The 54641-nt window shown below is 72.8% G+C and carries 57 protein-coding genes (2 of these 57 running past the window's edge); 25 read left to right on the top strand and 32 right to left on the bottom strand.

Going from position 1 to position 54641, the window contains the following annotated elements:
* Positions 1-280 carry the 5' portion of a hypothetical protein gene (locus AB0E14_RS04510; RefSeq protein ID WP_362411812.1) on the bottom strand. Its footprint begins 26 nt before the window's first position, so the window shows 280 of its 306 coding nt (coding positions 1-280); its start codon is at positions 278-280; the stop codon falls past the left edge of the window.
* 101 nt (positions 281-381) lie between these two features.
* Here AB0E14_RS04510 and AB0E14_RS04505 point away from each other — a divergent pair, with 101 nt between their 5' ends.
* A complete protein-coding gene (locus tag AB0E14_RS04505; protein WP_362411809.1) occupies positions 382-933 on the top strand; it encodes a DinB family protein in 552 nt (183 codons plus the stop codon).
* On the opposite strand, the gene AB0E14_RS04500 is transcribed toward AB0E14_RS04505, so the two are convergent.
* The 5 genes from AB0E14_RS04500 to AB0E14_RS04480 form a co-directional block, all read right to left on the bottom strand.
* Positions 908-2215, bottom strand: coding sequence for an MFS transporter (locus AB0E14_RS04500; RefSeq protein ID WP_362411806.1), 1308 nt, complete (start codon positions 2213-2215; stop codon positions 908-910). The genes AB0E14_RS04505 and AB0E14_RS04500 overlap by 26 nt on opposite strands.
* A 156-nt stretch (positions 2216-2371) precedes the next feature.
* Complete coding sequence (locus AB0E14_RS04495) at positions 2372-3262, bottom strand: hypothetical protein (RefSeq protein WP_362411803.1); 891 nt, start codon at positions 3260-3262, stop codon at positions 2372-2374.
* Positions 3259-4476 carry a DUF2306 domain-containing protein gene (locus tag AB0E14_RS04490; protein ID WP_362411800.1) on the bottom strand — a complete coding sequence of 406 codons (1218 nt, stop codon included), beginning with the start codon at positions 4474-4476 and terminating at the stop codon, positions 3259-3261. The genes AB0E14_RS04495 and AB0E14_RS04490 overlap by 4 nt, the downstream gene beginning before the upstream one ends.
* 124 nt (positions 4477-4600) lie before the next feature.
* Positions 4601-5116, bottom strand: a complete 516-nt coding sequence (locus tag AB0E14_RS04485; protein ID WP_362411797.1) for a PadR family transcriptional regulator — start codon at positions 5114-5116, stop codon at positions 4601-4603.
* A 60-nt stretch (positions 5117-5176) separates the two neighbouring features.
* A complete protein-coding gene (locus tag AB0E14_RS04480) occupies positions 5177-6508 on the bottom strand; it encodes an MFS transporter (protein WP_362411793.1) in 1332 nt (443 codons plus the stop codon).
* Between the two features lie 47 nt (positions 6509-6555).
* On the opposite strand from AB0E14_RS04480, the gene AB0E14_RS04475 reads away from it, so the two are divergent.
* On the top strand, positions 6556-7560 hold the full coding sequence (locus AB0E14_RS04475; RefSeq protein WP_362411790.1) for a helix-turn-helix domain-containing protein: 1005 nt from the start codon (positions 6556-6558) through the stop codon (positions 7558-7560).
* Here AB0E14_RS04475 and AB0E14_RS04470 read toward each other — a convergent pair.
* The 5 genes from AB0E14_RS04470 to AB0E14_RS04450 form a co-directional block, all read right to left on the bottom strand.
* Complete coding sequence (locus tag AB0E14_RS04470; RefSeq protein WP_362411786.1) at positions 7478-7666, bottom strand: hypothetical protein; 189 nt, start codon at positions 7664-7666, stop codon at positions 7478-7480. The two genes, AB0E14_RS04475 and AB0E14_RS04470, sit on opposite strands and share 83 nt — an antisense overlap.
* A gap of 26 nt (positions 7667-7692) precedes the next feature.
* Positions 7693-8595 carry a hyaluronoglucosaminidase gene (locus tag AB0E14_RS04465; protein ID WP_362411783.1) on the bottom strand — a complete coding sequence of 301 codons (903 nt, stop codon included), beginning with the start codon at positions 8593-8595 and terminating at the stop codon, positions 7693-7695.
* Positions 8592-9848 (bottom strand): MFS transporter, encoded by a 1257-nt coding sequence (locus tag AB0E14_RS04460; RefSeq protein WP_362411781.1) that lies wholly within the window; start codon positions 9846-9848, stop codon positions 8592-8594. Before AB0E14_RS04460 ends, AB0E14_RS04465 begins: the two co-directional genes overlap by 4 nt.
* 40 nt (positions 9849-9888) lie before the next feature.
* The gene (locus AB0E14_RS04455; RefSeq protein WP_362411778.1) at positions 9889-10944 is read right to left on the bottom strand and encodes a Zn-dependent alcohol dehydrogenase; all 1056 of its coding nucleotides are present in this window, start codon (positions 10942-10944) and stop codon (positions 9889-9891) included.
* 139 nt (positions 10945-11083) lie between these two features.
* Positions 11084-11998 carry an SDR family oxidoreductase gene (locus AB0E14_RS04450; RefSeq protein WP_362411775.1) on the bottom strand — a complete coding sequence of 305 codons (915 nt, stop codon included), beginning with the start codon at positions 11996-11998 and terminating at the stop codon, positions 11084-11086.
* A 102-nt stretch (positions 11999-12100) separates the two neighbouring features.
* On the opposite strand from AB0E14_RS04450, the gene AB0E14_RS04445 reads away from it, so the two are divergent.
* A complete protein-coding gene (locus tag AB0E14_RS04445) occupies positions 12101-13051 on the top strand; it encodes a cyclase family protein (protein ID WP_362411772.1) in 951 nt (316 codons plus the stop codon).
* 190 nt (positions 13052-13241) lie between these two features.
* Here AB0E14_RS04445 and AB0E14_RS04440 read toward each other — a convergent pair whose 3' ends face one another.
* From AB0E14_RS04440 to AB0E14_RS04425, 4 genes are all read right to left on the bottom strand, one after another.
* Positions 13242-13697, bottom strand: a complete 456-nt coding sequence (locus tag AB0E14_RS04440; RefSeq protein WP_362411769.1) for an ATP-binding protein — start codon at positions 13695-13697, stop codon at positions 13242-13244.
* Positions 13698-14110: 413 nt separating this feature from the next.
* The gene (locus AB0E14_RS04435) at positions 14111-14998 is read right to left on the bottom strand and encodes an acyl-CoA dehydrogenase family protein (RefSeq protein ID WP_362411766.1); all 888 of its coding nucleotides are present in this window, start codon (positions 14996-14998) and stop codon (positions 14111-14113) included.
* A gap of 14 nt (positions 14999-15012) precedes the next feature.
* Positions 15013-16146, bottom strand: coding sequence for an acyl-CoA dehydrogenase (locus tag AB0E14_RS04430; RefSeq protein ID WP_362411763.1), 1134 nt, complete (start codon positions 16144-16146; stop codon positions 15013-15015).
* Positions 16146-17336: an amidohydrolase family protein gene (locus AB0E14_RS04425; protein ID WP_362411761.1), complete on the bottom strand. Its 1191-nt coding sequence runs from the start codon at positions 17334-17336 to the stop codon at positions 16146-16148. Before AB0E14_RS04425 ends, AB0E14_RS04430 begins: the two co-directional genes overlap by 1 nt.
* A 172-nt stretch (positions 17337-17508) precedes the next feature.
* On the opposite strand from AB0E14_RS04425, the gene AB0E14_RS04420 reads away from it, so the two are divergent.
* Positions 17509-19038 carry an AMP-binding protein gene (locus AB0E14_RS04420; protein WP_362411758.1) on the top strand — a complete coding sequence of 510 codons (1530 nt, stop codon included), beginning with the start codon at positions 17509-17511 and terminating at the stop codon, positions 19036-19038.
* Here the strand turns inward: AB0E14_RS04420 and AB0E14_RS04415 are convergent.
* Both AB0E14_RS04415 and AB0E14_RS04410 read right to left on the bottom strand, forming a co-directional pair.
* Positions 19020-19532 (bottom strand): EF-hand domain-containing protein, encoded by a 513-nt coding sequence (locus AB0E14_RS04415; RefSeq protein WP_362411755.1) that lies wholly within the window; start codon positions 19530-19532, stop codon positions 19020-19022. The two genes, AB0E14_RS04420 and AB0E14_RS04415, sit on opposite strands and share 19 nt — an antisense overlap.
* A 53-nt stretch (positions 19533-19585) precedes the next feature.
* Complete coding sequence (locus tag AB0E14_RS04410; protein WP_362411752.1) at positions 19586-19960, bottom strand: STAS domain-containing protein; 375 nt, start codon at positions 19958-19960, stop codon at positions 19586-19588.
* Positions 19961-20179: 219 nt separating this feature from the next.
* On the opposite strand from AB0E14_RS04410, the gene AB0E14_RS04405 reads away from it, so the two are divergent.
* On the top strand, positions 20180-20761 hold the full coding sequence (locus AB0E14_RS04405; RefSeq protein ID WP_362411749.1) for a sigma-70 family RNA polymerase sigma factor: 582 nt from the start codon (positions 20180-20182) through the stop codon (positions 20759-20761).
* A complete protein-coding gene (locus AB0E14_RS04400; protein ID WP_362411746.1) occupies positions 20758-22119 on the top strand; it encodes a zf-HC2 domain-containing protein in 1362 nt (453 codons plus the stop codon). Before AB0E14_RS04405 ends, AB0E14_RS04400 begins: the two co-directional genes overlap by 4 nt.
* Before the next feature lie 18 nt (positions 22120-22137).
* Here AB0E14_RS04400 and purU read toward each other — a convergent pair whose 3' ends face one another.
* Positions 22138-22989, bottom strand: coding sequence for a formyltetrahydrofolate deformylase (gene purU, locus AB0E14_RS04395; protein WP_362411743.1), 852 nt, complete (start codon positions 22987-22989; stop codon positions 22138-22140).
* 45 nt (positions 22990-23034) lie between these two features.
* Positions 23035-23481: a hypothetical protein gene (locus AB0E14_RS04390; protein ID WP_362411890.1), complete on the bottom strand. Its 447-nt coding sequence runs from the start codon at positions 23479-23481 to the stop codon at positions 23035-23037.
* Positions 23482-23707: 226 nt separating this feature from the next.
* On the opposite strand from AB0E14_RS04390, the gene AB0E14_RS04385 reads away from it, so the two are divergent.
* On the top strand, positions 23708-25006 hold the full coding sequence (locus AB0E14_RS04385; RefSeq protein WP_362411740.1) for an ABC transporter substrate-binding protein: 1299 nt from the start codon (positions 23708-23710) through the stop codon (positions 25004-25006).
* A 75-nt stretch (positions 25007-25081) separates the two neighbouring features.
* On the opposite strand, the gene AB0E14_RS04380 is transcribed toward AB0E14_RS04385, so the two are convergent.
* Both AB0E14_RS04380 and AB0E14_RS04375 read right to left on the bottom strand, forming a co-directional pair.
* On the bottom strand, positions 25082-26572 hold the full coding sequence (locus tag AB0E14_RS04380; RefSeq protein ID WP_362411737.1) for a hypothetical protein: 1491 nt from the start codon (positions 26570-26572) through the stop codon (positions 25082-25084).
* 165 nt (positions 26573-26737) lie between these two features.
* Entirely contained in the window at positions 26738-27409 is a 672-nt protein-coding gene (locus tag AB0E14_RS04375) for a DUF4097 family beta strand repeat-containing protein (protein WP_362411733.1), read from the bottom strand.
* 240 nt (positions 27410-27649) lie between these two features.
* On the opposite strand from AB0E14_RS04375, the gene AB0E14_RS04370 reads away from it, so the two are divergent.
* A complete protein-coding gene (locus AB0E14_RS04370; protein ID WP_362411730.1) occupies positions 27650-28366 on the top strand; it encodes a helix-turn-helix domain-containing protein in 717 nt (238 codons plus the stop codon).
* Positions 28367-28545: 179 nt separating this feature from the next.
* Here the strand turns inward: AB0E14_RS04370 and AB0E14_RS04365 are convergent, their stop codons facing one another.
* Positions 28546-29931, bottom strand: a complete 1386-nt coding sequence (locus AB0E14_RS04365) for a transcriptional regulator (RefSeq protein ID WP_362411727.1) — start codon at positions 29929-29931, stop codon at positions 28546-28548.
* 301 nt (positions 29932-30232) lie between these two features.
* Between AB0E14_RS04365 and AB0E14_RS04360 the strand changes: the two genes are divergently transcribed.
* The 4 genes from AB0E14_RS04360 to AB0E14_RS04345 all read left to right on the top strand — a co-directional run bounded on the left by AB0E14_RS04360 (position 30233) and on the right by AB0E14_RS04345 (position 34175).
* Positions 30233-30910, top strand: coding sequence for a bifunctional DNA primase/polymerase (locus AB0E14_RS04360; protein ID WP_362411724.1), 678 nt, complete (start codon positions 30233-30235; stop codon positions 30908-30910).
* 86 nt (positions 30911-30996) lie between these two features.
* Positions 30997-31821, top strand: a complete 825-nt coding sequence (locus AB0E14_RS04355; protein WP_362411887.1) for an ABC transporter ATP-binding protein — start codon at positions 30997-30999, stop codon at positions 31819-31821.
* A complete protein-coding gene (locus AB0E14_RS04350; protein ID WP_362411721.1) occupies positions 31818-33431 on the top strand; it encodes a transporter in 1614 nt (537 codons plus the stop codon). The genes AB0E14_RS04355 and AB0E14_RS04350 overlap by 4 nt, the downstream gene beginning before the upstream one ends.
* Positions 33432-33731: 300 nt before the next feature.
* On the top strand, positions 33732-34175 hold the full coding sequence (locus tag AB0E14_RS04345; RefSeq protein WP_362411718.1) for a subtilase-type protease inhibitor: 444 nt from the start codon (positions 33732-33734) through the stop codon (positions 34173-34175).
* A 68-nt stretch (positions 34176-34243) separates the two neighbouring features.
* On the opposite strand, the gene AB0E14_RS04340 is transcribed toward AB0E14_RS04345, so the two are convergent.
* Together AB0E14_RS04340 and AB0E14_RS04335 are read right to left on the bottom strand one after the other, a co-directional pair.
* Positions 34244-35449, bottom strand: coding sequence for a peptidase inhibitor family I36 protein (locus tag AB0E14_RS04340; protein ID WP_362411715.1), 1206 nt, complete (start codon positions 35447-35449; stop codon positions 34244-34246).
* A gap of 75 nt (positions 35450-35524) precedes the next feature.
* On the bottom strand, positions 35525-35935 hold the full coding sequence (locus tag AB0E14_RS04335) for a hypothetical protein (protein ID WP_362411712.1): 411 nt from the start codon (positions 35933-35935) through the stop codon (positions 35525-35527).
* Positions 35936-36017: 82 nt separating this feature from the next.
* On the opposite strand from AB0E14_RS04335, the gene AB0E14_RS04330 reads away from it, so the two are divergent.
* Both AB0E14_RS04330 and AB0E14_RS04325 read left to right on the top strand, forming a co-directional pair.
* Positions 36018-36836, top strand: coding sequence for a helix-turn-helix transcriptional regulator (locus tag AB0E14_RS04330; protein WP_362411709.1), 819 nt, complete (start codon positions 36018-36020; stop codon positions 36834-36836).
* Complete coding sequence (locus AB0E14_RS04325; RefSeq protein WP_362411706.1) at positions 36833-37027, top strand: DUF397 domain-containing protein; 195 nt, start codon at positions 36833-36835, stop codon at positions 37025-37027. Before AB0E14_RS04330 ends, AB0E14_RS04325 begins: the two co-directional genes overlap by 4 nt.
* Before the next feature lie 24 nt (positions 37028-37051).
* Here the strand turns inward: AB0E14_RS04325 and AB0E14_RS04320 are convergent, their stop codons facing one another.
* Positions 37052-37813, bottom strand: coding sequence for a hypothetical protein (locus tag AB0E14_RS04320; RefSeq protein ID WP_362411703.1), 762 nt, complete (start codon positions 37811-37813; stop codon positions 37052-37054).
* A 91-nt stretch (positions 37814-37904) separates the two neighbouring features.
* Between AB0E14_RS04320 and AB0E14_RS04315 the strand changes: the two genes are divergently transcribed.
* Positions 37905-38792 (top strand): PhzF family phenazine biosynthesis isomerase, encoded by an 888-nt coding sequence (locus AB0E14_RS04315; RefSeq protein ID WP_362411700.1) that lies wholly within the window; start codon positions 37905-37907, stop codon positions 38790-38792.
* Between the two features lie 118 nt (positions 38793-38910).
* Here the strand turns inward: AB0E14_RS04315 and AB0E14_RS04310 are convergent, their stop codons facing one another.
* Together AB0E14_RS04310 and AB0E14_RS04305 are read right to left on the bottom strand one after the other, a co-directional pair.
* A complete protein-coding gene (locus AB0E14_RS04310) occupies positions 38911-39708 on the bottom strand; it encodes a hypothetical protein (RefSeq protein WP_362411697.1) in 798 nt (265 codons plus the stop codon).
* Positions 39709-39842: 134 nt separating this feature from the next.
* Positions 39843-41066, bottom strand: a complete 1224-nt coding sequence (locus AB0E14_RS04305; RefSeq protein WP_362411694.1) for a hypothetical protein — start codon at positions 41064-41066, stop codon at positions 39843-39845.
* Between the two features lie 87 nt (positions 41067-41153).
* On the opposite strand from AB0E14_RS04305, the gene AB0E14_RS04300 reads away from it, so the two are divergent.
* From AB0E14_RS04300 to AB0E14_RS04285, 4 genes are all read left to right on the top strand, one after another.
* Positions 41154-42038: an arginase family protein gene (locus AB0E14_RS04300; protein ID WP_362411691.1), complete on the top strand. Its 885-nt coding sequence runs from the start codon at positions 41154-41156 to the stop codon at positions 42036-42038.
* 107 nt (positions 42039-42145) lie between these two features.
* Positions 42146-42868 (top strand): VanZ family protein, encoded by a 723-nt coding sequence (locus AB0E14_RS04295; RefSeq protein WP_362411688.1) that lies wholly within the window; start codon positions 42146-42148, stop codon positions 42866-42868.
* Positions 42869-42968: 100 nt separating this feature from the next.
* The gene (locus AB0E14_RS04290) at positions 42969-43745 is read left to right on the top strand and encodes a response regulator transcription factor (protein ID WP_362411685.1); all 777 of its coding nucleotides are present in this window, start codon (positions 42969-42971) and stop codon (positions 43743-43745) included.
* Complete coding sequence (locus AB0E14_RS04285) at positions 43738-44874, top strand: HAMP domain-containing sensor histidine kinase (RefSeq protein ID WP_362411682.1); 1137 nt, start codon at positions 43738-43740, stop codon at positions 44872-44874. Before AB0E14_RS04290 ends, AB0E14_RS04285 begins: the two co-directional genes overlap by 8 nt.
* A 53-nt stretch (positions 44875-44927) precedes the next feature.
* Here AB0E14_RS04285 and AB0E14_RS04280 read toward each other — a convergent pair whose 3' ends face one another.
* Entirely contained in the window at positions 44928-45104 is a 177-nt protein-coding gene (locus AB0E14_RS04280) for a hypothetical protein (RefSeq protein WP_362411679.1), read from the bottom strand.
* 423 nt (positions 45105-45527) lie between these two features.
* Between AB0E14_RS04280 and AB0E14_RS04275 the strand changes: the two genes are divergently transcribed.
* The gene (locus AB0E14_RS04275; RefSeq protein WP_362411676.1) at positions 45528-46766 is read left to right on the top strand and encodes a serine hydrolase domain-containing protein; all 1239 of its coding nucleotides are present in this window, start codon (positions 45528-45530) and stop codon (positions 46764-46766) included.
* Between the two features lie 41 nt (positions 46767-46807).
* Here the strand turns inward: AB0E14_RS04275 and AB0E14_RS04270 are convergent, their stop codons facing one another.
* Together AB0E14_RS04270 and AB0E14_RS04265 are read right to left on the bottom strand one after the other, a co-directional pair.
* A complete protein-coding gene (locus tag AB0E14_RS04270) occupies positions 46808-47668 on the bottom strand; it encodes an alpha/beta hydrolase (protein WP_362411673.1) in 861 nt (286 codons plus the stop codon).
* Between the two features lie 471 nt (positions 47669-48139).
* Complete coding sequence (locus AB0E14_RS04265; RefSeq protein WP_362411670.1) at positions 48140-48832, bottom strand: metal-dependent transcriptional regulator; 693 nt, start codon at positions 48830-48832, stop codon at positions 48140-48142.
* A 160-nt stretch (positions 48833-48992) separates the two neighbouring features.
* Between AB0E14_RS04265 and AB0E14_RS04260 the strand changes: the two genes are divergently transcribed.
* The gene (locus AB0E14_RS04260; RefSeq protein WP_362411667.1) at positions 48993-49760 is read left to right on the top strand and encodes an SIS domain-containing protein; all 768 of its coding nucleotides are present in this window, start codon (positions 48993-48995) and stop codon (positions 49758-49760) included.
* Positions 49761-49805: 45 nt separating this feature from the next.
* Here AB0E14_RS04260 and AB0E14_RS04255 read toward each other — a convergent pair whose 3' ends face one another.
* Positions 49806-50972 (bottom strand): ATP-binding protein, encoded by a 1167-nt coding sequence (locus tag AB0E14_RS04255; protein ID WP_362411884.1) that lies wholly within the window; start codon positions 50970-50972, stop codon positions 49806-49808.
* Positions 50973-51004: 32 nt separating this feature from the next.
* Entirely contained in the window at positions 51005-51664 is a 660-nt protein-coding gene (locus AB0E14_RS04250; protein ID WP_362411664.1) for a response regulator transcription factor, read from the bottom strand.
* A gap of 89 nt (positions 51665-51753) precedes the next feature.
* Between AB0E14_RS04250 and AB0E14_RS04245 the strand changes: the two genes are divergently transcribed.
* The 4 genes from AB0E14_RS04245 to AB0E14_RS04230 all read left to right on the top strand — a co-directional run.
* Entirely contained in the window at positions 51754-52311 is a 558-nt protein-coding gene (locus AB0E14_RS04245) for a hypothetical protein (RefSeq protein WP_362411661.1), read from the top strand.
* Positions 52308-53369 carry a peptidoglycan-binding protein gene (locus AB0E14_RS04240; protein ID WP_362411658.1) on the top strand — a complete coding sequence of 354 codons (1062 nt, stop codon included), beginning with the start codon at positions 52308-52310 and terminating at the stop codon, positions 53367-53369. Before AB0E14_RS04245 ends, AB0E14_RS04240 begins: the two co-directional genes overlap by 4 nt.
* A gap of 14 nt (positions 53370-53383) precedes the next feature.
* Positions 53384-54178, top strand: coding sequence for an ABC transporter ATP-binding protein (locus AB0E14_RS04235; RefSeq protein ID WP_362411881.1), 795 nt, complete (start codon positions 53384-53386; stop codon positions 54176-54178).
* A gap of 221 nt (positions 54179-54399) precedes the next feature.
* A protein-coding gene (locus AB0E14_RS04230; RefSeq protein ID WP_362411878.1) for an ABC transporter permease crosses the window boundary here: on the top strand, positions 54400-54641 show its beginning. It continues 943 nt past the right edge of the window; 242 of the gene's 1185 nt are visible here — the first part of the coding sequence; its start codon is at positions 54400-54402; the stop codon falls past the right edge of the window.

Here is a 54641-nt window from a genome sequence, read left to right as displayed (position 1 = left end):
GGCGGGCACGGACCAGCAGGACGCCCTTCACCACGTAACCGGCGGCGATGAACGCGGCGCCGACGAGGGTGAGCCAGAACCAGTGGTCCGCCACCAGCAGGCTCAGCATCACACCGGCGAAGAGCACCAGGCCGCCGACGGTGTCCAGCAGATCGAGCCGCGCCCCGGTGCGCGCCGTGGGGTCGGCTCGGCGCAGCCGGCGGACGACGGTGACGACGGAGAGGCCCTGCAGAACGGCCAGGCCGAGGGCGGCCCATACAGCCCAGTCGGGTATGTCCATGGCGCGCACTGTAGCCCGGCCCGGAGCCCGGTCCGGGCATCGGGAGGGTGAACTCCTGGGCACCGCACGGTGATCGGGCGCCTTGGCTAGAGTCGGCGCCCATGACCGACCTCGCGATCGAACCCTGGCCCGAACCCCCGCTCGCCGGAAGCGAGGCCGCCGCCGTCGTCGGCGCGCTCGAACGGCAGCGGGCGACGCTGGCCTGGAAGTGCTCCGGCCTGGACGCGGACGGGCTGCGGGCCACGCTCGGCGCGTCCACCGTCACGCTCGGCGGGCTGCTCAAGCACCTGGCCCACGTCGAGGACAGCCACTTCGCCCGGCTCTGGCTCGGCACCCCCGTCCGCGCGCCCTGGGACTCCGTCGACTGGGAGGCCACCCCGGACTGGGACTACCGTTCCGCCGCCGAGGACACCCCCGAGGAACTGCACGCCCTCTGGCGGGAGTCGGTCGCCCGCTCCCGCGCCGTCGTCGACGAGGCGCTCCGCGCGGGCGGCCTCGACCAGCTCGGCGCCTTCACCACCAGGAGCGGCGAGCGCCCCAACCTCCGCCGCATCCTCCTCGACCTGGTCGAGGAGTACGCCCGCCACGCCGGGCACGCCGACCTGATCCGCGAGTCGGTCGACGGGCTCACGGGCGAGGACCCGCAGGGGTAGGACGGCGCCGGATGACGAGGGCCATCAGGGCCGCCGCCGCGCACAGGGCGCCGGAGGCGTACCAGACGACGTCGTAGGAGCCGAAGACGTCGCGGGCGACGCCGCCGGCGAAGGCGATGGCCGCGGCGCCGACCTGGTGGGAGGCGAGGACCCAGCCGAAGACGATGGCGCTGTCCTCGCCGTAGTGCTCGCGGCACAGGGCGATCGTCGGCGGGACGGTGGCCACCCAGTCGAGGCCGTAGAAGACGATGAAGAAGAGCATCGGCGGGTGGACCGTGGGCGCGAGCAGCATCGGCAGGAACAGGAGGGACACGCCTCTCAGCGCGTAGTACACCGCCAGCAGGCGGCGCGCCTCGAAGCGGTCCGTGAACCAGCCGGAGGCGATCGTGCCGACGACGTCGAAGACCCCGATCACGGCGAGCAGCCCGGCCGCCGCGGTGATCGGCATGCCGTGGTCGTGCGCGGCCGGTACGAAGTGGGTCTTCACCAGGCCGTTCGTCGAGGCGCCGCAGATCGCGAAGGTGCCCGCCAGGAGCCAGAAGGGGCCGGTCCTGGCCGCCTTGAGGAGCACGGTCACGGCCCGCCGCGCCGCGCCCGTGACCGGGGCGGGCTTGGGGACGTACTCCCCGCCGTAGGGCGCGAGGCCCACGTCGGCCGGGTGGTCCCGAAGGAGCAGCCAGACGAAGGGGACGACCGCGAGCGCGGCGAGCGCGACGGTCACGGCCGCCGGACGCCAGCCCTCGTTCTCGACCAGCCAGGACAGCAGGGGCAGGAAGACCAGCTGGCCCGAAGCCCCGGCCGCGGTGAGGATGCCGGTCACCAGGCCGCGGCGGGCCACGAACCACCGGTTCGTCACCGTCGCCGCGAACGCCAGCGCCATGGAGCCGCTGCCGAGGCCGACGAGGACGCCCCAGTACAGGACGAGTTGCCAGGGCTCCGTCATCCACACCGTCAGGACCGAGCCGAGCGCGATCACGCTCAGCGCGACCGCGACGACCTTGCGGATGCCGAAGCGGTCCATCAGCGCGGCGGCGAACGGCGCCGTCAGACCGTAGAGCGCGAGGTTCACCGACACCGCGAAGCCGATCGTGCCGCGCGACCAGTCGAACTCGGCGTGCAGCGGCTCGATGAGCAGCCCCGGCAGCGAGGCGAAGGCCGCCGCACCGATGATCGTCACGAAGGTGACGACCGCGACGAACCACGCGCGGTGGATCCGGGGCGTACGGGCGGGGGTGGGGCTCGGCGCGGCGGCCGCGCCGGTGGTGTCGGTTGTCTGGGTCACGTCACACAGCTTCGTGACCCGGCCCCCTCCCCACCATTGGCCCGAATGACAGCTTTCGCAAGGATCGGGACAAGCGCCGGGGCAGGGATCGGGACAAGCGCCGGGGCAAGGATTGGGACAAGTACCCGGACAAGGATCGGGGCAGAGGTCGGGACATCAGCCCTCCCGCGCGCTCCCCGCCGCACGCACCGCCCGCGCCCACAGCCACCTGCCCGTCACACCCGTCACCAGCAGTCCCAGCAGCAGTGCCGCCAGGGAGAGCCCCGGGCCCGACGCCCATCGCACGTCCGGCGCGTGGACGGCCAGGACCGCGCCCGCCGCGAGCGCCACGGAAGGGACGGCGAGCAGGGCCGGGCGGAGGCGGGCCAGGTCGTCCTCGGCCAGCGCGCCGAGTACGCCGACGCCGAGCGCGAGCGCCCACACCCCGAGGCCCTGGGCGTCGGCGCGGTTGACCTGCCACGGCACGAACCCGGACCAGAAACCGGGGACCGCCAGCAGGCCCGCCCCGATGCCCGCCCACCCCGAACCGAGCACCGCGAGCGCCGGCTTCGACCAGCCGGGGAGCGCGGCGAGGCGCTCAGGAGCCACCCGCTCCGGGGGCCTGACCGACGGACGCCGGTACTGGAGCACGAGACAGAGCACCGCCGCCGCGGCGAGCGCCCCCAGCGTCACGACCCAGCCCAGGCTGAAGAGGACGAGGAACAGCGAGCCGCCCCGCGCCACCCAGAGCGCGTCGCCGTTGACCAGGCTCACCGCGAACAGGCCGACGAGCACGATCACCAGGGGCCAGACGAGGGTGCGCGCCTCCTCCCAGACGCGCGCCCTGCCGACGGTGAACAGCGCGGGCGCCACGCCCGCCATCGCCGCCCCGACGAGCCCGGGGCTGACCGCCTCCGGAGACGTCCAGGCGCCCGCCGCGTACCCGGCCGCGCTCGCCACCGCGAGCAGCGCGCCGACGGTGAGACTGACGACGGCCGTGACCTGCGCCAACAGCACCACCCCCGAGGAGAGTTCACGCCCCGGGACCGCTCCCACCCCGCCGCTCACGCCCGCGCCGCCTCCGCCCCCGACTCCGACTCCGCACCCGCACCCGCACCCGCACCCGTTTCGGCATCGGCATCGGCCTTCGCCCGCATCCGCTCCCCCCGCGCAAGCACCTCGCGGCCGTGCATCACCCGCAGGCTCACCACCGCGGTCGCCGCGTACGCCATGACCCCGCAGCCGATGGCCGCGCCCGCGACGAGGGATGTCCACGGGTCGAGGCGGACGAGCCGTTCCAGGGCGAGCGCCGCGCCCGCGGAGAACACCGGGGCCAGGCAGAGCGCGGCGAGGTGCAGCCGCCACTCCTCCCGCGCCCACCCGTCTCCCCGCCGCCCCGCGCGCACGTGGGCGACGGCCATGACCGCGTAGGTCGCCGCGTACGGGACCAGGTACCCGAGGAGCAGTCGCGGCCCCTCCGCGCCCGGGCCGTCCAGGAGGGCCACGGCGAGCCAGGCCATCCCGGCCGCGCCTGCCACGTGCGCGGCGACGAGGACGGGCGTCGGGCACCAGGTGCCCGAGACGCCGGGGACCTGGGTCCGCCGGTCGAGGCCGCGCGAGGCGAGCAGCGCGCCGAAGACGACCACGGAACCGAGGTGCATGACGGCGATCCGGTTGATCTCGGCCATGGAGAGCCCGGGGAACAGCCAGGGCAGGCCGCCCCATTCGAGCCGCAGCAGCGGCGCGGTCATCAGGTAGCCGTAGCAGAGCAGCATCCACCGCTGGTGCAGGTCGGGGAAGCGGCCGAGAGCGGCGAGGACGCCGAGGGTCACGCTGCCCACGGTGCCGACGAGGATCGTGGCGAGGACGACCCAGAACGCGGCGCCGCTGAAGGCGTCCTCGGGCGCCGTACGGGCCAGATAGAGCGCGGCGCCCGCCATCGAGGCGTACACGGTGAGCGCGAACACGGTCCCGGCGACCTGGTGCAGCCGGCGCCTGCGGCGGACCGCCGAGAGGTACTGGAGCGGGCCGAGCAGCATGAGCAGCCCGCCCAGGACCGAGTGGACGATCAGCGGGAGCAGGCTGCGGCCGTACGGTCCGATCCGGTCCCGTACGACCTCGGCGACGTACTCGGGCGACACCATCCGGCCCATGATCCACTCGCCGAAGGCGGGCGCCCCTGGCGAGGCGTACGGCCACAACTGGGTCATGGCGACGGGTGCGTACGCCACGCAGCTCACGGTCACCGCGACGGCGGCCACCCTCCCCCACCGGACATCCATCAGCCGCTCCTCACACCTCGGCCGATAGTCCTTTCTGGACTATCGAGGGGCTAGGGAGGAAGGTAGGGGTCGGTGTTACCGGCGGTCAACGGGTCTGCGCGAAGGCGCCGTGTCCGCCCGGAGGTCAGGGCTCGCGCTGTTCGACCCACTGCCAGAAGTCGACCATCATCCGCTCGTACCGGATGCCGAACTCCAGCGCCTCACGCTGCCCCCGGGTCAGCAGTTCCCCCACGCTCCCCGCGAGCGCCTCGTACTCGTCGAGCGTCCGCCGGTGCTCCTCGACCTGGACCGGGGCGTGCACGCGCGGGCTGGCCCCGAACCAGAGCTTGAGGATGCCCCGTTCACGCGCCTCGACCGGCACGAAGGCGGGGTCGTCGAGCCAGCCGGACAGGGCCTCGGCGCCCGCCTCGGTGAGCCGCATCAGCCGCCGGTTCCGCCCGCCGGGCTGGCGGACCTCGGACAGCAGCCCGGCCTCCACGAGGCGGTCGCACTGGGCGTAGACCTGCGCGTGCGGCATCGACCAGAAGGGCGCCACCGTGCGCGCCGCCTCCACCTTCACGTCGTACGGGCTGGCCTCGCCGAGCTTGTCGACGATGCCGAGCACGAGGTACGAGGGCGTGGTCAACCGGACTTCAGACATGTCCGGACCGTACCGGCTGCCGGCCGCCCTCCCCCTACGCTCGCCCACTGCCCCCGCCGCCTACGCCCGGGGCAGCGTCCTGATCGGCCGGACGACGAGCAGCGCCACGACCACCAGGACCGCGATCACGGCCCCCGCAAGCAGGACCTCCTCCGTGCCGACCGCCTCGGCGACCGGGCCCGCGAGCGCACGGCCCGCCGCCATCATCAGCAGCGAGCCCGCCACCTCGTAGGCGTGCATCCGGTTCAGCGCGTCCTGCGGCACGTGCGTCTGGACCGAGGTCGACCACATCACCAGCCAGAACGCGAAGGCCGCGCCGCCCAGGAACTGCCCGAGGGCCAGCACGGCGACGGGCGCGCCGAAGCCGAGCAGGGCGAGGTTGACCGGCAGGCCGAGCAGGGCGACCGCGCCCGCCGCGAGCGGGCGGCGGGGCCGCAGCCGCAGGGCGAGCAGCCCGCCGGCCGCGTTGCCCGCGCCCGCGACGGCCATCAACCAGCCGTAGGTGGCCGAGCCGTGGTCGCCGGTGACCAGGGTCGCGGTCAGCGGCACCATGGGCCCGGCGACCGTGAGGCCGTACACCGTCCAGATCACGATCACGCCCCACAGCCAGCGGCGCGCGGTGAACTCCCGCCAGCCGACGGCCATCTCCGCGCGCAGCGAGCCGCGCCGGACCGCGTCGGCGGGCAGGGCGGGGAGCCGCATCAGGGTGAGGCAGACCGCGCTGACGGCGAAGGTCGCGCCGTTGAGGCCGAAGGCGGCGCCCGCGCCGCCGGTGACCGCGACGAGGACGCCCGCGACGGCCGGACCGGCCATCGTCATCAGCGACTCGACGACGCGCAGCACGGCGTTGGCGCGCTGCACGTCCGGGGCGATGCGCGGGATCGTGGAGGCGACCCCGGGCTGGAAGAGCGCGGCGCCGATGCCGCTGAGGGCGCTGAGCGCGTACACCGCCCACAGGGGCGGGCTGCCGAGGGCGAAGGCGACGGCGAGGACGGCCGCGCCGGGCAGCCGCATGAGATCGGCGAGGACCATCATCCGGCGCGCGGTGAACCGGTCCGCGAGGACCCCACCGACGATGACGAACAGCGCGAAGGGCCCGATCCAGGCGCCGAGCGCGTAGCCGACGGAGGAGCCCGGGTACCCGGCGCCGAGCAGTCCGGCGGCGAGGGCGACGGGCACCATGCCCTCGCCGAAGACGGCGGCGGCCCGGGCCACGAAGAAGAGGCGGAAGTCGCGGTTCCAGAGCGCGGGGGCCCCGGACGGAAAGGCGCCCGGTACAGCGCCCGGTACGGCGCCCGGAAGGGTTCCGGGAATCGGGTCCCGGCCCGCAGACTTGTAGGACCGGTAGGAGTCGGAGGAAGGGTCGAGGCTGTCCGTCGGCTTGTCCGTCACGGCTCCGACTTCTAGCAGAAGTGGTCTACACCACCAAGGGATTTTTTGTGCCGCACCGTATCGCCGTCCTGGCCCTGCCCGGCCTCCTCCCCTTCGAGCTGGGCATTCCCCACCGGATCTTCGGCCGCGCCAAGGACGCCGACGGGCGGCCGCTGTACGAGATCGTCACCTGCGCCCCGGTCGCCGGCCCGGTCCCGACGGACGCGGACTTCGCGATCCAGGTGGAACACGGCCCGGAGGCGCTCGCCACGGCCGACACGGTCGTCGTGCCCGCCTCCTACGAACTGGGCCCGGTGTACGACGAGGGCCGGCTGACCGACGAGCTGGCGGCCGCGCTCGCCCGCATCCGGCCCGGGACCCGGCTCGTCTCCATCTGCACGGGCGGCTACGTGCTCGCCGCCGCCGGGTACCTCGACGGGCGGCCCGCCACCACCCACTGGGCCTCGGCCGCCCACTTCCAGCGGCTCTTCCCGAAGGTGCGGGTCGACGCGGACGTCCTCTTCGTCGACGACGGGGACGTGCTGACCTCGGCCGGCGTCGCGGCCGGGATCGACCTGTGCCTGCACATCGTGCGCCGGGACCACGGAAGCGCCGTCGCCAACGAGGTGGCCCGCAGGACCGTCGTCCCCCCGCACCGGGACGGCGGGCAGGCCCAGTACATCGAGCGCCCGCTCCCCGAGGCCGGCGCGTCGACGACGACCTCGGCGCGGGCCTGGGCCCTCGCGCATCTGCACGAGCCGATCCAGCTGCGGGACCTGGCGGTGCGGGAGTCGATGAGCGTACGGACGTTCACGCGCCGCTTCCGCGAGGAGGTCGGCATCAGCCCCGGCCAGTGGCTGACCCAGCAGCGGGTCGAGCGGGCCCGCCACCTCCTGGAGTCCACGGACCTGCCGGTCGACCAGGTCGCCAGGGACGCCGGCTTCGGCACGCCCCAGTCGCTGCGCTCCCACCTCCAGACGGCGATCGGCGTCACGCCGACGACGTACCGCCGGACGTTCCGGACGATCCGGCCGGGTGCGGCGGCTGATCGGAGCGGGCGAGCCGCTCTCTGAGCGCCGCGTTCTCGGCCTCCAGGAGTCCGATGCGCTTGCGGGCGAAGTACAGCTCCATCACGGCGTCCTGGAACTCGGCGACGAGCTGTTCGGGGGTCAGTTCCATGTCTTCCTCGGGTCAGGGCTCGGTGCTCAGGCCGGGGCGATGACGGTCTCGGTGCCGGAGGGGCCGCGCCACTTCAGTGCCCCGTTCTGCGCGAAGAGGACACCGCCGTTGGTCGGGTCGGAGGTCGGGGCCGTGGTGGCGTTGCGGATACCGATCACGCCGTCGCCGCCGCCGTACGACTCGGCGCCCGTCACCCCGAACATCGCGTTGTGGGCCGCCAGCGCACCGCTGTTGAGCACCCGCAGCTTCGCCACGCCCGCCCGGTCGCGGAACTCCGCGAGGCGGCTCGTGGAGTCCGCATTGGCCTGCATCAGCAGACCGATCGCCGAGTCCCGCTGGGCGATCTCCACACGACCGCGCGGAGTGGCGCCGATCGCGACGCCGATGCCCACCGCTCCCGAACCCTTCACCACGAAGTCGTCCACGCCGTTGTTCCGCAGCGTGACGAGGTTGCCCTTCGTGGGCCCGGTGGTGTGCGTGACGAGGATGCCCTGGGCGGCGGTGCCGCCCGGCGTGCCGGTGACGCCCTCCGTCTCCAGGTAGACGGAGACCGCCGCGGCTCCCCCGTCCGAGGCGTCCTGGTAGCCCCGGTGCAGGATTTTGAGCGTGCCCCTGGCCTTCTCCGTGCCGGACAGGTACATCGCCGAGTCCTCGGGGTTGTCCGAGACGACGTTCAGCGCCACGCCGTTGCCCGCCACACCGTCCTGGTGGACGGTCATCGCGTGCAGCTTCCACGTCTCCGCCGTGGAGACCGTCCGGAACGAGGACGTCGTACCGCCGTCGGTCCGGAAGTTCCGGGCGGCCACCTCGCCCGGGTAGGTCACGTCCCCCTCGGCCGCCTCCGCCTCGGAGGCGGTCGCGGTTCCGGCCGCCACCGTCACGGCCCCCGCCGTGAACGCCCCCAGGAACAGCCTGCGCGTACTGGTCACTTCGACTCCTCGTCCCGCCCCTTCACGACGGAACGGCACGCTACGCGCTCGCTGTCCTCGGCCACCAGTGCGGGACGGGCGTCCGCGCGGCCGCGCCGCCACTCGCCCGCCACGCCGATCGCGGTCAGGAGCAGCGTCAGGGCGACGCCCCAGAGGATCGCCGTGGACGGCGCCACGACCTTCAACAGGCCGCCGGCCAGGGTGCCGCTCGCGGCGTAACCGGCGCCGACGGCCGCGTACATCACGGAGTAACCGGCGGCCAGGGCGTGCGGCGGCAGGATCTGGCGGAGGGCCAGGTTGCGGGTGAGCATCGCCGGGGCCTGGAGCAGTCCGGCGAGGACGAGAGCGGTGGCGATGGCGCCCGTCCAGGGCAGGACGGCGACCAGCGCGACGCCCGCGGAGACGCCCAGGATGAGAAGCGCGCTCTGCACAGGCAGCGGACCGGGCCAGCCGCCGCGGAGCCCGTACACGAACGCGCCGACCGCCGAGCCGATCGAGAACCCGGCGAGCAGGGGTCCGGCCCAGCCGATCCCGATCGCCCGCTGTTCCAGGAGGGCCGGGAGGATCAGCTCGGCGAGGGCGAGCAGGGTCAGGCTCGCCGCGCCCGTGACGTAGACGGGCCAGGCCCGGACGAGGACGCGGCGCATCGGCTCGCCGCCTGAGCCCTTCGCCTCGACCCGCCAGCCCCCGGGCAGCGCCCACAGACCGGCGACGGAGGCCGCCATCAACCCGCCCTGGAGCAGCAGGGGTACGCCGGGGCCGACGCCGAGGGCGAGGCCGGTCGCGAGGGCGGGGGCGGCGGCCCAGATGCCGAAGGTGAGGACGGACTCCATGGAGAGGGCCTGGGTGACGGCCTTCTCCGGGACCATGCCGGTCAGCAGCGCGCGCAGCCCGCCGGGCGCCGCGGCCGGGCCCGCGCCCGCGAGGAAGGCGAGGGCACCGAGGGCGACCGGGTGGGCCGTCCCGGCGAGCCCGAGTCCGAGGCCGGTGAAGGCGACCGCGCCGACCGCGAGCCCGACGGCCAGGTGCGGCCTGGCCCGTTCGGCGTCGAGGCGGATGCCGAGGACGGGGGCGGCGACGATCTCGCCGAGCACGTACGCGGCGGCCAGGACGGCTCCCAGGGTGTAGCCGCCGGGCCGCTCGCGGACCAGGAACACGAGCGCGAGCGGCGCCATGGCGACCGGCAGCCTGGCGCCGACGGCGACGGCCGACCAGGCGAGGACGGGGCGGGTGACGAGGTCGCGGTAGGCCATGAACTCGACCGTAGTCGCGGCCTCGCGGCCACGCCTCCCTTTAGAAGGTCAGCACCCCGCGGGCGACCTTGCCCTGTTCGGCGTCCTCCGTCGCCCGGGCGAACTCCTCCACGGGGTAGGTGGCGGTGACGAGTTCGTCGAGCAGGAGGCGGCCCTCGCGGTAGAGCTCGGCGTAGAGCGCGATGTCCTTCTGCGGGCGGGAGGACCCGTAGCGGCAGCCCAGGATGGACTTGTCGAGGAACATCGCGGCGGGCGGGAAGCTCGCCTCCGCGGTGGGCGCGGTCATGCCGAGGAGGATCGCCTGGCCGTGCCGGTCGAGGAGGTCGATCGCCTGCCGGACGAGGCCCACGTGGCCCACGCACTCGAAGACGTGGTCGGCGCCGGTGGGGAGGATGTCGCGGACGGACTCGGCCGAGTTCAGGAAGTGCGTGGCGCCGAAGCGGCGGGCGGTCTCCTCCTTGGCCGGGTTGGTGTCGACGGCCACGATCGTGAGCGCGCCGGCGATCCGTGCGCCCTGGAGGACGTTGAGCCCGATGCCGCCGGTGCCGATGACGACGACGCTCTCGCCCCGGTCGACCTTGGCGCGGTTGAGGACGGCGCCGACGCCGGTGAGGACCCCGCAGCCCATGAGCGCGGCGGAGGTGAGCGGGATGTCGGAGGGGATCCTCACGGCCTGGACGGCCTTGACGACGGTCCGTTCCGCGAAGGAGGAGTTGGAGGCGAACTGGTAGAGCGGCGCGCCGGAACCGCTCCGGGAGAACGGCTGCTTGGGCATCCCGATGGCCTTGCGGCACATGGTGGGCCGGCCGCGGTCGCAGTCGGGGCAGGCGCCGCAGTTGGCGAGCGTGGAGAGCGCGACATGGTCGCCGGGGCCGACGTGGGTGACGCCGGGGCCGACGGCCTCGACGACCCCGGCGCCCTCGTGGCCGAGGACGACGGGGGCGGGGAAGGGGATCGTGCCGTCGATGACGGCGAGATCGCTGTGGCAGAGCCCGGCGGCGGCGACGCGCACGAGCACCTCACCGGGGCCGGGGTCGCGGACCTCCAGGTCGTGCACGACCTGGACCTGCTTGCCGTCGTAGACGACACCTCTCATGTGCGTGCTCCTTCTGTCTGTCGCGCGAGTCGTGGGGCGGAACTCGTCGTGCGCGGGTCAGCCGTCGAGCCCGGAAGCCACCCGTCGAGGCCCGGAGATCAGCCGTCGAGCCCGGAAGCCACCCGTCGGGGCCCGGAGGTCAGCCGTTGGGCCTTGCGCCCTCCGCCGCCGCCTTCGCCATCTCCTCCAGACGGGCCAGCATCGGCATCGGGTCGGTGCCGACCGTCCCGGGCAGGAAGTCCGCGATGCGTTCGGGGGTCCAGGCGCCGGACTCCGCGTAGCCCGCGCGCAGTTCCCTCGGTTGGGCCCAGACCGCGATCTTGGGGCCCGCGATCGTGTAGACCTGGCCGGTGATCCGCTCCTCGCGCGCCCGGTCCGAGAGCAGGTAGACGACGAGCGCCGCGACGTCCTCCGGTTCGCCGATCTCCTTCAGCTCCATGGGCACGTTCGCCGACATCCGCGTCCGCGCCACCGGCGCCACCGCGTTCGCCGTGACCCCGTACTTGTGCAGGCCCAGCGCGGCCGACCGCACCAGCGAGATGATCCCGCCCTTGGCGGCCGAGTAGTTCGCCTGCGCCACCGACCCCTGGTGGTTGCCGCTCGTGAAGCCGATGAGCGTGCCGCCGCCCTGCTTGCGCATGACCGCGGAGGCCGCCCGGAAGACGGTGAACGTGCCCTTCAGGTGCGTCGCGACGACCGGGTCCCACTCCTCCTCGGACATGTTGAAGAGCATCCGCTCGCGCAGGATGCCGGCCACGCACACGACCCCGTCGATCCGGCCGTACTCCGCGAGGGCGACGTCGACGATCCGCTGCCCGCCCGCCATCGTCGAAATGTCGTCGGCGACCGCGACCGCCGAACCCCCGGCGGCCTCGATCTCCTTCACCACCGCGAGCGCGACCTCCGACGTGGGCGCCCCGCCCTCGATGGAGACCCCGTAGTCGTTGACGACGACCTTCGCGCCCTCCGCCGCGCAGGCGAGCGCGACCGCGCGGCCGATCCCGCGCCCCGCTCCCGTCACCGCCACGACCTTGCCTGCCAAGAAGTTCCCCACGCCCGGCCCCTTCCCGCACTTTCTGACGGTCCGTTAGATTCGTTCGTCAGCTGGATTCTACGACCCGTCAGATACCGGAGAACAAGACCCGCGGAGGCCCCGATGTCAGATCCCGCGCCCCACCCCTCCTCACTCCCGGCCGAATTCCACGACATCGCCAAGCGCGTCAACAACTGGGGCCGCTGGGGCCGGGACGACGAGATCGGGACGCTCAACCTGATCACCGACGAGGTGGTCCGGGACGCCGTGGCGACCGTCCGCTCCGGCCACCGCGTCCCGCTCGCCCTGGACCTGAAGCAGGACGGCGTGCAGACCGGCATGATCCCGGGCCGGGTCAACCCGCTCCACGTCATGGTCCAGATCAACCAGGAGCTCTTCGGTCCCGGCACCGTCGCCACCAGCGACGACGCCGTGACCCTCGGCCTGCAGGCCGGCACGCACTGGGACGCCCTCACCCATGTCTCGCACTCGGGGAGGATCTACAACGGCCGCCCCGCCGACACCATCACGCCGCACGGCCGCTCCGCGTACAGCGGCATCCACACCGCCCGCCACATCGTCAGCCGCGGCGTCCTGCTCGACGTGGCCGCCGCCAAGGGTCTCGACCGGCTGCCGGGCGATCACGCCGTCACCCCCGAAGACCTCGACGAGGCCGCCGCGTTCGGCCGGGTCACGGTCCGGACCGGCGACATCGTGCTCGTACGGACCGGGCAGATCCAGCTGTACCTCGCCGGGGACAAGCACGGTTACGCGTTCCCGTCCCCCGGCCTCTCCGTCCGGACGCCCGAGTGGTTCCACGCCCGTGATGTGGCCGCGGTCGCGAACGACACGCTGACCTTCGAGATCTTCCCGCCGGAGATCGAGAACCTCTGGCTGCCCGTGCACGCCCTCGACCTGGTCGAGATGGGGATGCTCCAGGGGCAGAACTGGAATCTGGAAGCCCTGTCCACAGCCTGTGCACAGCGCGAGCAGTACGCGTTCCTGCTCTCCGCGATGCCCGAGCCCTTCGTGGGCGGTACGGGCACACCGGTCGCACCGGTCGCCGTCCTCTGAGCCGTCCGCCGATCCACCGGCGGCCTACGTACGGGTGGCGGCGCACTCGCGCGCGCCCCGAGCACGGCACGACCCGCCGCCACCCGGACACGACCCGCACTCGTCGAGGGCCGCGGAACCTCCACGCCCGCCCTCGTCGTCCCCTCGCAACGAATCGCTCACCCCAGAGTGAACAAACCGCCACGAACCGTCAACAGTGCACCGAGGCCGCGGGGCCTGACGCCGCAGTCGCGGGCTTCGTCGGCACCCCCCGGTCCACCTCGCACCAGATGGACTTGCCGGCGCCCTCGCGCTGCCAGCCCCACCGGTCGGCCAGGCCGTCCACCAGCTCCAGGCCTCGCCCGTTGGTGTCCTCGCCCTGGGCGTGCCGGGGCTGCGGCGGCCGGTCGCTGGAGTCGGCGACCTCGACCCGCACCGTGCCCGCCTCGGGGCAGCCCGCGCCGAACAGCATCCGCAGCACGGCCGGACAGCCGGTGTGCACCACGGCGTTGGTCACGAGCTCGGAGATGAGCAGCACCAGCGTCTCGGCCAGCGGCTCGTCATCCTCTATGCCCGACCCGACGAGCCTCGAACGCGCCCATCGCCGGGCTCGCCCCACCTCCGCCGGGTCGGGCCCGACCTCCAACTGAACCTGAAGCACCTGCACCGTTCACACCATCCGAACCGGCGGACACATCGCCTCGCGCCTCACAGCCATCGACGCCCTTACGGAACGTGATTCCCTTGTGAGACAGCATGGTTGACGTACAGTCACCGCAACAAGCGCTTCGGGCATATTCCAGCGCGAAGGAGTACGCATGGTCCATACTGTGCGACGCACGTTGCGGGGAGTCGAACAGGAGGACGTCCAGCGCCTCCACGGGGTACGAGCGGCGGGCATCGCCCGATCCGGGGTCACCGCTTCGGCGACACCGGGACGATCCGGGCTCACAACCACTCGCATCCCACGGAGAGTACCGGAGCGGGACCCCGACTCCGGGCCGTGACGGCCCGCCCGAAGGACACAACCCGATATCGACGCTCCGTGAGCGCCCGCGCACCGGGCGCCGCCGCGCGCGCCTACAGCGCGGCCGCCTCCGCCTCCTCCGCCCGCGCCCTGGTCGGGCCGCGCTCGGCCCGCACCCAGGCCCGCTTGAGGTGCAGATGCACGTCGGCCTCCCAGGTGAAGCCCATGCCGCCGTGGACCTGGAGGCAGTCCCGCGCGCACGCCACCGCCGCCTCGTCCGCGAGCAGCTTCGCCCCGGCGATCTCGACGGGATCGCCGGTGACGGCTGCTCCGTAGACGGCCGCCCTGGCCACCTCGGTCCGTACGAGCATCTCCGCGCAGAGGTGCTTCACGGCCTGGAACGCCCCGATGGCCTGCCCGAACTGCTCCCGCTCGCGGGCGTACGCGACGGCCGTCTCGGTGGTCCGCGCGGCGCTGCCGAGCTGTTCGGCGGCGCTGAGGAGGGACGCCGTCGACGCCACGCCCGTGCCGCCGCCCGCACCCCCGCCCGTACCCCTGTCGACCGCCACCCGGTGCAGGGGCGTCAGCGGGTCCACCGACCGCACGGGTACGGCCCCTTCGGCGTCCCCCAGGACCACGTCCGCCGCGTCCAGCCATTCCACGAGGCCGCCGTCGACGGCGGTCACCACGGCCTCGCCCTCGGCGGCGCCCTCGACCGTGCCCGCCGCGAGGTGGGTCGCGATCAGCGGGCCCGGCAGCAGCACCCGCCCCGCCTCCTCGAAGACGAGGACCGCCTCCGGCAGCCCGAGCCCCACACCGCCCGCCGCCTCCGGGAGCCGCAGCGCGAAGAACCCGGCGGCGCCCAGCTCCCGCCACAGCGCCCGGTCGAGCACCCGGGCGTCGACGGCCGCCCGCAGGGCGTCCCGGTCGAAGCGGCCGGCGAGCAGCTCCCGTACGCCCGCCCGCAGCGCCTTCTGGTCGTCCGTCAGCCGGAAGTCCACGAGACCACCACCCCTCATCGCCCCTTCGGCAGGCCGAGTATCCGCTCGGCGACGATGTTCCGCTGGATCTGACTGGTCCCGGCCGCGATCGTGTACGAGAGCGAGGACAGCCGGTCGAGGTTCCACTCCCGCCCGAGGTCGAGCGCGTCCGGGCCGAGGACCTCGGCCGCCGCGTCGTACAGCTCCTGCCGGGCGTGCGAGTACCGCAGTTTGAAGACCGAGCCGCCGATGCCGGGCACCCCGCCCACCGCCTGCGCCTCGCTGACGTTCCACTGGGTCAGCCGCCACAGCGCCCGGAACTCGGCGCTCAGCCGGCCGAGGCGGCGCCGGACGACGGGGTCGTCCCAGGTGCCGTTCTTCCGCGCGGCCGCGGCGAGTTCGGCGAGGACGCGCCGGCAGGCGACGACCTCGCCGACGAAGGCCGTGCCGCGCTCGAAGGACAGGGTCACCATCGTGACGCGCCAGCCGTCGTTCTCCTGCCCGACGCGGTTCGCGACCGGCACCCGGACCTCGTCGAGGAACATCTCCGCGAACTCCGTCGACCCGGCGAGCGTCCGCAGCGGACGGACCGTGATCCCGGGCGCGTCCATGGGCATCGCGAGCCAGGTGATGCCCCGGTGCTTGGGGCCGGAGGAGTCGGTCCTGACGAGCAGCTCGCACCAGTCGGCGACCTCCGCGTGCGAGGTCCAGATCTTCGACCCCGAGACGACGTAGTCGTCCCCGTCGCGTACCGCCCGGGTCCGCAGGCTCGCCAGGTCCGATCCGGCGTCCGGCTCGCTGAAGCCCTGGCACCACACCTCGTCGCCGCGCAGCACCGGCGGCAGCCAGCGCTCCCGCTGCTCGGCCGTGCCCTCGGCGGCGACGGTCGGCCCGGCGTGCAGCAGCCCGACGAAGTTCGCGCCCACGTACGGCGCCCCTGCCCGCTCGGTCTCCTCCAGGAAGATCAGCCGCTGGGTCGGCGGGGCGTCCCAGTGCACGTCCGCGTACCCCGCGTCGTACAGCCGTCGCTGCCAGCCGCAGTCGTACGCCCGGCGGCCCGGCCAGTCCAGCGGGTCGGGCCGGGGCGGCAGCGTCGGCAGGACGGTCCCGAGCCACTCCCGCAGCCGCGCCCGGAACTCCTCCTCGCCCGCGCCGTCGTCGAGGTCCATCAGACGATGCCCAGATCCAGCATGCGGATGGCGTTGCCGCGCATCAGCTTGTAGACCGTCTCGTCGTCGAGGCCCTGGACGTGGTCGAGGGCGACCTCCTTGGTGTGCGGGAAGGTGGAGTCGACGTGCGGGTAGTCGGTCTCGAAGGTGGCGTTGTCGCGGCCGACGACGTCGAGCGAGGCGATGCCGTGCTTGTCGCGGAAGAAGCAGCAGAACATCTGCCGGTAGTAGTACGTGGACGGCGGTTCGGGGATCAGGTCCCGCACCCCGCCCCAGGCCCGGTGCTCCTCCCACACGTCGTCGGCGCGCTCCAGGGCGTACGGGATCCAGCCCATCTGGCCCTCGCTGTAGGCGAGCTTGAGCCGGGGGAACTTCACCAGGACGCCGCTGAACAGGAAGTCCATCATCGAGGCCATCGCGTTGTTGAAGCTGAGCGAGGCCTGGACGGCGGGCGGGGCGTCGGGCGAGGCGGCCGGCATCTGGCTGCTGGAGCCGATGTGCATGTTGACGACCGTGCCGGTCTCCTGGCAGACCGCGAAGAACGGGTCCCAGTAGCCGGAGTGGATGGAGGGGAGGCCGAGGTAGGTCGGGATCTCGGAGAAGGTGACGGCCTTGACGCCCCGGGCCGCGTTCCGCCGGATCTCCGCCACCGCCAGGTCGATGTCCCAGAGCGGGATGATGCAGAGCGGGATGAGCCGGCCGCCGCTGTCGCCGCACCACTCCTCGACCATCCAGTCGTTGTAGGCGCGGACACAGGCGAGGGCGACCTCCTTGTCCTTGGCCTCGGCGAAGGTCTGGCCGCAGAAGCGGGGGAAGGTCGGGAAGCAGAGGCTCGCCTCGACGTGGTTGAGGTCCATGTCCTTGAGCCGCGCCACCGGGTCCCAGCAGCCGCGCCGCATCTCCTCGCGGGTGATGCCCTCCAGGGTCATGTCGTCCCGGTCGAAGCCGACGGCGGCGATGTTGCGCTTGTACGGGAACTTGAGGTCCTCGTAGATCCACCAGTCGGTGGGCGGGCCGTCCGGGTCCATCGTGATCTGGTACTTCCCGCCGACGTAGGCCAGCTCGCCGATCCCGGCGGTCAGCGGCTGGGGTCCCCGGTCGCGGTACTTGGCCGGCAGCCAGGTCTTGAAGAGGTGGGCCGGTTCGATCACGTGGTCGTCGACGCTGATGATCCGTGGAAGTTCCGCCATGAGAGTCTCCCGTCGCCGCTGACACTTATCTGTTTTCTGATGACCCGTCAGATAGCGGTCGGGCTCAGGTTAGCCCCAGCCCCCTGGACCGACAAGCGGCGGACCTCTACGCTCCCCCTCAAATCTGACTGGCCGTCAGCTAGAGCGGGCACCGGACGCGGAGGGGACCGTCATGACCGACACCGCACACACCCTGGGCACCGCCCGCACCCTGTGGGAGCTGGCAGAACGCCGTGCCGCGCTCACCCCCGACCGTCCCGTCCTGCTCCAGGAGGACCGGATCCTCACCTTCGGCGAACTCCGCGACCGCGCCGAGCGGTGCGCCGCCGGCCTGTACGGCATGGGCGTGCGGCCCGGCACCGTCGTGGCCTGGCAGCTGCCGACCCGGATCGAGACCGCGGTGCTCTCCTTCGCGCTCGCCCGCCTCGGCGCCGTGCAGACCCCCGTCATCCCGTTCTACCGGGACCGCGAGGTCGGCTTCGCGCTGCGCGAGTCGAAGGCCGAGTTCTTCGCCGTACCGGGCGTGTGGCGCGGCTTCGACCACACCGAGATGGCCCACCGGCTCGGCGCGCGCGGGGTCTTCGAGGCGTACGGCCCCGAGTCCCTGCCCGACGGCGACCCGGCCGTCCTCCCGCCGCCCCCGTCGAACGGCACGGACGTCCGGTGGATCTACTGGACCTCGGGCACCACCTCGGACCCCAAGGGCGTCCTGCACACCGACCGTTCCCTGATCGCGGGCGGCTCGTGCCTCGCGCACGCCCTGCACCTGACCGAGGACGACATCGGCTCGATGGCCTTCCCGTACGCCCACATCGCCGGGCCCGACTACACGGTGATGCTCCTGCTGTACGGCTTCCCCGCGGTGATGTTCGAGCAGTTCGCGCTGCCCGGCGCGCTCGCCGAGTACCGCAGGCACGGCGTGACCGTGGCCGGCGGATCCACCGCCTTCTACTCGATGTTCCTCGCCGAACAGCGCAAGCTGCCGCCCGGCGAGAAGCTGATACCGAGCCTGCGGCTGCTCGCGGGCGGCGGGGCGCCCAAGCCGCCGGAGATCTACCACGCGGTCGTCCGCGAGATGGGCTGCCAGCTCACCCACGGCTACGGCATGACCGAGGTCCCGATGATCACGATGGGCTCGCCCGACGACACGGTGGAGAACCTGGCGACCACGGAGGGGCGGCCGCCGCGGGGCATGGAGATCCGGATCGCCGACGACGGCTCGGGCAACGGGGAGGTCAGGCTGCGCGGCGAGGCCGTCTGCCAGGGCTATCTGGACCCGGCGCAGACCGCCGCCGCCTTCGACGAGGACGGCTTCCTGATCACCGGCGACGTCGGACACGTCACCGCGAGCGGCCATCTCGTGCTGACCGGGCGGATCAAGGACATCATCATCCGCAAGGGCGAGAACATCTCCGCCAAGGAGATCGAGGACCTCCTCCACGAGCACCCGGGCGTCGGCGACGCGGCCGTGATCGGGCTCCCCGACGCCGAACGCGGGGAGCGGGTCTGCGCGGTGGTCGAGCAGCCGCCGGGCGCGGACCCGCTGACGCTCGCGGCCGTCACGGAGTTCCTGCGCGCGCAGGGCCTCTCCGTCCACAAGCTGCCGGAACAGCTGGAGGTCGTCGAGGCCCTGCCCCGCAACGAGACGCTGCGCAAGGTGCTGAAGTACCGGCTCAGGGAGCGCTACTCCGTCATGAAGTAGTGCGCGAAGGCGTTCACCGCCGCCTGCTCGTCGACCGACCCGGAGGCGCCGACCGGGAGCGTACGGGCGCTGAGCGCGGCCGGGACCGGCGGGATGCCGAGGACGAGCAGCGCCCGTTCCACGTCGGCCGGGGTGGTGGCGATGGCGAGGACGGCGTGCAGGAAGGGCCGGGCGATCTCGGCGAACCGCTCGGGGTGGTCGTGCAGCCGCTTCACCGCGCCGCCGAGGAACTCCGCGCGGCTGACCTTCTGGTCCCCGTCGATGTCGGCGATCCCCGCCATGCCCTGCCAGAACGCCTCGGCGCCGTCGCAGAGCGCCTGGCCCCGGTCGGAGCGGAAGGAGACGTCGAACTCCGTCAGGAGGCGCTTGGCCGCCGTGCTGAAGTCCTCGCGCGAGATCGTCCCGTCGCCGTCCTGGTCGAAGGCGGCGAAGCGGCGGGCGATCCGCTGCTCGAAGAGCTGTCCGGGGTCCTGCTCGGGTTCCATGGGCTGCATTCCTGGGAGGGTACGACGATCCGGGGCGCCGTGCCGAGTGGGTGACCGGCCGGTCAGGCCGAGAGCGGCTGCGTCTCCTCGTCGACGGCCTCCGCCGCGTCCCCGTACACGTCGAAGAGGCGGCGCACCCCGAGGGCGGCGAGGACCCGGTTGACGTGCGACGCGTCCTCCGACCCCCGGGCGGGCAGGACCACGCGGAGGCGGCCCTGGCAGGAACGCATCAGGCGGCGCGCGGCGATCAGCACACCGACCCCGCTGGAGTCGCAGAACAGCACCCCCGAGAGGTCGAGCACGACGTCGTGCCGGCCGCCCGCGACGGCGTCGTGGACCCGTCTCCTGACCAGCGGCGAGGTCAGCAGGTCCAGCTCCCCGCGGATCCGCAGCACGGTCCAGGGACCCAGCTCTTCGACGTCGACATGGAGGTTCACACTGCGCACCCTTCGGGAGGAAGCGGTGATATCAAGCGGAGGAGGTCGTTCCCGTCCTCTGCCGCTGCCCCGGGAACGCGGCCCGAAACCCTCCGGATGACGAACGGCGGTTTCCTTACCATCCGGTAGGGCCCGTGGGGGCGTACTTGTCACAAAGGGGCGTGCACCCATCGACGGCGCATTACTTTGGAGGGTGAACTCGGGTCGGGAGGTCGACGCATGGCGAAGGACACACCACCGCGCTGGGACCGCAGGATGCAGCAGCGGCTGGCGCGCGGTGAGGCCGCCGCGCTCGGCGAGCTCTACGACCGGTTCGCCTCCCTGGTGCACAGCCTCGCCCACCGGGTCCTCGACGACGACAGCGCGGCCGACCAGGTCACCCGCGAGGTCTTCGGCTACATCTGGGAGAACCCCGACGCCTACGACCCCAAGCAGGGCAACATGCGCTCCTGGGTCGCCAAGCTGACCCAGCGCCAGGCCGTGCACCGGCTGCGGCAGACGGAGACGACGGCGTACGCGGAGACCGGCGAGGGCTCGGCGGAGGAGCTGGAGCAGAAGGTGCGCCGGGCCTCGGTCGCGGCCCGCGCCGACTACATCGTGACGTCGATGCCTGCGCCGCTGCGCGCGGCCCTCGAACTGGCCTACTTCCAGCGCCGCGACTACCGCCAGACCGCCGCCGACCTCGGGGTCACGGAGGACGAGGCGCGGCGCAGGCTGCGCCTCGGGCTGCAGCTGCTCTCGACGGCGAACACCCGCCCGCTGGAGGGCTCCTCGCCGCCCGGGTACGGACGCTCGCTGTGAACGGCCCCGACGACACGCCCGACGACGTGGCGCGCGCTCCCCGGATACCGGGACCCCGCGCGGCCGCGGACGACCACGCGGACCTGACCGCCGACCTGACCGCCCACCTGGCGGCGGATCCGGCAGCGGGACCGGCGCCCGAAGGGGTGACCGCAGGGACGGCGGAAACGACCGCCGAAGCAGCCGCCGGACCGAGCGCCGACGCGGCGGAGCCGCCCGAGGAGCCGGTGCTGGCCGTGGCCCCTGCGCCGCCTCCCCCGCCGCCGCACAGTGTCCTGAAATCGCTCCTCGGCGCGTGGGCGCTCTCGGCCTGTTCGCCCGAGGAGACCCAGGCCGTCGAGGACCACCTGACCGAGTGCGCCCCGTGCGCCGACGAGGCACTGCGGCTGCGCGACGCGGTCGCGCTGCTGCACTCCGAGCGGGACCTTGACCTCGACCCGCTGCTGCGCTCCCGGGTCCTGGAGAACTGCCTGGGCCGCCGCCCGGCCCGCATCCCGGTGCCGGCCTGGGCGACGCCGTACGACGCGGAGACCGCCCGGCTCGACGCGCTGCTGCGGGACATCGGCGAGTCCGAGTGGCACGCGCCGGTCCGGCTGAAGTGGTTCGAGGGCGAGCGCCCGGTCACCCGCAAGACGACGGTGGCCGGCGTGATCGGCCATCTCCTGACGGTGGACGGGCTGGTGTCCTCCGCGCTCGGTCTGGACGACCCGCTGGGCCCGAAGGCCACGGCCGTCACGCCCGTGGAGCGCACCGAGGAGTACTGGCGCGGCTCGTTCCACCCGCCGACGCGCGGGGTGCGCGAGCCGTGGCGGGAGCAGAGCCACACCCTGATCCGCACGGTCTCGTTCGCCGGGCGCGGGGTCGCCGACCTGACGGTGACGTACGGGGACTTCGCCCTGCCGATGCGGGACTCGCTCCTGGAGCGGGCCTTCGAGTGCTGGGTGCATGCCGACGACATCGCGAACGCGGTGGCGTATCCGTACGAGCCGCCGAGCGGCGCTCATCTGCACGGCATGATCGACCTGGCGGCCCGGCTGCTTCCGGCGGCCCTCGCCGACCGGCGCCGTGCGGGTCTGGCCTCGCCGCCGCGCGAGCTCGTCGCGGCGGGCGCCCCCGGCCGCTCGCTCCACCTGGAGGTCGAGGGCTCGGGCGGCGGCCACTGGTACATCGCCCTGGACTCCCCCGCGGCCGTCGGCTCCCCGGACCACGCGGTGGCCCAGGTGGCGATGGACGGCGTCGAGTTCTGCCAGCTCGTGGCCGGCCACATCCCGCCCGAGGAGGCGGCGGCCGGTCAGGACGGCGACCGCGAGGCCATCCGCGACGTCCTCTTCGCGGCGGCCTCGCTCAGCAGGCTGTGAGAGGGGCGGGGAGCCCGGTCAGGCGAAGACGACCGTGCGGCGGCCGTTGAGCAGGATGCGGCGCTCGGCGTGCCACTTCACCGCGCGGGCGAGCGCCTGGCACTCCACGTCGCGGCCGACCGCCACCAGCTGGTCGGGCGTGACCTCGTGGCCGACGCGCTCGACCTCCTGCTCGATGATCGGGCCCTCGTCGAGGTCGGCCGTCACGTAGTGGGCCGTCGCGCCGATCAGCTTCACACCGCGCGCGTGCGCCTGGTGGTAGGGCTTGGCGCCCTTGAAGCTCGGCAGGAAGGAGTGGTGGATGTTGATGATCCGGCCCGACAGCTGCTTGCACAGGTCGTCGGAGAGCACCTGCATGTAGCGGGCGAGCACGACCAGCTCGACGTTCTCCTCGCGGACGAGGGCGAGCAGTTCGGCCTCGGCCTCCGGCTTGTTCTCCTTCGTCACCGGAATGTGCCGGAACGGGATGCCGTACGAGCTGACCAGCTCGGAGAAGTCCGTGTGGTTGGAGACGACCGCGACGATCTCGACCGGCAGCGCGCCGATCCGGGAGCGGAACAGCAGGTCGTTCAGGCAGTGGCCGAACTTCGACACCATCAGCACGACGCGCATCCGCTCGTCGGCCCGGTTGATGTGCCAGTCCATCGTGAACGAGTCGCCGACCGCCGCGAAGCTCGCCCGGAGCTTCTCCACGGTCACCGGCTCCTCCGCGGAGAAGTGGACGCGCATGAAGAAGAGGCCGGTGTCCCGGTCCTTGAACTGCTGACTGTCCTCGATGTTGCAGCCCGTGATGAAGAGGTAGCTCGACACGGCGTGCACGATGCCCTGTTTGTCGGGGCAGGAGAGCGTGAGGACGTACTGGTCGGTCATCCCCGTAGCCTTTCACATCCGGCCATCGGGCCGGCCTGCCGTCCGTCAGACGGACCCGGTCATGATCCGCAGCACGTCGAGGGAGCGCGGGGGTGTGTCCGGGTCCTCGCCGTCCGCCGACGCCATCCGTATGTGTGCCTCGCGGGCGGCGCGCACGGCCTCCGGCCACCCGTGGTGCTCCATGTACGCGGAGAACGGCGCGTCGGGCCCGACCTGGTGCATGATCCGCAGCACCCGCAGCACGGCCACGTCCACCAGGGCGGCCTCGCCGGAGTCGCGGAAGATCGTTCCGACGTACTTCTCGGCGGACCAGTTGTCCAGCCACGTGTCCTCGACCAGGCGGTAGACGGCGTCGGTGACGTCGCCGTACCCCTCCTGGCCGGCCAGCCAGGTGGTCTCGTGGAACGCGGGGTCGGAGAGCATGTGCAGCGCCGAGCGCACGTTGCTGCGCCAGCGCCACCACGGCAAGTCGTTGAGCGGCATGCCGCCCATGGTGGAGGAGCGACGGCCGCGACGGGAAGAGTTCACCGAACCCGAGACTGGACTGGACACCGTTCGATCGTACGTTCCCCCTCAAGATCGCCCGACCAGCACCCTTCGCGCGCTCCTCCCGCACCCCTCCCATCAGGCAGGCCACCCCGGTAATTCACCCTCACGTCACCTCGCGTTGAACCGTGCACACTTCTGCGTTACCCGTGAGGCGGAATTGTGCGTGCTCATGACCGGTAGGCGACTGACCTCACTTCTCGCGTACGTCACGGCGACAGCGGCGGGTGCGTCGTTGCTCACCGGCTGTGGCGTGATCCCTGGGACCTCGGGGGGGTCCAGGGAACCCGTCACCGTCATGACCTGGGCACCCGACGGGACCCGCGCCACCAACCAGCCCGGCATGCCCGCCATGGCCCAGGCGTTCGCCCGCTGGGTCAACGCCTCCGGCGGGATCGACGGCCACGAGCTCAGGATCCTCACCTGCAACGAGCAGAACACCTCCGCCGGTGCGGCCGCCTGCGCCCGCCGGGCCGTCAGCGAGAAGGTCGTCGCCGTCGTCGGCTCCTACAGCCAGAACGGCCGGGCCTTCATGGCGCCCCTGGAGGCAGCCGAGATCCCGTACATCGGCGGGTACGGCGTCTCCGAGGACGAGTTCACCAGCCCGCTCTCCTACCCCGTGAACGGCGGCCTCGCCTCGCTCATGGCCGGTCACGGCATGCAGCTCGCCGAGTCCTGCCGCAAGGTCTCCCTGGTCCGGCCCGACACCCTCGCCGGCGACAAGCTGCCCGACCTGCTCAACTCCGGACTGCGCAAGAGCAGCCACGACGGTGCCACCGACATCCCGGCCGTCGAGGACGCCGCCGAGTACACCGCCCAGGCCAAGCGGGCCCGCTCCAAGGCGGGCACGGAGGACGGCTGTGTCGCGGCCGTCCTCGGTGAGCGCACCCAGACCTTCTTCGACTCCTTCCGCCGCCTCCCCGAGCAGGAGGACGAGAACGGCCGGGGCGACGACGAGGGCCAGGACGACAAGGGCGCGGAGAGCGTACGGATCTCCTCCGTGCTCGGCAGCGTCAGCCAGCCCGTCGTCGACCGCACCGGCGGCGCGCACAGCCCCTTCGAGGGCGCGTACGTCACCGGCTGGTACCCGGAGGCGAACGACGAGCGCTGGGCGCCGATGCGCAAGGTGATCAAGGAGCACGCGTTCGTCGACAACCGCGTCGACCCGACCGACGCGGGCGTCCAGACGACCTGGATCGCGTACACCGTCCTGAAGAAGGTGATCGAGTCGCTCGACACCGACTCGGTCTCGGCGGCCGCCGTCGCGCACGCCCTGGACCGCGGGGTGCAGATCGACACCGGCGGCCTCACCCCGACGCTGCGCTGGCGCTACGAGGACATGCTCGGCGCCCCCCGCTTCCCCCGGATCGTCAACCACGAGGTGACGTTCCAGGTGGTCCGCAAGGGGCAGCTCGTGGCGCAGAAGCCGGGCTTCGTCGACGTCGGCGACACCGTACTCAGCGCTCCGTAACGGCCCGGCGCTCCGTATCGGCCCGGGCGGGGTGCCCGCCCGGGCGGTGGTGCCCGCCCGGGCGGCGCCCCCGCGCTACAGCTGGGTGGCGCTCCGCTTCGACAGGCCGTACTTCTCCGCCGTCGGGTTCCACAGCGTGGCCGCCTGGCGCTTGGCGACCGTGGCGTCGGAGCTCTGCTTGCCGGCCTCGACCGTGTGCGAGGTGCCCCGGGCCTTGCCGCCCTTGCAGAGCTTCTTGTTGCCCTTCACCTGGTCCGCCCAGGCGGCGTAGTGGTCGTCGGCGGACGCCGAGGCCTGCCAGGCCTTGGTGAGCGCGGTGTTCAGGGCCGCGTTGTCCGGGAGCTTGTCGACGGTCAGGCCCTGCAGCCGGGTCACCAGGGCGCGCCGCTGCCCGGCGGCGTCCCGCAGGTCGGTGGCGGCCTGGTCGAGGTTCTTGCACTGCTTGATGGCCTCGACCGAGCGGATCACCGCGTCACGGCTGTTGTTGCTGTCGGCGAGCAGCTTGTCGAGGGCCTCCGCCTGCGCCGCGACGGGATCGGTGCCCTTCGAGGTCGGCTCGGTCGACGGGGTGCCGGAGCTCGCGGCCACGTTCTGCGCCGGGCCCTTGTCCTTCTCGTCGTCCCCGCCGCTGAGCAGCGCCCCGGCGCCGAGGCCGACGACGGCGCAGCCGACGACGACGGCGGCGATCAGGGCGAGGGGCGACCTGCGGCGCGGCTCGGGCTCGTCGTCGTAGTCGTCCTGGTACGCGCCCTGGAAGGCCGGCGGCACGGGCGGCTGCTGGTGGAACTGCTGCTGTTGCTGGAACTGCTGCTGCGGGGGCTGCGGGGCGGGCCGGCCGTACGGCGTCTGCCCGGCGGGGGGCTGCGGCAGGTGCTGCGTGGCGTCGCTGCGGAAGAGGTTGTCGAACTCGGCGGGCGGCTGCCGCTCGCCGGGCCCCTGCGTGGGCACGGGGGCGATGTACTGGGTGGCGTCGGACGCCCCGGCGGGCTGCTGCGGCGCCCCCAGCGGGCCGGTGCCGAGGAACTGGGTGTCCTGGCCGCCGCCCTGGGCGGCGATCGGCGGGATGTGCTGGGTGGCCTGCATGTCGGCGACGGGCGGCGTGGGCGCGGCCTGGGGGTAGCCGTAGCCGGCCGGGCCGGCCGGCTGGGCGGGCGCCGGGTAGCCGTAGCCGCCGGGCGGCGGGGTGTCGGCGGGTATCTGCCCGTGCGCCCCGGGCATCGCGCCCGGCATCGGTCCGGGCATCGGCCCGGGTCCGGCGGGCGGCGCGCCCTGCGGCGGGACCGGCGCGATGTACTGCGTCGCCTGCATGTCGGAGGCTCCGCCCGGCACGGCCTCCGGCGGGAGCGGCTGGGCCGGGGGCAGGGGCTGCGCGGACGGCTGGTACTGCGGGGGCTGCTGCCCCTGCGGCGCCCCACCGGGGCCCCAGGCGCCGCCCCACGGCGTGCCGCCGGCCGGGCCTGTGCCCTGGCCGGTCTCCACGCCGCCCTCCGCGGGCAGCACGACACCTTCGTGCGTCGGCCGTGCCGCCGGATACTGCGGCTCCGGCCCCTGTCCGCTCTGCGTCACCGGGACTCCCACTGATGGACCTACGGAATCGTCGGCTCACGCTACCGGGTGCGTCCAGGGCCGCGCACACACGTGTGAGACCGGTAACAGACCCACAACGGGCCCGCACCGGTCTCACCGTCAACTCCCGTGCCGCTGTGGCCCGATCGCCCCCGTTCGTACCGTTCAGAGGCTGCGGGCGGTGATGTCGCCCTGGATGGTGGTCGCCTTGATGTTCAGCTCGGCGGCGGCACCGACGGCGTTGGCGAGGGAGTTGTGGACGCGGCCCAGGGTGGTGCCGGCGTCGAGGGTGGCGGAGACCCCGCGCCCCGCGTCGACCGACAGGTCGCCGGACTGGGTGGACAGGACGACCGCGCCCCGGGTGGCCTCGGCGATCCGGATGTCGCCCTTCAGGGTGCTGATGTCGGCCGGGCCGCTCAGCCGGCCGACGGTGACGTCACCGCCGAGGGCGGTGAGCCGGATGCTCGCGGCCTCGTCGATCTTGACCGCGCCGTGCGCGCCGTCGAAGGCGATGTCACCGAGCCGCCCGACGCCCCGGAACTCCGCGGCGGCCGACTTGCCCTCGACGCGGGAGCCGGCGGGCACCTGGACGGTGACCTCGACGGAGCCGACGTTGCCGAGGAGACCGTTCTTCGCGGGCGGGGTGGTGACCCGCAGGACGCCGTCCTCGTAGCTGACGGCGGTCTGCTCGGCGGCCTTCACGTCGCGGCCCTTCGCGGGGTTGGCCGGCCGGACCTCGACCGTGGCGTCGGCCCGGTCGGCGGCGATGACCTGGACGCGCCCGGCGGCGATGTCGACGACGGCGGCGATCGGGGCGGTGGTGGCGAACTTGTTCATGGTCTCTCTCCTGGCTTCCGTGTGCTGCGCTCCGTGTTTCTGACAAGAGAAACGCTACGTTGTCTTCACGGATCCAGCAACAAGCTCGTTGCACCCAAACGGAATCGCAGCAGGTAAAGACAGTTATTTCATTGCAACGACCTGCGCGATAACGCAACGAACCAACGCTCACGCGTTGCATTGGACGGGGAGTGAACGCTATGCTGGCCGCCACGGAGAACAGATCGAAGGGAGATCGCGGTGCCGGGAGGCAGACTCACCCAGCAGGAACGCCAGCAGATCGCGCTGGGGCTCGCCGACGACCTCGCGTACGCGGAGATCGCCAGGCGCCTGGACCGCCCGACCTCGACGATCACCCGCGAGGTGATGCGCAACGGCGGCCCCACCGCCTACCGCGCCGACCTGGCCCACCGCGCCACCGAACACCGCGCGCACCGGCGCAGGCCGGCCACCCCCAAGGGCACTCAGGCGCCCCCGCAGCCCTACGGCCGCGACGCCGAGGCGGTCCGCGCGTACGAGGAGCAGTTCACCACCCTCCTCATGAGCCAGGGCCTGCCCAAGATGACCGCCTCGGTGCTGACCTGCATCTTCACCACCGACACGGGCAGCCTCACGGCGGCCGAGCTCGTCCAGCGCCTCCAGGTCAGCCCCGCGTCCGTCTCCAAGGCCATCGCGTTCCTGGAGAGCCAGGGCCTGGTCCGCCGGGAACGGGACGAGCGGCGCCGCGACCGCTACTTCGCCGACGCCGACGTCTGGTACCAGTCGATGGTGGCCGCCGCCCGGTCCAACGCCGAGTTCGCCGCGACCGCGCGCGAGGGCGTCCGCGTCCTCGGCGCCGACACCCCGGCCGCCGAACGCCTGGAGAACATCGCCCGCTTCATGGACTTCGTCGCCGAGAGCATCACGCGCGCCGCCGAACAGGCCCGCGAGGTCCTCCACACGAAGTCCACCCCGTAGGGCCTGTCGTTTGGATCAGGCCGGATCAGGGAGCGGGGTCTGGTGCCGTGCATCGCAAGGCGGAGGAGGGAGTCAACGCGGAGCGTTGGCGACCGACGACAACGCGGCGAGGCGCGGTGCCAGGGCCCGCGAGCCCGGCATGATCCAAACGAGAGGCCCTGAGGCTACCGCCCCAGCCGTCACGCCGCGTGCAGCGCCAGCCGCGCCCCGAACTCCCGCACCACCGGCTCCCCCGCGAACGGGTCGAGACGCTCCTTCAGGTCGTCGAGGTACTCCGCCCCGCGCGAGGACCGCAGCGTCGCGAGGAGTTCGAGGGCGCGCGTGCCCGTGTGACAGGCCTGCTCCACCTCGCGCCGCTGCACCTGCGCCGAGGCCAGCAGCACCAGACCGATCGCCCGCCGCCTGGCCCGCGTCTCGGGATGGCCCTCCAGGGACTCCTCGGCCGCCCGCGCCGCCGCCTCCGCCTGCCCCAGGTCCCGGTGGCAGTGGGCCAGTTCGTCGGCGAGGTAGGCGTGGTCGAAGTGCGCGATCCACGCCGGGTCGTCGCCCGACTCCGGCTCCGCCCGCTCCAGGGCGCGTACGGCACGCCCCGCGACCGCCTCGAAGGAGTGGGCGTCCCCGAGGAGCGCGTGCCCCCGGGCCTCCGCCGCGAAGAACATCGCCTCGGCCCTCGGCGTCACCCGCCCCCGCGCGCCCTCCTGCGCCGCCCGGGCCAACTGCGCGATCTCCCGCGGGTTTCCCAGCTCGGCCGCGAGGTGACTCATCGAGGCGGCCAGCACATAGCCGCCGTACGCCCGGTCCCCCGCGGCCTGCGCGAGCCGCAGCGCCTGGATGTAGTACCGCTGGGCGAGCCCCGGCTGCCCGGTGTCCACCGCCATGTACCCGGCCAGCTCCGTGAGCCGCGCGACCGCCGCGAACAGCTGCCGGCCGACCACCTCGCGGTACGAACCCGAAAGCAGCCCGGCCACCACGCTGTTCAGGTAGTGCACCACCACCGGCCGCACGTGCCCGCTGCCGAACCGCCGGTCCAGGTCTACCAGGGCCGCCGTCATCGCCCGGACCGCCTCCACGTCCGAGACCCCGACCCGCGCCCCGGCCGACCGCGCCACATGCGCGTCCGCGCCCGTGATCAGCCAGTCCCGGCTCGGCTCCACCAGCGCCGAGGCAGCGACCGTGGAGCCGGACAGGAAGTCCCGCCGCCCCACGTCGGACCGCCACAACTCGCAGACCTGCTCGATCGCGCCCAGTACGGTCGGCGCGAACTGCAGCCCCACGCCCGCCGCCAGGTTCTTGCCGTTCGCCATCCCGATCTCGTCGATCGTGACCGTCCGGCCCAGCTTGCGGCCCAGTGCCTCCGCGATGATGCCCGGCGCCCGCCCGCGCGGCTGCTGCCCGCGCAGCCAGCGCGCCACCGACGTCTTGTCGTACCGCAGATCGAGACCGCGCTCGGACCCGACCATGTTCACCCTGCGGGCGAGGCCCGCGTTGGAACACGCGGCCTCCTGAATGAGCGCCTGCAGCCGTTCGTTCGGCTGGCGGGCGACAAGTGGCCTGGCTGCTGACATGACTACCCCCTGAGGCCGTGAGTGATCGAAGAGAACTGATCACTGCCCGGCGGATATCCGGTCAATGCCGATGTGAACACGCGAAACCGGACGCATCGGCCACGGGTCACCCCCTCGCGTGGGTCACCCCGTCGCGCGGGGCACGGCCGACACCCCCCACCTCTGGCTACCCCGGCACCGCTCCCCGGCCCCACGCGCGCCCCCGTCCGTGCACCCATGCGCCCCGTCGTGCAGGATCGATGCTCCACACGACGCGGCCCGCCGCCCGTAACCCCAGGTGACGGCGGGAGTTGAGTTCACCGTGGAAGAGACCATCGGAGTCACGGAAGCCGCACAGATCCCCAAGCAGCGAGGCGAGCAGCTGCTGGACAGCGCCGTGCGGTATGCGGAAGAGCGGCACTGGGACGTGTTCCCGGGTACCTGGCTTGAGGCCGTCGAAGGCCGGGAGCGGTGCTCCTGCGGCGCCGAGGAGTGCGCCTCGCCCGGTGCGCACCCGGCCAGGCCCGACTGGTCGACCCAGGCGACCGGCAGCGCCGTCGGGGCGCGGCGCATGTGGTCGAAGCAGCCCAAGGCGTCGATCCTGCTGCCGACCGGGCGCACCTTCGACGCCATCGAGGTGCCCGAGTCGGCGGGCTTCCTGGCGCTGGCCCGGATGGAGCGCATGGAGCTCACGCTCGGCCCGGTGACCTGTACGCCGGACCGCCGGATGTTCTTCTTCGTCCTGCCGGGCGCCGCGGCCAAGGTCCCCGACCTGGTACGGAAGCTGGGCTGGGCCCCCGCGTCGATCGACCTGACCACACGCGGCGAGGGCTTCTACGTGGCGGCCCCGCCCACCCGGGTCGGCGGGAGCGGTGCCGTGCAGTGGGCGCGGCGGCCCACCCCGGCCAACCGCTGGCTGCCGGACGCCGAGGAGCTCATCAGCCCGCTCGCGTACGCCTGCGGAAGGGAAGCAGCGGCCGCACGGGCCCGACGCCCCTGAGAGAACGGCCCTTAGGGTGACCCTCGTACGTGTTCACGGGGACCATCGAAGGGCTACGGACCATGCCTGACCAGGCATCTGACGGAATGTACGAAGAGGCGGGCAGCGCCCCCGGGGGACCGGGAGCGGTGCCCGCCGTTCGCGTCGAGGGGCTGTGGAAGCGCTTCGGGCAGCAGATCGCCGTGAACGGCGTCGATCTCGTGCTGCCCGCGGGCAAGTTCATCGGTCTCGTCGGGCCCAACGGCGCCGGCAAGACCACCACCCTCTCCATGATCACCGGCCTGCTCCGGCCGGACGCGGGCCGCGTCCTGGTCGCCGGGCACGACGTGTGGCGCGACCCCGAGTCGGTGGCCGAGGTCAAGGCCCGGATCGGCGTCCTGCCCGAGGGGCTGCGGCTCTTCGAGCGGCTCTCGGGCCGCGAACTCCTCGCGTACACCGGGCGGCTGCGGGGGCTGCCCGGCGCCGAGGTCGACAAGCGGGCCGCGCAGCTGCTCGACGTACTGGACCTTGCGGGCGCGCAGAACAAGCTGGTCGTGGACTACTCGACCGGTATGCGCAAGAAGATCGGCCTGGCCGCCGCGCTCCTGCACAACCCGGAAGTCCTCTTCCTCGACGAGCCGTTCGAGGGCGTCGACCCGGTGTCCGCGCAGACCATCCGCGGCGTCCTGGAGCGGTACACCGGCTCGGGCGCGACCGTCGTCTTCTCCAGCCACGTCATGGAGCTGGTGGAGTCGCTCTGCGACTGGGTCGCCGTGATGGCCGCCGGCCGGATCCGCGCCCAGGGCCCGCTCGCGGACGTCCGGGGCGACGCGCCGTCGCTGCAGGCCGCGTTCCTGGAGCTGGTCGGCGCGAACGGGCGCGAGTCGGCCGGGCAGTCCCTGGACTGGCTCGGCGGAGGTGCGGCCCGATGACCACGGCGCCCGCCCCCGACTCTCTGACGTCGGTCTTCGTCCGGCTGAAGCTGTCGCTGCTGCGCAACGGGCTGCGCCAGTCGGCCGCGCGGACCGCCGTCTACGTGACGTCCATCGTCGTCACCGCGCTCTTCGGCGCGCTGCTGCTGCTCGGCTTCGTCCTGCTGCGCGGATACGCGGACGCCGCCTCGCTCGCGATCCTGCTGACCGGCGTGATGGCGCTGGCGTGGACCGTGATGCCGCTCTTCGTACCGAGCGGCGACGAGACCCTCGACCCCTCGCGGCTCGTGATGCTGCCGCTGCACCCCCGCCCGCTGGTCCGCGCGCTGCTCGTGGCCTCGCTCGTGGGCACGGGCCCCGCGTTCACCCTGCTCGTCGGCCTGGGCGCGGCCCTCGCGCTGGCGCGCGGCACGGGCGGGGTCGTGGTGGCGGTCCTCGCCGTGCCGTTGGTGGTCCTGGTGTGCGTGGCGCTCTCGCGCGCCGTCGCCGCCGCCAACGTACGGCTGCTGACCTCGCGCAAGGGCCGCGACCTGGCGGTGCTCAGCGGGCTGGTGATCGCGCTCGGGATCCAGGCGGTCAACTTCGGCGCCCAGCGGCTCAGCCGGGCCGGTGGCCTGTCGTCGCTCGAACCGGCGACGGCGGTCGTGAGCTGGCTGCCGCCCGCCTCGGCTGTCGCGGCGGTGGACTCGGCGAGCCAGGGCGACTACGCGGTCGCGGCCGTCCAGTTGCTGCTCACCGCCGTCGCGCTGGGGGCGCTGCTGTACTGGTGGCAGCGGAGCCTGGTGCGGCTGATGACCGAGCCGGACGGCTCGACCATCGGCGCGGCACCGGACACGGCCGGCGGCGGCCGGGAGTCCACGGGCCGGCTCGCGCGGCTGCTGCCCGGCGGGCGTACGGGACCGGTGATGGAGCGCAGCCTGCGCTACATCTGGCGCGACCCGAAGACCAAGATGGGCTGGATCACCTCGCTCGCGATGGGAGCGATCGTGCCCATGTTCAACGCGCTCCAGGGCGCGGGCTCGGTCTACTGGGCCTGCTTCGCCTCCGGGATGCTCGGCATGCTGATGTACAACCAGTTCGGGCAGGACACCTCGGCGTTCTGGATGGTCGCGCAGACCATCTCCACGCCCGCGGACGCGTACGCCGAACTGCGGGCGCGGGCGCTGACGCTGCTGGTGATCACCATGCCGTTCACGGTCCTGGTGACGGTGGGCACGGCGGCCGTGTCCGGCGCCTGGTCGTCGCTGCCGGACGCGCTGGGCGTGGCCTTCGCGCTGCTCGGCACGATGCTGGGGGTCGGGGCGCTGGCCTCGGCGCTGTTCCCGTACTCGATCCCGCAGGACAGCGCGTACAAGAACGTGGCGCCGGGCCAGGGCGGTCTCGCCTGGATCTCGATCATCGGCGGCATGTTCGCGGCGGCGCTGCTGTGCGCCCCGGTGATCGGCGCGGCGATCTACCTGAACGTCACGGACGAGACGTCCCTGCTGTGGCTCCTGCTGCCGCTGGGCACGCTGTACGGCGCGCTGTTCCTGTGGGCCGGCCTCAAACTGGCGGCCCCGCGCACGGCCCGCCGACTGCCGGAGATCCTGGCGGCGGTGAGCAAGGGTTAGCGACTCGGCTGATGCGTACGGGAGCCCGTGCTCGTGCAGGTGCACGGGCGCGGGCTTCCGGCCGAACAGGCGCCTCCGAATATCGTGCGAATTCGAACCAATTCTTTATCTTCGCAGGCCAGTTGGTCGTTCCACCTTGGACCAGCTGCGCCCGGAGCGCTCTCAGCGAGGGGCACACCCGTTCCCAACAGGCCGAACGTTCGGTCGTGACCGGAAAGCGGCGACGGATGTGCGATCACCCTCCGCATCGGCAAGACTCCGGGGCGCAATCAGGCAGCACCCGCCCCGAAAGGAATCTCCATGCGTCCCCTGCTCCGTGACACCGCCTTCACCACCGCGCTCGCCACCGGCCTCGCGCTGATCGGTGTCGCCGCGACCCCGGCCTCCGCGCAGGCCGAGCCCACGCGCCTGTACCCGCCGTCGGCGCTGGTGCTCTCCGTGGCCAAGGGCGAGTCCGCGGCGACGGCGACGGTCGAGCGCGCGGTGACCCTGAGCTGCGCCCCCACGGCCGAGGGCACCCACCCGGCGCCGGCGGCGGCCTGCAAGGAGCTGAGCGCCGTGGACGGCGACTTCGCCCGCCTGACCCGCCTGAACGCCGCCGCCCCGTGCACCCGCATCTGGGACCCGGTCACCGTCACCGGCGAGGGCATCTGGAAGGGCAAGCGCGTGACGTGGTCGGCGACGTACGGGAACACGTGCGAGATGAGCGTCGGGATGTGGAAGAGCGCGGTCTTCGAGTTCTGACCGTTCTGACACGCGCACCCCAGGGGAGGGCCTCCGTCCGGAATCCGGGACGGAGGCCCTCCCGGCTGTCAGAAGGCGCCGTTCAGGTCCGACCAGTCCCAGGGCTGCGGCTCGCCCGGGTACACGCCGCCCATGCCGTTGGCGGCGTACTTGACGACGCAGGCGCCCGACCAGCAGTTCGGCCCGGTGTAGCTGGGCGTGGCGACCGCGGCGAGGCCGGGGCCGCGACCGCTGAAGTCGCCCACACCGATGACGTACCTCATGGTGTTCCAGCCGGAGCCGACCAACTTCCGCGCGCCGATGTATCCGGGCCCGCCCGGGTAGAACCAGAGCTTCCCGGTCGACGCCTCGCGGGCGAGCAGGTCGGCATGGGAGTCGCCGTTCATGTCACCGGCGCCGACAAGGTCGTTCATGCCGTTCCAGCCGCCGCTGCCGATCAGCTTCCGCGCACCGAGACCACCGGAGGCGGTGCCCGGGTAGAGCCACAGCTTCCCGGTGGACTTCTCGATCGCGACGAGATCGCTGCGACCGTCCCTGGTGAGGTCGCCGAAGGCGGTGATCTGGGCCATGCCGTTCCAGCCGCCGCTGCCGATCAGCGTCCGCGCCCCGAGAGCGCCGGTCCCGGTGCCGGGGTACAGCCACAGCTTCCCGGTGGACGCCTCCGCCGCGATCACGTCCTCCCGGCCGTCACGGCTGAAGTCGCCGTGACGGGTGAGGGCGCTCATCCCGTTCCAGCCGGCCGAACCGATCATCCGGCCGGTCAGGTCACCCGGCAGGAACCACAGCCGGCCCGCCTGGTCGCGGACGACGACGTCCGCGCGCTGGTCACCGTTCATGTCGCCGAAGTCGGCCGCGTACATCGCCTGCGTCGAGGACCACTCGGGGTAGGCCGGCAGGCTGCACTCCCGGGCGGTGGGCACGAGCTTCACGGAGCTGAGGCTGTTGGTGCCGGGACCTCCCCAGTTGGCGGCCGCCGGATCGGGCGCGACGACCAAGGAGCTGTCGGCGTAGTTCGCGTCGCTGTGCAGGCAGGCGTACTGGGACGTGCGGTTGACGATGGTCCGGATCTTGTTGTCCCAGGACCCCAGCGTCGCCACGCTCTTGTCCGTCTTGAACATGGTGCCCGTGGCGTTGTCGGTCTGCCACGCGCAGAAGTAGCCCTTCGGGCAGTCACCGACGGCGGCCTGCGCGGGCGTCGCCCCGAGGAGCCCGGCCGAGGTGAGCCCCAGCGCGGTGACCGCGGTGACCAGGCGTCTTCCCCAAGATGTGCGCAATCTCTTTCCCTCCCCTGATGCGGCGCGGACAGGTGCTCGACGCGCCGCCGAGGGGGACCGTACAGGGCGGCTCCGTCACTCCACCGCGCGGGTGACCATCAGGTGCAGGAGCCCCGGCTCCACGAACGGGTCCTCGTCGGTGGGCCGGGAGCGCCAGTCCAGGGGCCAGGTCGCCCCGTCGAGCGCCGGCACCCCGACGAACGCCTCGCTCCGCCCGCTCCGACTCAACGCCCGCGCGGGCGCCGGCCAGGCGTGGGCGGCGGCGGTCTGCGGAGGCAGCAGGAAGTACAGGTTCCGCTCCCCGGTGGCCTCCCGCACGATCGGCCCGGCGCGGAAGTCGGTGAACTCCATGAGCCGGTACGCGACGTCCTCCCCGAGAAACCCACCGACGCGGACCGCGTCGAAGTGCACGCCGGCGTGACGGAGGGCGTGACCGGTGGCGGGAACCCAAGAGGGCACCCTGTCAAGTGACTTGCGCGAATTCATGACACCAGCTTTGCGGCGCGGATCTACTGTGACCAGGGCCACAGCCTGTTTGTGCAGGGCTGTGCAATCGGGGAGGTGTGCTGTGAACAAGGGGAACGGCAGGGGCCCGGGGGCGGCGAAGGCCTTCGGGAGGTTGCTCCGGTTCTTTCGGGAGCGGGCGGGAATCGCGCAGGAGACGCTGGGCAAGGCGACCGGATACTCCAAGTCCCAGGTGGCCATGATCGAGCGTGGGGAGCGGCGCGCGAAGGGCGACTTCGTCGCCATCGCCGACGAGATGCTCGGTGCACAAGGTGCACTTTTGGAGCTGGCCGAGGAGGTTCCGCTCAGCGCGGTGGTCGCATGGTTCGAGGACTACCTGGAAGCGGAGGCTAAGGCCGCCGGGATCCATGCGTACTCGAACCATCTGATCCCCGGACTGCTCCAGACCCCGGACTACGCGCGAGCGGTCTTCAACTGCGCCAACCCGCCTTGGGAGGACGACGAGCGGGAGACCATGATCGAGTCACGCATGGCGAGACACGCGTTGTTCCACCGCAGGCCCTTCGCCCTGATCAGGTTCGTACTGGAGAAGATCGCGCTCACCCGGCCCATCGGCGGACCGGCGGTCCTCAAGGGCAACCTGCTCCACATCCTCGAAGTCGCCCGTCTTCGCAACGTGGAGATCCAGGTCATGCCGGAGAACCGGGAGACCCATGCCGGGCTGGACGGCCCGTTCACGCTGCTTGAGACGGAAGGCCGCAAGGACCAAATCGTCTATGTCGAGGGTCAGAGCGGGAGGTACTTTCTCACTGAGCAGCCCGAGTTGGGTGACGCGTTCGCTCGCTACGGCTCCCTGCGAGCCCAGGCACTCACCCCGGAAGAGTCAGCAGTCTTCATCGAACAGGTGGTGCGGAAGCTATGAGTAACGATCTCAACTGGTTCAAGAGCAGTTACAGCAGCCCCCAGGGCGGCGACTGCGTCGAGGTCGCCGCCTGCCCCCACACCGTCCACGTCCGGGACTCCAAGGACACCACCATCCCCGCCCTCACCGTCTCCCCCGACGCCTGGAACCGGTTCCTTTCGGGCGCGGTCCGGTACTGCCAGCAGGCCTAGGGCGCGCCCCATCCGGCGGCGCGCCTACAAGGCCTCGTCGGCAAAGCGGAGCAGTCCGAGTGCGGCAGCAGCCGTGAACATGCGTCCTGCCTGGTGCGCTCGACCCGCCCACTCGGCGCGCCGGCGCTTGTGCGGCATCCGCCACCGGGGGCGACCGGGCTGAGGCAGGGCGTCTGCGTACTCCTCGAACGCCATCATCGTGGCGAGCAGCGCCCAGCCTCCCCAGTCCTCCTCGCACGGCTTGCCGAGGATGGTGAACTGGTCCCGCATCGCTGTCACGGTCCCTCCGGCCACCGCCTCGGCGCCACCTTCCGCCCGTACCGAGTCGAAGTAGTGGTCGACGACGGCTTCTACCTCCGCAAGGAAAGAGGCCAGTTCGAGTGAGGGTGAGCAGGGGACGGTAGCCGGCGTCATCAGCACCCTGAAGGGCGCCGACGCCGACTGGCTGCGGCGGACGCGCAGTCCGGTCGCCACCGCTGTCAGAAGGTCCCCGGTGAGACCCGCGGCATGAGCGTGCTGTTCGGGCACGTCGGAACGCGCGGTGAACTCGACGGCCCGCCGGGCCGGCACATGAGCCGCGACCCAGAGCCACTCCGCCGCCCGACCGTCCTCGACTCCCGGCACGAGCGCGCGTATCCGCTCCACCACCTCTCCCTGCAGGAGAGCGACCAGGTTCTGGCTGTATCCCGGTGGCCAGCCACGGTTGATGAAGTCCTGGAGCGGATCGCCGTACGGGCCACCGATGGTTCGATCCGGTGCGATGGAGCGCCACCTCCAAGTCCTCAAGGGCGGGATCAGAGATCGCGTCCACGGAGCGGAGTTCCGAGACGATCCCCACCTGGGGAACCAACCCGGGGATACCCGCCGTTGCGCCGGCATGAACTCCATCCGGGAAACCCCCGACGTCCTGCGTTACACCGCCTTCTCCGACGACCCCGAGGGAGGCAATCCCGCCGGAATCGTTCTCGACGCCACGGGCCTCAGCGACGACGACATGCTGGCGATCGCCGCCGAAGTCGGTTACAGCGAGAGCGCGTTCCTGACAGCGCCGTCCGAGGGAGCGGGCTCCGGCGCGTCGGAGGCGGGGCGCGCGTACACCATCCGCTACTTCAGCCCCAAGGCGGAAGTGCCCTTCTGCGGTCACGCCACCGTCGCGACGGCCGTGGCCCTCGGTGAGCGCATCGGCCCGGGCGACCTGGTGTTCACCACGCGGGCCGGGACCGTGCCGGTCACCGTGACGCGCGAGGGCGGGGCTCTGCGGGCCACGCTCACGAGCGTCGAACCGCACATCGAGGAGATCGCGGCCGATGACCTGGCAGAGGCGCTCGCCGCGCTCGACTGGCCGGCCGGCGACCTCGATCCCGCCCTGCCTCCCCGCATCGCCTTCGCGGGCGCCCGCCATCTGGTCCTTGCCGCCGCGAGCCGAGAGCGCCTGGCCCACCTGGCGTACGACTTCGCCCGCCTGGAGGCCCTCATGCACCGGCTCGACCTGACGACGCTGGAGTTGGTCTGGCGCGCCTCCGCGGAGGTCTTCCACGTCCGCGCCCCGTTCCCGGTGGGCGGCGTGGTCGAGGACCCGGCGACCGGGGCGGCGGCCGCCGCCTTCGGCGCGTATGCCCGCGAGCTCGGACTCGTGCCCGAGGCCACGGTCCTCACCCTCCACCAAGGCGAGGACATGGGACGCCCCGGCGTCCTCACGGTGGAACTGCGGGCGGGCGACCGGCGGATCAGGGTCGGCGGCACGGGGACCCGCATCCCGGCCTGATCCACACGGCAGGCGGCCCTGGTGCGCGCGGGAGCAAGCTGTCGGGCTTGCTCCCGCCACCGGCCCCCTAGGACCTGTCCGGCCGATCACCTGCCGGAGCAAGTGTTCGTGGGGTCCGTCAGCTGCGTTTCTCTGAACCACCGCGGAACTGCAAGGCAACCTCGGCAGCCTTGGAGAGGCTCTTCTCATCTGCCAGCAGCACCTGAGCGGATGTGCCGGAGTCGGCCCATGCGCACAGGATCGGGCGGCCGGTGGTCGACGCCAAGAAGCCACAGCTCAGTTGGCCGCCCCAGGGCCCCGCCTCGAACGCGGTGACCTCCGTTGCCCGCGCCCCGGCGAAGACGTTGCGCATTTCGGAGGTCATGGTGTGCGAGCGCTTGGCCTCGGCCAGGTTCGCGTCCCATTCAACGGCGTTGATCTGAAGCACGGCGCCCACCGGCCCCTCCCCGGGACCGTCGTAGAACCATCTTTTGCCCGACGGCTTCTTCCCGGAGGTCTTCCGCTCGTACTCGGCGGCTTCCGCGCCGGACAGCAGCCGGTATCCGCCAATGCGTGGGGCGGCGTCGATGACGCGCTTGGCTTCCGAAGCCCCCGCTGTGGCGGAGGGGGTCTGGACTGCGGGGGCCTGGACGGCGGGGGCTGCCTCGGCGGCAGGCGGCTCTCCCTCAAAAGAAAACGCCCGTATCAGACCCACGGCCGCAACAGCCAGCAGAACGCCGCGGACGATGTTTCCGCGGCGCATGGCAAGGGCCGTAACGTGCTCGGCGGCAACCGCGCTGGTCGGCACCGGGCCGCGGCGCCAGGCTTTGGTGGTGAACCAGATGACAACCATCGCTACGGCGGTGACAAGGAGCGTCCCCACTGCCTGGCCGTCGGCGAAGCTCTGCGAGTCGGGGTCGATGGACGACATGATCATGGCGGAATCGTAAAGCTCGTCGCATACATGTTCGTATCGCGACGTAGTCACGATCCCGCATCGACAGGTCACCCCCCGTCAGGCTGTGCCGGAGTTCGGCGGACGGCTTCGTCGCATGATCGGCCGGACAAGTCCTAGTCCTGCCAGTAGAAGAGCAGCGCCCCCACCGTCAGGGGCCCGCGGGAGCCGAAGAAGTACACGCAGAGGTCCGTGACGACGGTCGCGCCGGTGTCCCAGTCGATCCAGTGGAAGCCCGCCGCTTCGAGGGCCTCGCGGGCGCCGGAGTCCGCGGAGCCCTCGTAGCCCTCCTCCTCGTCCGTGGCGAACGGGCCCAGCGTGCTGATGTGGAGGCGGCGCCCGGCGGCCTCGATGACGTGGTACGTCCCGTCGCCCTGCTGGTTGTCCTCGCCGCAGGAGACCGGGGGCTTCGGATCGAGGCCCGCGGCCGTGAGGGCGGCCGTGGCGCGGCCGAGTCGGTCGTCGACGTCGGGGCGGGCGGGCGGTTCGGTGCACAGGGCCTCGATCCGCCACCGCGGGTCGCTCGTGGGCTCGCAGCCGGGGACGTACTCGTGGACGATCGCGGCGCGGATGTCCTCGTCCAGGTCCTCGACCTCGACGCGGGGGCGGCCCAGGCTCTCGTACAGCGAGCGGGTCTCGGCGGTGTCCTCGGTGAGGCCGTGGAGCGCGTACGCCGCCCACAGCTTCGCCTCGGTGGTCGGCGCCTCGCCGATGTAGGCGCGCAGGCGGTCCGGGTCGTCCGCGCACCACTGGGCGCGGTGCGCGACCTGCCGGTCCGGGTCCGCGAGGACATCGGTCACGTCCTCGTCGGCGCGGTAGCGCATCCGGAGGCGGAAGAGGCGGTCCTCGGGCCGGTCCGTGCCCAGGTCCGCGAGGATCGTGGCCACGCCGTGGCGGTCGACGAGGCCGTCCAGACCGGCCTCGCCGGCGGCACGGGGCCCCTGCCACAGCGAGGCGGCGAGGGTCGTCAGGTCGTGCAGCGCCGTGCGGTCGCCGAGCAGGCCACGCGCCTTCAGGAACGCCTCCCGCATGCCGTACCAGGTGTCGCCGGCGCGGTCCTCGTGCCGCAGCCAGGGCAGCAACTCCTCCCGGTCGGCGAGCAGGTCGAGCAGGTCGCGGCGCACCTCGGGCGCGTCGTCCGGGTCGCCGATGCGGGCGATCAGCTCGGGTACGGACTCCTCCGGGACCCTGCCCGTCAGCGCGCTCACGCAGGGCTTCCGGCGCCACCACGGGTGGCCGGGGTCGGCCACGTACCGGGCGAGCGTCGGGGCGTCGACCTCCAGGAGGCCCGCCCTGTCGAAGTGTCCGGCCTCCGGTATCAGCGTCTCGATGCTTCGCATGCGGGGAGGCTACTGGCCCCGCACCGTCCTGAGCAGGGGAATTCCCTGCGGTGACCCTGGGTCGGCGGTCTGCGCCACCATGGACGTATGGCAGCCGTCGAGGTGGCGATCGTCGAGGCACCCTCCGTGCTCGGGCTGTGGCCGTCCGGGGTGCAGGAACTGCCCCGGGCGCTGATGGACGCCGGTCTCCGCCGGATCGCCGGGGGCGTGCGGACGGAGCGGGTGGGGGCGCCCGTGTACGACCCCCGGCGGGACGCGGCGACCGGGGTGCTGAACCCGGACGGGATCGCGCGGTACTCCGTGCTCCTGGCCGATGCCGTGGGCGGGGTCCTCGACCGGGGGCGGTTTCCCCTGGTGCTCGGCGGGGACTGCAGCATCCTGCTGGGCAATCTGCTGGCCCTACGGCGCCGGGGGCGGTACGGGCTGCTCTTCCTGGACGGGCACACCGACTTCTACCAGCCCGAGGCCGAGCCGAGCGGCGAGGTCGCCTCGATGGAGCTGGCCATCGCCACCGGGCGTGGTCCCCGGCTGCTGACCGACCTGGAGGGCCGGGTGCCGTTGGTGCGGGACGAGGACGTCGTCGTGTTCGGCTACCGGGACGCCGCCGAGTCCGCCGCCGACGGGATGCAGCCGCTGCCGGCGGAGCTGTACGCCCTGGACCTGGACGACGTCCGCGCGGCCGGCGCCGCCGATGCGGCCCGGGGCGCGGTCCGGCGGCTCACGGGGGCCGAGCGGGCCGGGTTCTGGGTCCACCTCGACGTGGACGTGCTCGACGACGCGATCATGCCGGCCGTGGACTACCGCCAGCCCGGCGGTCTGACCTGGGCGGAGCTGGAGGACGTCCTCATCGCCGCGCTCTCCGACGGACACGCCGTCGGACTCGACGTCACGATCTTCAACCCCCGGCTCGACACGACCGGCGCCCTCGCGGCCCGCCTCGCCGAGTGCCTGCGGCGGGTCCTGGCGGAGTGAGTCCCGTACGCGGAGTGAGTCGCGTACGTCGCGTATCGCGGGGTGTATCGCGGGCGTATCGAAAAGCGCATACGGCGTCGCAACCGGCCTCCGTTTCTCATGGGGGCATGAATCATGGCTCCTTCCCGTCCCGTCCGGGCCGCCGCACGCTCAGGACCGTGCTCGTCAGCCTGGGCGTCCTCGGTCTCGCGAGTGGGCTGTTCGTCGTGCGCGGGCCGCTCATGATGGCCGCCCCCGCGTGCCGGGCCGGGCGGTGGCACGGCTGCTACGACACGTTCAACGGCCTGGTCCTCATGACCCTGGTCGCCGTGCCCTTGTCCCTGGCCGTGGTGTGGGCGCTGGCGCGCCTTCGGCGGGCGCGCGGCGTCGACCGGCGCTCGGCGTGGCGGTGGTCGCTGGCCGAGGTGGGCATGGTGCACGGGACGCTGCCGTTCCTGGGGATGACCCTGATGCCGGGCGGCGGGGCCGGTGTCGTCCCCGCCCGGGTGAGCCTGGTGCCGCTGCGGGACCTCGTCACGATGGGCTCGCTCGGGATCGTCGGCAACCTGCTGGTCTTCGCGTCGCTGGCGTTCTTCGCTCCGATGCGGTTCGCCGCCCTGGCGTCCGTACCGCGGATCCTGGCACTCGGGGCGGGCTGCTCGGTCCTGGTCGAGACGGCACAGTACGTCTTCCAGCTGGACCGGGTGTCCTCCGTCGACGACGTCCTGGTCAACGCCACCGGAGCCGTACTGGCCGGGCTCGCGTCGCGCCGCTGGTGGCGGACGAGGGCGCCGCTGGAGCCCCTGGAGCCCTCGGACCCACCGCGACGGCCCGTACCGGCGGCGGGGTGAGTGGGGGCGGGTCGCGGGTGAGTGGGGGCGGGTCGCGGGTGAGTGGGGGCGGGTCGCGGCGCATACGTCGGCGATATGTCCCGCTGCTTAGGCTTCGGGCATGCGCGTACTGATCGTCGAGGACGAGCCCTACCTGGCGGAAGCCGTCCGTGACGGTCTGCGCCTCGAGGCGATCGCCGCCGACATCGCCGGCGACGGCGAGACCGCCCTGGCGCTGCTCGGCGTCCACTCCTACGACCTCGCCGTCCTCGACCGCGACATCCCCGGCCCCTCGGGCGACGAGGTCGCCCGGCGCATCGTCGCCTCCGGCAGCGGCATCCCCATCCTCATGCTGACCGCCGCCGACCGCATCGACGACAAGGCCTCCGGGTTCGAACTCGGCGCCGACGACTACCTCACCAAACCGTTCGACCTGCGGGAACTCGTCCTGCGGCTCAGGGCGCTCGACCGCAGGCGCGCGCACGCCCGGCCCCCGGTCCGCGAGATCGCGGGGCTGCGGCTCGACCCCTTCCGCCGGGAGGTCTTCCGCGACGGCCGGTACGTGGCCCTCACCCGTAAGCAGTTCGCCGTGCTCGAGGTCCTCGTCGCCGCCGAGGGCGGGGTCGTCAGCTCCGAGGAGCTGCTGGAGCGCGCCTGGGACGAGAACGCCGACCCGCTCACCAACGCCGTGCGCATCACCGTCTCCGCGTTGCGCAAGAGGCTCGGCGAGCCCTGGATCATCGCCACCGTGGCGGGGGTCGGCTACCGGATCGACACCGGGGGCGGGGACGGCTCCCGGTCCGGGGGCGGGTCCGGGGTCGGGGGCGGGGACGGCTCCGGGAGTGGAGACCGGTCCGGGGGCGGCTCCGCGTCCTCGTCCGATCGTGCGCATGGTTAGGCGCCCCGGGCTCAGCGTCCGGCTGAAGCTCACCCTCTCCTACGCCGGGTTCCTCGCCGTCGCGGGCGCCCTGCTCCTGGCCGTGGTGTGGGTGTTCATCCTGCGCTACGTACCCGACAAGGACCAGGGCCTCCTGGGGATCTCGCCCAACCGCTACCTCCTCGTGCGCACCTTCGCGCCCGCCGCCGCCACGGCGATGGCGTTCCTGCTCGTGTTCGGCCTCGTCGGGGGCTGGCTCCTCGCCGGCCGGATGCTCGCGCCGCTCACGCGGATCACGGCCGCGGCGCGCCTGGCCGGAAGCGGGTCGCTGTCCCACCGGATTCACATGGAGGGCCGCCGGGACGAGTTCCGTGAACTCTCCGACGCGTTCGACTCGATGCTCGGCCAACTGGAGTCGCACGTGGCCGAGCAGCGCCGGTTCGCCGCGAACGCCTCCCACGAGCTGCGCACCCCGCTGGCGATCTCGCGGGCCCTGCTCGACGTCGCCCGCGAGGACCCGGCGCGGGACCGGGACGAACTCCTGCGGCGCCTGCAGACGGTCAACACGCGGGCGATCGACCTCACCGAGGCCCTCCTGCTGCTCAGCCGCAGCGACCGCAGGACCTTCACCCGCGCGGAGGTCGACCTCTCCCTCGTCGCCGAGGAAGCCGCCGAGACCCTGCTCCCGCTCGCCGAACGGCGCGGGATCACGCTCGACGTCACGGGTGGGGCGACCATGACCAGCGGCTCCGCGGAGCTCCTGCTGCGGATGGTCACGAACCTCGTCCAGAACGCCGTCGTCCACAACCTGCCCGCGGGCAGGGCCGGTACCGTCACGGTCCATACGCAGGCGGACGGCGACACGAGCGTGCTGCGCGTGGAGAACACGGGTCCCGTGCTCCCGGCGGAGCTGGTACCGACCCTCGTCGAGCCGTTCCAGCGCGGCGCGGAACGCGCCCGCGACCCGCGGGCGGCCGCCGAGGAGCACGCCGGTGTCGGCCTCGGTCTGGCCATCGTGCAGAGCGTCGTCCGCGCCCACGACGGCACCCTCGACCTCGCCCCGCGCCCCACCGGCGGCCTCGTCGTCACGGTCCGGCTCCCCGGAACGGCCTGCGCGGGCCGACCCGAGCAGGCGGGCCGACCGGAGTAGGCGGGCCGACCCGAGTACGACGGGGCCGACCGGAGTACGGCCGGCGGCCGCCGTTACTTGATGACCTCGACCTTCTTGTCCCCCGCCGCCTTTCCGAGCTTGACCGTGCCCGTCTCCCGGTTGCTCGCGCGGTCGGCGCCGTCGGAGCCCTGGCCGGCGAGGCCGACGACGGCCGCGGCGGCCAGGGCGGCGAGCGCGAGGGCGGCGGTCGTGGCGAGGGTCTTCTTCATGGGGAGTCCTCCCGTGGGTGGCGCGGCGTGAAGGTGCCGTGAACGTATCGTGCGAACACCCGTTCAGGGAATGGGGTGTTGGGGCACACCGGCCCTTGTCGGGCGGCCGGAACGCCCGACTGACGCGTCGGGAAAAGTCGACACGTCGGAATCTTCCGACACCGGCACCCGGCTCCCCCTGCGGCGGATCGAAGGGGTCCTGGCGGACTGAACCCGCTCCCCCTCCCCCGCCGCCGGGACCGGGGCCGGGACCGAACGAGTGGACTCACCGGGGCGGCGGGGCGAGGAAGGCGTGCGGGTGGGGGCGCGCGGGTCACGTTGGCGTTCCGGATCCCGCCCCCGGGTCCGGACCCATGGATCCGGACCCATAGATCCCGACGCCGGATCCCGCCCCCGGATCCCGAACTGGAAGAGACGCCCGCCATGCGCCGTATCCCCGCCCGTCGACGCCGACTGTTCGCCGCAGCGCTGCTGGTGGCGTCCGTCCTCGCCCCGGTGGCCACCGCCCCCGCGACGGCCGTACCGGCCGACCACACGGCCCCGGCCTCCGACGCGGGCCCCGGCCCCTCCGGCGGCTTCGGGCCCGAGCTGACCGCACGGCTGGACAGAACCATCGAGGACGTCCGCGTACAGGCCGGGATCCCCGGCCTCGTCGTCGGGCTGTGGATGCCCGGCAAGGGGCGCTACGTCCGCGCGACCGGCGTCGCCGACAAGGTCACCGGCGAGCCGATGTCCACCGACCTCTTCGTACGGATCGGCAGCGAGACCAAGACCTTCACGGTCACCGCGCTCCTCAAGCTCGTCGACGACGGCAGGATCAAGCTCGACGACCCGATCGCCAAGTACATCGCGGGAGTCCCCAACGGCTGGAAGATCACGCTGCGCCACCTCGCCGAGATGCGCAGCGGACTCTTCCCGTACACCGACGACGCGGACTTCCAGCACGACCTGCTGTCCGACCCGAGCCGCACCTTCACCCCGTACGAGGTGCTCTCGTACGGCTACACGCACAAGAACACCTTCGCGCCGGGCGCCCAGTTCCAGTACTCCAACAGCAACCTGATCCTGCTCGGCCTGGTGGTGGAGAAGGTCAGCGGGCACCGGCTCGTCGATTTCCTGGAGAAGCGCGTGCTCCGCCCGGCCAAGCTGCGCCACACGCTGCTGCCGGAGGGCCCCGAGTTCCCCGAGCCGCACCCGCGCGGCTACACCAACCAGACGCTGAGCGGCCAGGTCACCGACTCCACCGACTGGAACCCCAGCTGGGCCTGGGCGGCCGGGGCGATGATCTCCAACCTGGAGGATCTGCGCCGCTGGGCGAGGATCGTCGCCACCGGCGAGCTGCTCAGCCCGCAGACCCAGGCGCAGCGCCTGAAGTTCCTGCCCACCGGCTTCCCCGGCACCGCCTACGGCCTCGGCATCATGAACAGCGGCGGCTGGATCGGGCACAACGGCTCCATCCCGGGGTACGAGACAGTGACCGTCTACCTGCCGAAGCTGAAGGCCACCCTGGTGCTGATGCTCAACACCGACATCACCAGCCAGGGCCAGGAGCCGAGTTCGCTGGTCGCCCGCGCCATCACCCAGGTCGTGACGCCGGACAACGTCTACGACCGGCCGGTGCCCCCGCGCGTGGCCGCACCCGCGCTGCTCCCCACGCGGTGAAGTAGGCGCCGCGGCCCCGGTCATGATCCGCCGGACAGGCCCTAGGAGGTGAGGACGCCTTCGAGGAACGGCTCGATGGCCGTGCGCCAGGCGTCCGGGTGGTCGTAGTGCAGGAGGTGGCCGGCGTCCGGGATCTCGGCGTACGCCCCGCGCGGGAGGACACGGACCATCTCCTGGGCCTCGGCCCGGCCCAGCTCGCCGTCCAGGCCGCGGACCACGAGCGTGGGGCAGCGGACCTGGGCGAGCGAGTCCCAGTGGGCGTCGTGGACCCAGGTCTCGCGGGAGGTCAGCATCTGGGCCGGGTCGAAGACCGGGTACCAGCCGTCGGGGCGCTCGGTCATCACCTCGGCGAAGAACTCGCCGCGCGCCGGGTTCGGCCGCTCGACCCAGGGGTCGGCCTCGCCGAACCACTGCCGCACGCCGTCGAGCGAGGCGAAAGGCACCGGCCAGCGACGGAACCAGTCCGTCCACTCGCGCTGGGAGGCGGCGCCGAGGGCCGAGGCGCGCATGTCGCAGATGACCAGCGCGCGGACCAGGTCGGGATGCTCGGCCGCGAGCTGCCAGGCGGTCAGGGCTCCCATGGAGTGCCCGACGAGGGTGACGGGGCCGAGGCCCAGCTGCTCGACGGCGGCCGCCGCGTCCGCGACGTACGCCTCGCGCGTGAAGGGTCCGGCGGCGGGCTTCTCGCTCCGGCCGTGACCGCGCTGGTCGAGGGCGACGACCCGATGGCGCCCGGCCAGCCAGCGGGCGGTGGGGGCCCAGTGCGAGGCGCTCCCCATCAGGCCGTGCAGCAGTAACACCCCGGAGCCGGCCGTCCCGGCGGGCGCTGTCTGCTCTTCCGTGAACTCCCAGGCAGCCAGGCGTACGCCGTCGGCCCCGGTGACGTCGAGACGTCGCACCATGTTCCCTGGCACCCCCTCTTTCCATCGAGCGTGTCGAGCCCCGCCAGACTATCGAACCCGTATTCGAAAATGAGGATCTGCCATGCAAACCCCCTCGTTCGAGTGACCACGCTCAAGGATTGACGCGCGCCGCCGAGGGGAGATCTTCAGCGGGAGGCGGACCGCTCGGGGAAAACGGTCCGAGGGGAATGACCCTGGGAGCTCGGGGCTCCGGGTCAGCACAGGGGAGGACAGGCCCCGGCGCCCATGGGCGCCGGGGCTCCTTGTCTGCTGAGGCACCGCCCCCGACGACTCCATCGCACCCACCCCTCCCGGTCCTGTGAACCGAACCCAGCGTGGCACGCCGAGGGGCGCGGGCGTGGCGATTCCGCCGTAAAACGGGCCGGGGCATGTGACGGGGGCCTGCGGAGGTCTGCGGGTACTGCCCACGGGCGCCTTCGGGGGCCTTCCCGCGGGGGTCTGCGGGACCCGCTAGCGCTTCGCCACGAAGACGTGCGCCGCGACCTCCGCGTCCAGCTCGGCCGCCTCGCCGCTGCTGCCGACCAGGACACCGCCCGCCGACTCCGTCACGCTCACGACCGAGCCGGGCTGCACGCCCGCCCGCCGCAGCGTGTACATCAGCTGCGCGTCCGTCTGGATCGGCTCGCCGATCCGGCGCACGATCACCGTCTTGCCGTCCGCGCCCGCGTCCAGGTCGGCGAGCGACACCATGGAGTCGTCCAGGAAGGACTCCGCCTCGGCCTTCTCGCCCAGCTCCTCGAGACCCGGGATCGGGTTGCCGTACGGCGACTCCGTCGGGTGCCGCAGCAGCTCCAGCACGCGCCGCTCGACGGCCTCGCTCATGACGTGCTCCCAGCGGCAGGCCTCCGCGTGGACCTGCTCCCACTCCAGGCCGATCACGTCGACGAGGAGACACTCGGCCAGGCGGTGCTTGCGCATCACGCGCGTCGCCAGGCGGCGGCCCTCGTCCGTCAGCTCCAGGTGCCGGTCGGTGGCGACGGCCACCAGACCGTCCCGCTCCATCCGGGCCACCGTCTGGCTGACCGTGGGGCCGCTCTGGTCGAGGCGCTCCGCGATCCGGGCGCGCATGGGGACCACGCCTTCCTCTTCGAGCTCGAGGATGGTGCGGAGATACATCTCCGTGGTGTCGATCAGTCCGGACATACGTGCCCCTCGATGAGTCGTGCGCTGGCCCTGCACCAATTCTGACGCATCCCACCGACAACCGTGCCGCGCGGGGGAAACGCCGGGCAAAGACGGTATTGACAGAGCAATGGTCCAGACCGCACGGTGATCCGCGACACGACGACAAGGAGCTTCCGCAATGGGCGACAGCGCGCGCGAGTCCAAGCTGGCAGGGCAGTTCTTCGATGCCGCGATCGGCCTGCTGCAGCAGGTCCGCGACCAGGACTCCGAGGAGATCGCCGCCGCGGGGACAGCGATCGCCGAGACCGTGGCGGCGGGCGGCCGGCTCTTCGCCTTCGGCGCCGGCCACTCCTCCCTGGCCGCCCAGGACGTCGTCTACCGGGCCGGCGGCCTCGCCCTCATGAACCTGCTGGCCGTCCCCGGGGTCGTCGGCGTCGACGTCATGCCCGCCACGCTCGGCTCCGCCCTGGAACGCGTGGACGGCCTCGCGGGCGCGGTGCTCGACTCCTCGCCCGCCAAGGCGGGCGACGTCCTGATCATCATCTCCCTCTCCGGCCGCAACGCCCTGCCCGTCGAGATGGCGATGAACGCCCGCGCCCTGGGCCTGACGGTGATCGGGGTCACCTCGGTGGCGTACGCGACGGAGACGAAGTCCCGGCACGTCTCGGGGACGTACCTGAAGGACCACTGCGACATCGTCCTCGACTCGCGGATCGCGGTCGGCGACGCCGAGCTGACCCACGAGGGCATCGAGGCGCCCTTCGCCCCGGCCTCGACGGTCGTCACCAGCGCCCTGATGCAGGCCACCATGGCCGCGGCGGCGGAGGAACTGGTCCGCCTGGGCATCGAACCGCCCCTGCTCCGCTCGGGCAACGTCGACGGCGGCCACGAGTGGAACGGCCGCGTGATGACCGAGTACCGCGACCGGATCTTCTTCCGGCACTGACCGACACGTCCGGGCCGTACCGACGCGTCCTGGCCGTACCGGCCCTCAGCGGTCGAACCGCACCGCGACCGTCAGGCCGCCGCCCTCCGGGTTGGCGGTCGCGGTCGGGGTCGCGCCGTGGGCGCGGGCGACCGAGTCGACGATCGACAGGCCGAGGCCCACGCCCTCGCCCGGGGCCTGGGTGCGGGCGGAGAGGCGGCGGAAGGGCTCGAAGAGCAGCGGGACGGTCTCGGGCGGGACGACGGGGCCGGTGTTCGTGACCTCGATGCCCTCGGGGCCCGTACGGACCACGACGCGTCCGTCCGGGACGTTGTGCCGGACCGCGTTCGCCACCAGGTTGTGCGCGAGACGCTCCAGGAGCGCCGCGTCGCCCCACACCGTCAGGGGCCGGGCGTCGACCACGACGTCGATCCCCCGCTCCGCCGCCTCGGCGGCCAGCTCCCGCGCCGCGCGCTCCGCCACCTCGTCCACCGCGACCGGGCGCCGCTCCTTCAGACCCTGGTCGCAGGAGGCGAGCAGCAGCAGTCCCTCGATGGTGCGCTCGCTGGTGTCGGCCACCTCGATCAGCTTCTCCCGGATCCGGGCCACGCGCTCCGGTCCCGGGTCACCCGCGAGGCCGATCTCGGCGGCCGCCCGCTGCACGGCGACCGGGGTCCGCAGCTCGTGCGCCGCGTTCGCCGCGAACCGCTGCTGGGCCGAGACGAGGCGCTCCATGCGCCCGAGCATCTCGTCGAAGGTGTCCGCGAGGCGCTTCAGCTCCCCCGGCGGCCCGTCGAGGGCGATCCTCTCGTGCAGGTTCTCCCCGGAGAGGCGGCGGGCCGTGTCCGTGATCACGGCGACCGGGCGCAGCACCCGGCCCGCCATCCACCAGGCGAGCGCCACGGAGAGGACGGCGTACGCGGCGAGGACGAGCAGGGAGACGGTCAGGAGGCGTTCGAGCGCGGCGCTCTCGGCCGCGTCGCTCAGGGTCCTCGTGATGGCCAGGCCCTGCGTCGGGACCGTGGGCGTGGCCTCCCGCCAGGCGGGGCTCGGCGAGGCGGCGGCCGGCAGGTCCTGGAGGCGCTGCGCGGGCACCGCGGTCGTCATGGCCACGCTGATCGAGGAGTACAGGCCCTCCTTCACCAGGAAGTACACGACCCCGGTGAGCAGCGCGCCCGCGAGCAGGAGCAGCCCTCCGTAGAGGGCCGTCAGGCGGGCCCGCTCGCCGCCCATGACCTTCGTGGCCGCTGCCCTCAGACCCGCCCTCATGACGCGATCCGGTAGCCCGCGCCCGGCACCGTCTCCACCACCGGCGGCTCGCCGAGCTTCGCGCGGAGCTTGCTCAGGGTCACCCGTACCGCGTTGGTGCGGTAGCTGGTGTGTTCCTCCCACACCTGCTCGATCAGGTCCTCACCGCTCACCACGGCCCCCTCGGCGCGCAGCAGCGCCTCCAGGACCGCGAACTCCTTGCGCGACAGGTGCAGGTGCCGCCCGTCGCGACTGGCCTGGCGGCGGGCGGTGTCCAGGACGATCCCGGCCCGCTCCAGGACGGGCGGCAGCGCGGGCCGGGCGCGCCGGCCCAGGGCCAGGACCCGAGCGAGCAGTTCGTCGTACGCGAAGGGCTTGGTGAGGTAGTCGTCGGCGCCCAGGCCGAGCCCCTCGACCCGGTCCCGTACCGTTCCGGCGGCCGTGAGCATCAGGACCCGGGTCATCAGGCGCTGCTCGACCACGCGGCGGCAGACGTCGTCCCCGTGCATGCCGGGCAGGTCACGGTCGAGGACCATCACGTCGTACTCCCCGAACTGAAGCTTCCGCAGGGCTTCGAGGCCGTCGCCCGCGACGTCCACGGCGAGCGCGTCGCGGCGCAGCCCCTCGGCGATCATCTCGGCGAGAAACGCCTCGTCCTCCACCACCAGTACACGCATGGCCCCTGTCTATCCCGACCGGGGCTTTCGTCTCCGTAAACCGATCCGCTGAGAGAAACGAAACCCCTCCCGCGCGCAGGCTGCCGCCCATGACGATCACCGGACGTACCACCCGAGGCACCACCGCGCGCACCACCCGGCGCACCCGAGAGACCTTCCAGCTGGCCGCCGTCGCCTCCCTCGCCGCGCTCTGCCTGCTGACCACCGCCGCGTGCGCCGGCGGGGGCGGCGACGGAGCGAAGGCCGGCGGCGGCTCGGAGAGCGTGAGCGACGAGGGCAAGAAGGCCGACCAGGCCCTGGAGCACCGCAAGTGCCTGCGCGAGCAGGGCCTCGACGTGCCCGAGCCCAAGCCGGGCGAGGAGGGTGTCGGGCTGACCATCGGCGGCGACGGCATGTCGAAGGAGAAGATGGAGAAGGCGTTCAAGGCCTGTCAGGGCAAGGGCGGCGCCGGCATGGGCAAGGAGCCGACCCAGGCCGACAAGGACAAGATGATCAAGTACGCCCAGTGCATGCGGAAGAACGGCTTCGACATGCCGGACCCGACGTTCGGCGAGGGCGGGATGACCGCGGCGCGGCCGATACCGCAGGGCGAGCAGGCCAAGAAGTTCGAGAAGGCCAACAAGGCCTGCGAGAGCGTGTCGCGATGAGCCGGCGCAAGCTCGTGGCGGCCCTGGCGACGATCGTCGTCGTCGCGGGCGCCGGGGTCGCGGTGACCGCGCTCGCCGCCCCCGAGGAGCGCGGGCCCGCGGCCGAGTCGAGGAAGCCGCCCGCGACGACGCCGATCACCCGGGGCGACCTGAGCGACAGCTCCCAGCAGGACGGCACGCTCGGCTACCTCGGCGAGCGGAAGATCAACGCCGGGCCCTCCGGGATCCTCACCCGGATCGCCCCGACCGGCTCGACCGTCGCGCGGGACGAGCGGCTGTACGAGGTCGACGGCAGGCCCGTCCGCCTGATGTACGGCGCCGAGCCCATGTACCGGACCCTGAAGACCGGCGACAAGGGCAAGGACGTCCGGCAGTTGGAGGAGAACCTGGCCGCGCTCGGCTACGCCGGCTTCACGGTCGACGAGGAGTACACGGAGAAGACCGCCGCCGCCGTGAAGCGCTGGCAGAAGTCGCACGACCAGAAGCAGACCGGGACCGTCGGCCCCGACGCGATCGCCTTCGCCGGGAGCGCCGTGCGCGTCAAGGAGGCGGGCGCCGCGACCGGCGACCAGGTGGGGCCGGGCCGTCCGGTGCTCACCGTGACCGGCTCCGAGCGGGTCGTCCGGTTCAAGATGCCGGTCGCGGACGCCGGTGCGGCGAAGACCGGGACCCGGGTCACCGTCCAGCTCCCGGACGGGACGAGCGCGCCCGGCAAGGTGTCCTCGGTGGGGAAGACCGCCTCGTCGGGCGACGACCCGCAGGACCGCACGCCGAAGATCGACATCACGGTCTCCTTCGACGCGCCCGGCAAGGTCACGGGCGTGGACCAGTCCCCGGTCACCGTCGACCTCACCGGGGAGACCCGGAAGAACGTGCTCTCCGTCCCCGTCAACGCGCTGCTCGCCCTGCCCGGCGGCGGCTTCGGCGTCCAGCTCGTGGAGAGCGGCGGGCGGACCCGGGACGTCCGGGTCGAGCTCGGGATGTTCGGCCAGGGCCGGGTGGAGATCAGCGGGGACGGGCTGCGCGAGGGCATGAAGGTCGGGGTGCCGTCCGTATGAGCATGCGTACGGGTATGGGTACGGGCCCGGGTGCCGGTGCGAGCACGGGTGCCGGTGCGGGCACGGCTACCGGTGCGGGCACGGGTGCCGGCGCGGGGGCAGGTACCGGTGGCGGGGTGGCTGCCGCCGTCGTCAGGCTCTCCGGGGTCACCAAGGAGTACGCGGGCGGCGTCCGCGCGCTCGACGGCGTGGACCTCACCGTCCGCGCCGGCGAACTGCTCGGCATCGTCGGCCCGTCCGGGTCCGGCAAGTCCACGCTGCTGCACATCGTCGGCACCCTGGACCGGCCGAGCGCCGGGACCGTGGAGATCGCCGGCCATGACGTGGCCGCGCTGACGGACCGCCGGCTGTCCGCGCTGCGCTCGCGCCACATCGGCTTCGTGTTCCAGGCCTTCCACCTGGTGCCGGGGGTCGGCGCGCTGGAGAACGTCGCCGAGGGGCTGCTGTACTCGGGGCTCCCCCGGGCGCGGCGGCGGGCGATGGCCGCGGAGGCGCTCGCCCGCGTCGGGCTCGCCGACCGGACGAAGCACCGCCCGCACGAGCTGTCGGGCGGCCAGAAGCAGCGCGTGGCCATCGCCCGCGCGGTGGTCGGCGAACCCGACCTGCTGCTGGCCGACGAGCCGACGGGCGCGCTCGACTCGGCGTCGGGGGAGGCGGTGATGGAGCTGCTGCACGAGCTCAACGGGCAGGGCTCGACGATCGCCGTCATCACCCACGACACGGAGATCGCCGCCCGACTGCCGCGCCAGGTCCGGATCCGCGACGGCCGGGTCGTCGCCGACACGGCACACGGAAAGGTCGCGGCGTGAGGGCGGGAAGCGGCCGGGAGGACGAGACCGCCGGCACGGACCCGGGTCGCGACGGCACGAACGGCACGGGCCTCGCCCCCGGCGACGCGGGCCCCGGGACCGCCCTCGCGGGGTTCGGCCCTGGCATCGCGGGGACCGCTCCCGGCGACCCGGGCCCCGGGACCGGCCGCGCGGGCGGCGCCCGCGACGCGGCGCTCGGCGGACGGCGGGCGCGGCGGGGGCTGAAGGCCGCGCGGCTCGGGCCTCGGGACGTGTTGCACGTCGGTTCCGCCGGGCTGCGCAGCCGGCCCGTGCGGGTGGTGCTCTCGGCGCTCGGCATCGCCATCGGGATCGCCACCATGATCGCGGTGGTGGGTATCTCGGCCTCCAGCCAGGCCCAGTTGATGCGGCAGCTCGACGCGCTCGGGACGAACATGCTGGTGGCCAAGCCGGGCGAGGGCATGTTCAGCGGGCAGGAGGTCAA

The sequence above is a fragment of the Streptomyces sp. NPDC047981 genome, from assembly GCF_040653315.1.
Taxonomy (GTDB): domain Bacteria; phylum Actinomycetota; class Actinomycetes; order Streptomycetales; family Streptomycetaceae; genus Streptomyces.
Note: the sequence above shows the minus strand (reverse complement) of the source record. Positions and strands in the feature narration are given on the sequence as shown.

Excerpts from the sequence above, each read along its gene's own strand:
- AB0E14_RS04355 (WP_362411887.1), top strand. The coding sequence starts at position 30,997 with ATGTACGAAGAGGCGGGCAGCGCCCCCGGGGGACCGGGAGCGGTGCCC.
- AB0E14_RS04425 (WP_362411761.1), bottom strand. The coding sequence starts at position 17,336 with ATGGCGGAACTTCCACGGATCATCAGCGTCGACGACCACGTGATCGAA.
- AB0E14_RS04455 (WP_362411778.1), bottom strand. The coding sequence starts at position 10,944 with ATGAGAGGTGTCGTCTACGACGGCAAGCAGGTCCAGGTCGTGCACGAC.
- AB0E14_RS04305 (WP_362411694.1), bottom strand. The coding sequence starts at position 41,066 with ATGCGAAGCATCGAGACGCTGATACCGGAGGCCGGACACTTCGACAGG.
- AB0E14_RS04270 (WP_362411673.1), bottom strand. The coding sequence starts at position 47,668 with ATGGTGCGACGTCTCGACGTCACCGGGGCCGACGGCGTACGCCTGGCT.
- AB0E14_RS04295 (WP_362411688.1), top strand. The coding sequence starts at position 42,146 with ATGAATCATGGCTCCTTCCCGTCCCGTCCGGGCCGCCGCACGCTCAGG.
- AB0E14_RS04245 (WP_362411661.1), top strand. The coding sequence starts at position 51,754 with ATGACGATCACCGGACGTACCACCCGAGGCACCACCGCGCGCACCACC.
- AB0E14_RS04275 (WP_362411676.1), top strand. The coding sequence starts at position 45,528 with ATGCGCCGTATCCCCGCCCGTCGACGCCGACTGTTCGCCGCAGCGCTG.
- AB0E14_RS04470 (WP_362411786.1), bottom strand. The coding sequence starts at position 7,666 with ATGGAACTGACCCCCGAACAGCTCGTCGCCGAGTTCCAGGACGCCGTG.
- AB0E14_RS04345 (WP_362411718.1), top strand. The coding sequence starts at position 33,732 with ATGCGTCCCCTGCTCCGTGACACCGCCTTCACCACCGCGCTCGCCACC.
- AB0E14_RS04265 (WP_362411670.1), bottom strand. The coding sequence starts at position 48,832 with ATGTCCGGACTGATCGACACCACGGAGATGTATCTCCGCACCATCCTC.
- AB0E14_RS04335 (WP_362411712.1), bottom strand. The coding sequence starts at position 35,935 with ATGAATTCGCGCAAGTCACTTGACAGGGTGCCCTCTTGGGTTCCCGCC.
- AB0E14_RS04315 (WP_362411700.1), top strand. The coding sequence starts at position 37,905 with ATGAACTCCATCCGGGAAACCCCCGACGTCCTGCGTTACACCGCCTTC.
- AB0E14_RS04390 (WP_362411890.1), bottom strand. The coding sequence starts at position 23,481 with ATGGGCGGCATGCCGCTCAACGACTTGCCGTGGTGGCGCTGGCGCAGC.
- AB0E14_RS04445 (WP_362411772.1), top strand. The coding sequence starts at position 12,101 with ATGTCAGATCCCGCGCCCCACCCCTCCTCACTCCCGGCCGAATTCCAC.
- AB0E14_RS04310 (WP_362411697.1), bottom strand. The coding sequence starts at position 39,708 with ATGATCATGTCGTCCATCGACCCCGACTCGCAGAGCTTCGCCGACGGC.
- AB0E14_RS04505 (WP_362411809.1), top strand. The coding sequence starts at position 382 with ATGACCGACCTCGCGATCGAACCCTGGCCCGAACCCCCGCTCGCCGGA.
- AB0E14_RS04385 (WP_362411740.1), top strand. The coding sequence starts at position 23,708 with ATGACCGGTAGGCGACTGACCTCACTTCTCGCGTACGTCACGGCGACA.
- AB0E14_RS04430 (WP_362411763.1), bottom strand. The coding sequence starts at position 16,146 with ATGGACCTCGACGACGGCGCGGGCGAGGAGGAGTTCCGGGCGCGGCTG.
- AB0E14_RS04285 (WP_362411682.1), top strand. The coding sequence starts at position 43,738 with ATGGTTAGGCGCCCCGGGCTCAGCGTCCGGCTGAAGCTCACCCTCTCC.
- AB0E14_RS04490 (WP_362411800.1), bottom strand. The coding sequence starts at position 4,476 with ATGGATGTCCGGTGGGGGAGGGTGGCCGCCGTCGCGGTGACCGTGAGC.
- AB0E14_RS04255 (WP_362411884.1), bottom strand. The coding sequence starts at position 50,972 with ATGGGCGGCGAGCGGGCCCGCCTGACGGCCCTCTACGGAGGGCTGCTC.
- AB0E14_RS04485 (WP_362411797.1), bottom strand. The coding sequence starts at position 5,116 with ATGTCTGAAGTCCGGTTGACCACGCCCTCGTACCTCGTGCTCGGCATC.
- AB0E14_RS04415 (WP_362411755.1), bottom strand. The coding sequence starts at position 19,532 with ATGCAGCCCATGGAACCCGAGCAGGACCCCGGACAGCTCTTCGAGCAG.
- AB0E14_RS04280 (WP_362411679.1), bottom strand. The coding sequence starts at position 45,104 with ATGAAGAAGACCCTCGCCACGACCGCCGCCCTCGCGCTCGCCGCCCTG.
- AB0E14_RS04300 (WP_362411691.1), top strand. The coding sequence starts at position 41,154 with ATGGCAGCCGTCGAGGTGGCGATCGTCGAGGCACCCTCCGTGCTCGGG.
- AB0E14_RS04375 (WP_362411733.1), bottom strand. The coding sequence starts at position 27,409 with ATGAACAAGTTCGCCACCACCGCCCCGATCGCCGCCGTCGTCGACATC.
- AB0E14_RS04420 (WP_362411758.1), top strand. The coding sequence starts at position 17,509 with ATGACCGACACCGCACACACCCTGGGCACCGCCCGCACCCTGTGGGAG.
- AB0E14_RS04365 (WP_362411727.1), bottom strand. The coding sequence starts at position 29,931 with ATGTCAGCAGCCAGGCCACTTGTCGCCCGCCAGCCGAACGAACGGCTG.
- AB0E14_RS04325 (WP_362411706.1), top strand. The coding sequence starts at position 36,833 with ATGAGTAACGATCTCAACTGGTTCAAGAGCAGTTACAGCAGCCCCCAG.
- AB0E14_RS04405 (WP_362411749.1), top strand. The coding sequence starts at position 20,180 with ATGGCGAAGGACACACCACCGCGCTGGGACCGCAGGATGCAGCAGCGG.
- AB0E14_RS04235 (WP_362411881.1), top strand. The coding sequence starts at position 53,384 with ATGGGTACGGGCCCGGGTGCCGGTGCGAGCACGGGTGCCGGTGCGGGC.
- AB0E14_RS04260 (WP_362411667.1), top strand. The coding sequence starts at position 48,993 with ATGGGCGACAGCGCGCGCGAGTCCAAGCTGGCAGGGCAGTTCTTCGAT.
- AB0E14_RS04350 (WP_362411721.1), top strand. The coding sequence starts at position 31,818 with ATGACCACGGCGCCCGCCCCCGACTCTCTGACGTCGGTCTTCGTCCGG.
- AB0E14_RS04250 (WP_362411664.1), bottom strand. The coding sequence starts at position 51,664 with ATGCGTGTACTGGTGGTGGAGGACGAGGCGTTTCTCGCCGAGATGATC.
- AB0E14_RS04240 (WP_362411658.1), top strand. The coding sequence starts at position 52,308 with ATGAGCCGGCGCAAGCTCGTGGCGGCCCTGGCGACGATCGTCGTCGTC.
- purU (WP_362411743.1), bottom strand. The coding sequence starts at position 22,989 with ATGACCGACCAGTACGTCCTCACGCTCTCCTGCCCCGACAAACAGGGC.
- AB0E14_RS04290 (WP_362411685.1), top strand. The coding sequence starts at position 42,969 with ATGCGCGTACTGATCGTCGAGGACGAGCCCTACCTGGCGGAAGCCGTC.
- AB0E14_RS04460 (WP_362411781.1), bottom strand. The coding sequence starts at position 9,848 with ATGGCCTACCGCGACCTCGTCACCCGCCCCGTCCTCGCCTGGTCGGCC.